The organism is Enterococcus sp. 12F9_DIV0723, from assembly GCF_002174375.1.
GTDB classification, from domain to species: Bacteria; Bacillota; Bacilli; order Lactobacillales; family Enterococcaceae; genus Enterococcus_A; species Enterococcus_A gilvus.
The window spans coordinates 1,087,702-1,134,815 of the sequence record NZ_NIBK01000001.1 but is presented as its reverse complement, the minus strand read 5'-3'; the positions used below and the strand labels follow the sequence as shown (position 1 = coordinate 1,134,815).

49 protein-coding genes, 1 pseudogene and 1 riboswitch are annotated in these 47,114 nt (G+C 41.0%); of the genes and pseudogenes, 13 read left to right on the top strand and 37 right to left on the bottom strand.

The genetic code is table 11. From position 1 onward, the window contains the following. Positions 1-205: 205 nt before the first annotated feature. The 6 genes from A5868_RS05510 to A5868_RS05485 form a co-directional block, all read right to left on the bottom strand. Positions 206-682 (bottom strand): PTS sugar transporter subunit IIB, encoded by a 477-nt coding sequence (locus A5868_RS05510; protein ID WP_086305708.1) that lies wholly within the window; start codon positions 680-682, stop codon positions 206-208. 16 nt (positions 683-698) lie between these two features. Next, on the bottom strand, positions 699-1,109 hold the full coding sequence (locus tag A5868_RS05505; protein WP_086305707.1) for a PTS sugar transporter subunit IIA: 411 nt from the start codon (positions 1,107-1,109) through the stop codon (positions 699-701). A gap of 67 nt (positions 1,110-1,176) precedes the next feature. Next, on the bottom strand, positions 1,177-3,081 hold the full coding sequence (locus A5868_RS05500) for a BglG family transcription antiterminator (protein WP_086305706.1): 1,905 nt from the start codon (positions 3,079-3,081) through the stop codon (positions 1,177-1,179). A gap of 24 nt (positions 3,082-3,105) precedes the next feature. Then, positions 3,106-3,942 (bottom strand): class II aldolase, encoded by an 837-nt coding sequence (locus A5868_RS05495; RefSeq protein ID WP_086305705.1) that lies wholly within the window; start codon positions 3,940-3,942, stop codon positions 3,106-3,108. Between the two features lie 672 nt (positions 3,943-4,614). Continuing rightward, positions 4,615-5,712: a hypothetical protein gene (locus tag A5868_RS05490; protein ID WP_086305704.1), complete on the bottom strand. Its 1,098-nt coding sequence runs from the start codon at positions 5,710-5,712 to the stop codon at positions 4,615-4,617. Positions 5,713-5,977: 265 nt separating this feature from the next. Then, complete coding sequence (locus A5868_RS05485; protein WP_086305703.1) at positions 5,978-6,793, bottom strand: MerR family transcriptional regulator; 816 nt, start codon at positions 6,791-6,793, stop codon at positions 5,978-5,980. Positions 6,794-6,930: 137 nt separating this feature from the next. Between A5868_RS05485 and A5868_RS05480 the strand changes: the two genes are divergently transcribed. Then, a complete protein-coding gene (locus tag A5868_RS05480; protein WP_086305702.1) occupies positions 6,931-7,614 on the top strand; it encodes a PRD domain-containing protein in 684 nt (227 codons plus the stop codon). Between the two features lie 208 nt (positions 7,615-7,822). On the opposite strand, the gene A5868_RS05475 is transcribed toward A5868_RS05480, so the two are convergent. The 8 genes from A5868_RS05475 to A5868_RS05440 all read right to left on the bottom strand — a co-directional run bounded on the left by A5868_RS05475 (position 7,823) and on the right by A5868_RS05440 (position 14,837). Then, positions 7,823-8,047, bottom strand: coding sequence for a hypothetical protein (locus tag A5868_RS05475; protein WP_254908374.1), 225 nt, complete (start codon positions 8,045-8,047; stop codon positions 7,823-7,825). A 178-nt stretch (positions 8,048-8,225) separates the two neighbouring features. Next, the gene (locus tag A5868_RS05470; protein ID WP_086305700.1) at positions 8,226-8,969 is read right to left on the bottom strand and encodes a LytR/AlgR family response regulator transcription factor; all 744 of its coding nucleotides are present in this window, start codon (positions 8,967-8,969) and stop codon (positions 8,226-8,228) included. After that, on the bottom strand, positions 8,963-10,264 hold the full coding sequence (locus tag A5868_RS05465) for a GHKL domain-containing protein (protein WP_086305699.1): 1,302 nt from the start codon (positions 10,262-10,264) through the stop codon (positions 8,963-8,965). The genes A5868_RS05470 and A5868_RS05465 overlap by 7 nt, the downstream gene beginning before the upstream one ends. Positions 10,265-10,457: 193 nt before the next feature. Beyond that, entirely contained in the window at positions 10,458-11,528 is a 1,071-nt protein-coding gene (locus A5868_RS05460) for an ABC transporter substrate-binding protein (protein ID WP_086305697.1), read from the bottom strand. Continuing rightward, positions 11,525-12,370 carry an ABC transporter permease gene (locus tag A5868_RS05455; protein ID WP_010781288.1) on the bottom strand — a complete coding sequence of 282 codons (846 nt, stop codon included), beginning with the start codon at positions 12,368-12,370 and terminating at the stop codon, positions 11,525-11,527. The genes A5868_RS05460 and A5868_RS05455 overlap by 4 nt, the downstream gene beginning before the upstream one ends. Next, positions 12,367-13,176, bottom strand: coding sequence for an ABC transporter permease (locus tag A5868_RS05450; RefSeq protein WP_010781289.1), 810 nt, complete (start codon positions 13,174-13,176; stop codon positions 12,367-12,369). The genes A5868_RS05455 and A5868_RS05450 overlap by 4 nt, the downstream gene beginning before the upstream one ends. Before the next feature lie 12 nt (positions 13,177-13,188). Further along, positions 13,189-14,277: an ABC transporter ATP-binding protein gene (locus A5868_RS05445; RefSeq protein WP_010781290.1), complete on the bottom strand. Its 1,089-nt coding sequence runs from the start codon at positions 14,275-14,277 to the stop codon at positions 13,189-13,191. Between the two features lie 17 nt (positions 14,278-14,294). After that, positions 14,295-14,837: a helix-turn-helix domain-containing protein gene (locus A5868_RS05440; RefSeq protein WP_010781291.1), complete on the bottom strand. Its 543-nt coding sequence runs from the start codon at positions 14,835-14,837 to the stop codon at positions 14,295-14,297. Positions 14,838-15,082: 245 nt separating this feature from the next. On the opposite strand from A5868_RS05440, the gene A5868_RS05435 reads away from it, so the two are divergent. Genes A5868_RS05435 through A5868_RS05420 form a run of 4 tightly spaced genes read left to right on the top strand, consistent with a single transcriptional unit; the run spans position 15,083 to position 17,966 of the window. Continuing rightward, positions 15,083-16,075 carry a YhdH/YhfP family quinone oxidoreductase gene (locus tag A5868_RS05435; protein WP_086305696.1) on the top strand — a complete coding sequence of 331 codons (993 nt, stop codon included), beginning with the start codon at positions 15,083-15,085 and terminating at the stop codon, positions 16,073-16,075. After that, the gene (locus A5868_RS05430; protein WP_086305695.1) at positions 16,075-16,800 is read left to right on the top strand and encodes a phosphopantothenate--cysteine ligase; all 726 of its coding nucleotides are present in this window, start codon (positions 16,075-16,077) and stop codon (positions 16,798-16,800) included. The genes A5868_RS05435 and A5868_RS05430 overlap by 1 nt, the downstream gene beginning before the upstream one ends. Then, entirely contained in the window at positions 16,797-17,339 is a 543-nt protein-coding gene (gene coaC, locus A5868_RS05425; protein ID WP_086305694.1) for a phosphopantothenoylcysteine decarboxylase, read from the top strand. The genes A5868_RS05430 and coaC overlap by 4 nt, the downstream gene beginning before the upstream one ends. A gap of 3 nt (positions 17,340-17,342) precedes the next feature. Continuing rightward, on the top strand, positions 17,343-17,966 hold the full coding sequence (locus tag A5868_RS05420; RefSeq protein WP_086305693.1) for an ECF transporter S component: 624 nt from the start codon (positions 17,343-17,345) through the stop codon (positions 17,964-17,966). 46 nt (positions 17,967-18,012) lie between these two features. Here A5868_RS05420 and murB read toward each other — a convergent pair whose 3' ends face one another. Together murB and A5868_RS05410 are read right to left on the bottom strand one after the other, a co-directional pair. Then, positions 18,013-18,918 (bottom strand): UDP-N-acetylmuramate dehydrogenase, encoded by a 906-nt coding sequence (gene murB / locus A5868_RS05415; RefSeq protein WP_086305773.1) that lies wholly within the window; start codon positions 18,916-18,918, stop codon positions 18,013-18,015. Positions 18,919-19,003: 85 nt separating this feature from the next. Beyond that, positions 19,004-19,915, bottom strand: a complete 912-nt coding sequence (locus A5868_RS05410; RefSeq protein WP_086305692.1) for a Gfo/Idh/MocA family protein — start codon at positions 19,913-19,915, stop codon at positions 19,004-19,006. A 131-nt stretch (positions 19,916-20,046) separates the two neighbouring features. On the opposite strand from A5868_RS05410, the gene A5868_RS05405 reads away from it, so the two are divergent. Beyond that, positions 20,047-20,802 carry an exodeoxyribonuclease III gene (locus A5868_RS05405; RefSeq protein WP_010781298.1) on the top strand — a complete coding sequence of 252 codons (756 nt, stop codon included), beginning with the start codon at positions 20,047-20,049 and terminating at the stop codon, positions 20,800-20,802. Positions 20,803-20,879: 77 nt separating this feature from the next. Continuing rightward, positions 20,880-21,413, top strand: a complete 534-nt coding sequence (locus A5868_RS05400) for a 3'-5' exonuclease (protein WP_086305691.1) — start codon at positions 20,880-20,882, stop codon at positions 21,411-21,413. A 55-nt stretch (positions 21,414-21,468) separates the two neighbouring features. Here A5868_RS05400 and A5868_RS05395 read toward each other — a convergent pair whose 3' ends face one another. The 18 genes from A5868_RS05395 to A5868_RS05310 all read right to left on the bottom strand — a co-directional run bounded on the left by A5868_RS05395 (position 21,469) and on the right by A5868_RS05310 (position 36,996). Next, positions 21,469-21,990 (bottom strand): GNAT family N-acetyltransferase, encoded by a 522-nt coding sequence (locus A5868_RS05395; RefSeq protein ID WP_010781300.1) that lies wholly within the window; start codon positions 21,988-21,990, stop codon positions 21,469-21,471. Next, positions 21,987-22,454: a tRNA (adenosine(37)-N6)-threonylcarbamoyltransferase complex ATPase subunit type 1 TsaE gene (tsaE, locus tag A5868_RS05390; RefSeq protein ID WP_086305690.1), complete on the bottom strand. Its 468-nt coding sequence runs from the start codon at positions 22,452-22,454 to the stop codon at positions 21,987-21,989. Before tsaE ends, A5868_RS05395 begins: the two co-directional genes overlap by 4 nt. A 182-nt stretch (positions 22,455-22,636) precedes the next feature. Further along, a complete protein-coding gene (locus A5868_RS05385) occupies positions 22,637-22,903 on the bottom strand; it encodes a hypothetical protein (protein ID WP_086305689.1) in 267 nt (88 codons plus the stop codon). A gap of 67 nt (positions 22,904-22,970) precedes the next feature. After that, on the bottom strand, positions 22,971-23,828 hold the full coding sequence (locus tag A5868_RS05380) for a PTS system mannose/fructose/sorbose family transporter subunit IID (protein WP_217808918.1): 858 nt from the start codon (positions 23,826-23,828) through the stop codon (positions 22,971-22,973). Continuing rightward, positions 23,809-24,651, bottom strand: coding sequence for a PTS mannose/fructose/sorbose/N-acetylgalactosamine transporter subunit IIC (locus A5868_RS05375; protein WP_086305687.1), 843 nt, complete (start codon positions 24,649-24,651; stop codon positions 23,809-23,811). Before A5868_RS05375 ends, A5868_RS05380 begins: the two co-directional genes overlap by 20 nt. A 22-nt stretch (positions 24,652-24,673) precedes the next feature. Then, positions 24,674-25,165 (bottom strand): PTS system mannose/fructose/N-acetylgalactosamine-transporter subunit IIB, encoded by a 492-nt coding sequence (locus tag A5868_RS05370; protein WP_086305686.1) that lies wholly within the window; start codon positions 25,163-25,165, stop codon positions 24,674-24,676. Positions 25,166-25,182: 17 nt separating this feature from the next. Next, on the bottom strand, positions 25,183-25,608 hold the full coding sequence (locus A5868_RS05365) for a PTS sugar transporter subunit IIA (protein ID WP_086305685.1): 426 nt from the start codon (positions 25,606-25,608) through the stop codon (positions 25,183-25,185). Positions 25,609-25,791: 183 nt separating this feature from the next. Next, the gene (locus tag A5868_RS05360; protein WP_086305684.1) at positions 25,792-27,090 is read right to left on the bottom strand and encodes an ABC transporter substrate-binding protein; all 1,299 of its coding nucleotides are present in this window, start codon (positions 27,088-27,090) and stop codon (positions 25,792-25,794) included. Then, the gene (locus tag A5868_RS05355) at positions 27,083-27,757 is read right to left on the bottom strand and encodes a response regulator transcription factor (RefSeq protein WP_086305683.1); all 675 of its coding nucleotides are present in this window, start codon (positions 27,755-27,757) and stop codon (positions 27,083-27,085) included. The genes A5868_RS05360 and A5868_RS05355 overlap by 8 nt, the downstream gene beginning before the upstream one ends. Further along, positions 27,750-29,057, bottom strand: a complete 1,308-nt coding sequence (locus A5868_RS05350; protein ID WP_086305682.1) for a sensor histidine kinase — start codon at positions 29,055-29,057, stop codon at positions 27,750-27,752. The genes A5868_RS05355 and A5868_RS05350 overlap by 8 nt, the downstream gene beginning before the upstream one ends. Next, positions 29,057-29,956 (bottom strand): sugar ABC transporter substrate-binding protein, encoded by a 900-nt coding sequence (locus A5868_RS05345; RefSeq protein WP_254908377.1) that lies wholly within the window; start codon positions 29,954-29,956, stop codon positions 29,057-29,059. The genes A5868_RS05350 and A5868_RS05345 overlap by 1 nt, the downstream gene beginning before the upstream one ends. 215 nt (positions 29,957-30,171) lie before the next feature. Next, entirely contained in the window at positions 30,172-30,630 is a 459-nt protein-coding gene (locus A5868_RS05340) for a PTS sugar transporter subunit IIA (RefSeq protein ID WP_086305681.1), read from the bottom strand. Further along, complete coding sequence (locus A5868_RS05335) at positions 30,627-31,046, bottom strand: hypothetical protein (protein WP_254908373.1); 420 nt, start codon at positions 31,044-31,046, stop codon at positions 30,627-30,629. The genes A5868_RS05340 and A5868_RS05335 overlap by 4 nt, the downstream gene beginning before the upstream one ends. A gap of 105 nt (positions 31,047-31,151) precedes the next feature. Next, positions 31,152-31,937, bottom strand: a complete 786-nt coding sequence (locus tag A5868_RS05330; protein ID WP_010781304.1) for a MurR/RpiR family transcriptional regulator — start codon at positions 31,935-31,937, stop codon at positions 31,152-31,154. Positions 31,938-32,000: 63 nt separating this feature from the next. Further along, on the bottom strand, positions 32,001-33,332 hold the full coding sequence (locus A5868_RS05325) for a 6-phospho-alpha-glucosidase (protein ID WP_086305679.1): 1,332 nt from the start codon (positions 33,330-33,332) through the stop codon (positions 32,001-32,003). A gap of 19 nt (positions 33,333-33,351) precedes the next feature. After that, positions 33,352-34,941: an alpha-glucoside-specific PTS transporter subunit IIBC gene (locus A5868_RS05320; RefSeq protein ID WP_086305678.1), complete on the bottom strand. Its 1,590-nt coding sequence runs from the start codon at positions 34,939-34,941 to the stop codon at positions 33,352-33,354. Between the two features lie 232 nt (positions 34,942-35,173). Next, positions 35,174-36,154 carry a phosphate acetyltransferase gene (gene pta, locus A5868_RS05315; protein WP_010781307.1) on the bottom strand — a complete coding sequence of 327 codons (981 nt, stop codon included), beginning with the start codon at positions 36,152-36,154 and terminating at the stop codon, positions 35,174-35,176. 161 nt (positions 36,155-36,315) lie between these two features. Then, positions 36,316-36,996 (bottom strand): uracil-DNA glycosylase, encoded by a 681-nt coding sequence (locus A5868_RS05310; RefSeq protein ID WP_010781308.1) that lies wholly within the window; start codon positions 36,994-36,996, stop codon positions 36,316-36,318. A 195-nt stretch (positions 36,997-37,191) separates the two neighbouring features. Between A5868_RS05310 and A5868_RS05305 the strand changes: the two genes are divergently transcribed. Continuing rightward, a complete protein-coding gene (locus A5868_RS05305) occupies positions 37,192-38,055 on the top strand; it encodes a Cof-type HAD-IIB family hydrolase (protein WP_086305677.1) in 864 nt (287 codons plus the stop codon). Between the two features lie 25 nt (positions 38,056-38,080). Next, a complete protein-coding gene (locus A5868_RS05300; protein WP_086305676.1) occupies positions 38,081-38,602 on the top strand; it encodes an LURP-one-related/scramblase family protein in 522 nt (173 codons plus the stop codon). A gap of 31 nt (positions 38,603-38,633) precedes the next feature. On the opposite strand, the gene A5868_RS05295 is transcribed toward A5868_RS05300, so the two are convergent. Further along, positions 38,634-39,215 carry a GNAT family N-acetyltransferase gene (locus A5868_RS05295; RefSeq protein WP_010781311.1) on the bottom strand — a complete coding sequence of 194 codons (582 nt, stop codon included), beginning with the start codon at positions 39,213-39,215 and terminating at the stop codon, positions 38,634-38,636. A gap of 137 nt (positions 39,216-39,352) precedes the next feature. Here A5868_RS05295 and A5868_RS05290 point away from each other — a divergent pair, with 137 nt between their 5' ends. The 4 genes and pseudogenes from A5868_RS05290 to A5868_RS05275 form a co-directional block, all read left to right on the top strand. Then, positions 39,353-40,420, top strand: a complete 1,068-nt coding sequence (locus tag A5868_RS05290; RefSeq protein WP_086305675.1) for an endonuclease/exonuclease/phosphatase family protein — start codon at positions 39,353-39,355, stop codon at positions 40,418-40,420. A gap of 297 nt (positions 40,421-40,717) precedes the next feature. Continuing rightward, on the top strand, positions 40,718-41,173 hold the full coding sequence (locus A5868_RS05285) for a GNAT family N-acetyltransferase (protein ID WP_086305674.1): 456 nt from the start codon (positions 40,718-40,720) through the stop codon (positions 41,171-41,173). After that, positions 41,163-41,624 (top strand): GNAT family N-acetyltransferase, encoded by a 462-nt coding sequence (locus A5868_RS05280; RefSeq protein WP_086305673.1) that lies wholly within the window; start codon positions 41,163-41,165, stop codon positions 41,622-41,624. The genes A5868_RS05285 and A5868_RS05280 overlap by 11 nt, the downstream gene beginning before the upstream one ends. 153 nt (positions 41,625-41,777) lie before the next feature. Next, positions 41,778-43,322: pseudogene (locus A5868_RS05275) on the top strand (IS1182 family transposase); the annotation flags it as partial. Positions 43,323-43,442: 120 nt separating this feature from the next. Here A5868_RS05275 and mgtA read toward each other — a convergent pair. After that, complete coding sequence (gene mgtA, locus A5868_RS05270; protein ID WP_086305771.1) at positions 43,443-46,097, bottom strand: magnesium-translocating P-type ATPase; 2,655 nt, start codon at positions 46,095-46,097, stop codon at positions 43,443-43,445. Positions 46,098-46,295: 198 nt separating this feature from the next. Further along, a complete protein-coding gene (locus A5868_RS05265; protein ID WP_086305672.1) occupies positions 46,296-46,739 on the bottom strand; it encodes a GNAT family N-acetyltransferase in 444 nt (147 codons plus the stop codon). Positions 46,740-46,902: 163 nt separating this feature from the next. Continuing rightward, a riboswitch (M-box (ykoK) riboswitch) is annotated at positions 46,903-47,072 on the bottom strand. Between the last annotated feature and the right edge of the window lie 42 nt (positions 47,073-47,114).

The window sequence follows — 47,114 nt, the reverse complement described above, 5'->3', positions numbered from 1 at the left end:
TGCAAGAGATTCTCACTTCTATACAAAACTGCGAAGAGTTGGACTGGCATCCTTATTCATAATAATGTAGCTATTTTTTTACAAAAATAGGTGCGATTTTCATGCCGTATACCATCCAACTTTAGCGCTTCACATCAAGTGTTTTTCATGGTGCAAGAGATTCTCACTTCTATACAAAACTGTGAAGAGTTGGACTGGCATTTTTTTATAATAAATTTGTAATCTCGATCAATCGTTGCTCTGGCACTAATTGATAAAAAACGTGTACTCCTTTATCGACCATTTGACGAATCGCCTCGACCTCCGCTTTGTCACAGGCCACATTTTTGATGAAGGGTTCTCGTTCATCACGGATACCCATTCCGCCAAGATTCACCTGCGGCAACTCGATTCCCGCCTCGACAAGCTTGGCGTAGGTGATCGGTGTTTTCGTCAACAACAGAATACGTTCTTTTTCATTAAAGGGTTTGTTTAATTCCGCAACGCCTTCCTCCGTCGTAAAGGCGTCCACTCGAACCTTCGTCGGTGCTAACGCTTTCAATATTCTTTTTTGAAACGGATCACTTGCGACGATGTCATCAATGATCACGATATGATTGATGCTGTAGGTTGGTGTCCAAGCCGTTACGACCTCTCCGTGAATCAATCGATCATCCACTCTGGCAAATACAATGTTTTTCATACTTCTCGCTCCTTTTTTAATCTTCTAAATTGACACTTAAATAATGATTGACATCAATAAACGTAGCCGGGGCTTCCTTCATCAACTTTGTGCAGATATCTTCCGCCGTGTTGTCTTCATTCATTCGAGACATGAAGGCCTCTAAAACCATCGGCAGGTTCATTCCTGTAATGTGCCTGATCGGATACTCCCCCATCAAAGACACTACCGCGTTAAAAGGGCTGCCGCTGAACAGGTCCGTAAAACAAACGATGTCCTTGCCCCCGAATTCCTCGATCGCGGACTTTACCTGCTCCTTCAGCCCGCCAATGTCGTCCTTTGGGTACAGCCCGAATGCCTTGACCCCCGTCTGTTCCCCGACGATCATTTGCGCACTTCCTAAAATACTTTTCGCAAGATCCCCATGGGAGACAAAAATGTACTTCATAATTGGTCCTCCTGATTCTGATTGATTTCTTTTCTGACAAATGTCTATTGACTTCATGTTCGATACCTTAAATATATTCATCTAATAGCTGAGACAGATTTTCTCTGAAATTTTCAAACGTCGGCTCTTTACTGACGCGTTCGACAAATCCTTTTTCTTGAATGATTTTCGCTAAATAATTCCATAGCTGAAAGACTTTTGCATTGTTTTTCTCGATCGCCACCAGCATCACCAGACGAACTTTATTGCCATCCGAATCCCAATCAAGCTCATTTCTCAATAAAATGACCGACACGAATGTCTCTGCCAAAATCGGATTGATCGGATGCGGCAACGCGATGCCATTGCCAAAGTAACTGCTGCCAATCTCTTCGCGTAATTCAACAGCTTCTCTAAGCTGAAATACCTTATCTCCGACTTTTGAAACGGAGATGGAACAAATTTTGTCCAAGACCTCTTTCTTTTTTGAAAAGTGTCCATAATGGAAAAGGGCTTCGTCGAACAGGTTAACGATCTCGAACTTATCATTAAAGCCGTCGATTGCTAATTTGATTTTTGAATACTCCTGTTCACTAGGAAAGAAACTGATCAGGATCGCGCCCATTTTATCAGTCATCTCCGTTTGTTCCGTCGTAAAGATCACGTCGTATTCTTCAATATCAACTGCGGCAACTTCGTGGGTATTCACCAGTGTAAGAATCGTGATCTCCGTTGAAAACCAGGTTGCAAAACGTTGCCTGAGCAGCACACTCTCACTCCGCTTCAAACTGGTAATGATCAAAATGCGCTTTTTCCCTGAAATATCATTGTACTTAGCCAAATACTGATTAAAGTAAATGGCCAAATACGCGATCTCTCCCTCTTCGACCTTTTTTCCGATCGAATGTTGCAGCAATAAACACATGTACGCAGCAATGTCGAAGCCTAAAGGAAAGGATTGTTTGATATGATCCAGCAATTGGTTTTCATTTTGAATGTTGTATTCGATCCTCGTCAAAAGCGGCATCAGATGCAGTGCCAAGGAAAGCCTCAAATCAATCTCCTGACGAAAATCAATATCAAATTTTTCGTTGATTTCCTTTAGAGCATGCAAGATGAATGTATTGACCTCTTCCGAAATATAATCGTCATTCTCATAGTCGCTTTTCCCTTTGATGTAGATCGCGAGATTGATGATTTCTTCTTTCGAAATTTTAAAATAGGAGCGTTCAGCAAGTCGTTGAAAGATTTCCGTTGAGACTTCCATTTCTGAGGCAACTTCTTCAATGCCGTCGAACTCATCTGGACCGATATAAAATCCGCTGCTCATGCGTTTGATCGCCATTTCGATATGAACGATCAGATTTTGAAAGAGTGTTTCCGAAATGTGAAAATGATGCTTTAAAAGGATACTGACCAATACCATCTCGATGTCTTGACGTAAAGCCTCTTGCGACCCCATACCGCCTTGTTCCTGATGGATCTCCAGATGTCCCAGCTTCAAAAGACACTTTCTTTTGTCGTATTCATTTCCACTGATGACGATTCCGGCATTTCTTTTTCGCTCCACACGCAAATGATAATTTTGAAGCAGCTCGTCCGCTTCCTTCAAATCCGTCGTGAGTGTGGAGGAGGCAATGAACAATCGGGAGAGCAGCTTTTGCCGCGTGATTGGCCCTTTTTGGTTAAGTAACACCACACATAATTTTCTGACACGATCTGATTGATGCTGCTCCGTTGCGATGCCCTTCTTTTTTTGGATATTCTGGTGAAAGGCCTCTTGATTATTAATGATCAGCTGACTGCCCTTTGACGCAACGGAATATAACTCCGCATAATCTGTTGCTGCCAGATACTCTCGAATCTTTTTGATATCTGATTGAATCGTGCGCATACTTACTTGAAGCTTGTCTACAAAATGTTCAGCGGGTAAAAAAGAGGGGCTGTGTCGTTCGAATTCTAGAATCATTTCTGTTTGCCGTTTAGTTAGCACGTGATCCCCTCCTAGTTTGTAAAATTAGTGTTCATTTACTTCGGCAACGATGGCCTTCACTCGTTCCTCAACATTTTCGATGGCAGCCTTTGAAAGAGACATGATATCAAATTCGTTAGGATTGCTTTCATAGGCTTGACCGAATGTTCGGATAAAGGCTTGGCGAAGATCAGAGCCGTAATTCACTTTGATTAGATTTTGCTTTTTCGCTCTTCTGACTTGATCAAATGGAAGCCCAGACCCCCCATGTAAAACTAAGGGAACTGTCGAAATACCGGCGATTTCCTCTAGTAGTGGAAAATCTAACGCGGGACGCAAGTCCATGCCATGAACATTGCCGATCGAGACTGCAAGAAGATCGCAATTGGTCCGTTCAACGAATTCTTCTACATCAGCAGCCTTCGTTTTCGCATCTTCCTCTGAACTATGATCGTCCTCTTTACCGCCGATCGCCCCCAGCTCTGCCTCGACCGGAATGCCGTAAAAGTGACAATACTCGACAGTCCGTCGCACTTCCGCGATATTCTCCTCGAATGGCAAATGCGAAGCATCGACCATGATGGACGTAAAACCAGCCTCGATACAGGCCTTGACATCCGCAAAACTTTTCCCATGATCCAGATGCAGTGAAATTGGAACCGAGTTTTCCATCATGGCAGTTTTGACCATATCCGCAATAAGCTTTGGACTCGAAAGTCTCAAATTGCTGGATGAGATCGCAATATACCCGCCTAGTCCAGTTGCCTGAAACCCCCGTATGATCCCGGCCGTAAGTTCATAATTCGTCGTATTAAATGCTGGTAAAACAAGCGACTTTTCTTTTGCATAATCCATCAGCTTGTAGCCATTTACTAATTGCATTTCATGCCCTTCTTTCTCTCTTGCTAGTTGAATCATATACTGGCTGAAGTCTTTTGGGCGCCAGTCTTTCTGCAAGATGAATCATGCAATCCTGATAGAAAAATGAACTGGACCAATTCAGAATCATTAAAAAAGCCTACTCAGTCCTTGTTTTCATTTAAAATCTAAGCCAATTCTCAAAATTTTTTTCTTTCTTCTTTGAAACGATGCAAAATTGCAAGATGTACCCTGCAATTTTCCGTTTTTAAAAACGCCTCTTTTATACCGCTGAATAAAAAGATAGGCCTCCTGATTCGATTATCTCAAACTTTTTATCGTATGCGTCACGGTTTTCCCATTAAAATGACTGAAATCAGCCTATACTCACAAAATTTCTCGAAAAAAAAAGACCTTGATCCGGTCGTTTTGTATCTAATGACTATTTGATCCTCTTCCAATAAGAATGATTATTATTTCCCAGGTCTTTTATCATGCCATTTACTACTTCCGACTGATCCAATAGAACCAGCCATTCTTGCCCATCTTCGTGCAAGCATTCGTCTGCATCCGTCCTTCAAAGATCCCTTTGATGATCCCCCATCGAATCAAGAAATCCCAGATCCCATACCTCCTTTTCCGCAGATTTATCCGTTTTACTCCATCACAAATAACCCTTCCCTAAAAACTGAAAAATTATCTTTTCCGATTCTGCTGGAATTGTTTCAACAGGTTCCTGATTTTTTTATTGGATTTACCCTCCTTTCTTTGCGGCATGGTTCCGGCTTCTGCTAGTCCATTTTCCAAATGAGTGGCAGTTGAGGCCGGTGCTATTTTATTAGGAGGCGTTGTCTGAAGTGGGGCGGATGGTCGAGAAGGAGCCACTTGTTTTTGTGTATTCTTTTCCTGCTCTTTCGAATTTGCGGAAGTCGGATCATCAGGTGCTAAATAAACATCTGTTGACTGCGTGGCTTCTGGAATCGTGGCTTTTGCTCTTTTCGCGGTTTTTTCCCCGTTTACTTTATTTGGAGCGACAGCTTGAGGGGATTCGTTTTGTGATTTTTGGCTGTTTTTTTCAAGTGAGGAGCTGTTTCCAGCCTTTGGACGGGTGTTCTTTTGCGTTGAGGTGGACGTTGTTTTCTTTTTGGCTGCGATTTTCTTCCCCTTTTTCGGCGAAGTCTTTTTCTCAACGAGAATCTCAATTTCACTTTTCACTCGTTTTGAATCCACTAAAGACACAAATTGACGGACTCCATCCTTTTGAAAAATCGATAATGTCGTCAAAATTTTCAAAATCGGTTCGAATTCTTTCTTATCCTTCGAGGGATCAACATCTCTCAGTACCCATTTAACTGCTTTCCCATTCGCATCTTCAAAGATCGTTTTAAGCACCACTTCCCGTTCATCTGGTTGCTCTTTCGTGAGCGTCGGCTGATTCACCAGATTGCTATGACGACGGGCTGTCTTGAAATTTTTATAATAATTATTTTTGCTTTTATAAAGTCGAGTAATGATGGCATTACGCTCTTCTTCAACAAAATAGCTTTCAAAAAAGGCATAATATTCTTGCATTGTTTGATTTGGCTCAGCGGAAAGAAACAGTTCTCTGACTAGCGAATAGGCAATTTGAGAAAAATCAGCAACAACTAGCGCATTTCTCACTAAAATCGCAACCAGACATTCGATAATATATCCGCTGTCTTGCTCGCTCGTGTAATATTCTGAAATTCTTTTTTCTAAAGAGTCTTTCTTCATTCCAAAAATCTGGCGTCTGTTCAACTGTTTCTTTTCCATTCCCATACTCCCCTTTGTCTTTGCTTGCGCTTTCATAAAATAGATTATACACCATTAAATAACTTTTTTCTTACCCAATTTTTTTCTTTTTTATAAAAATTTTTGCAACTTAAAAAGGATTCATGGTTGTGATTTCTTGAAAATAATAACGTCAAACTTTTTTTTGAATTTCATTCTATTTCTCGTCAAACAAAAAAAGTTCGAAAGATACGGCTGTCTCTTTCGAACTAAAAAAAATAGAAATTTCACGTATCGGTGCCTGAATTTAGGACACAGGAGCCACCCGAACAACTAATTTTAAAATAAAATCATTGAATGTATGGCCCGAGAGGCCATTTAGGATCATGTCGACGTAAACATTTCCTTGAATTTTTAGATCCTGTTTCTCCAGATACTCGAACATCATTTTGAGGATCGTATCGTGGGAGACGACTCCGGTATAGTAGCACACCAAGTAATCTCCTGCGGGTCGGCTCTCAGCAGCTTCGGGAACGCGAATATAATATTGGATCTCGATGGATTCAAAGGGATCGTTCTTTAATTTATCGCTTTCAATTTTGAACATGATCCCCGAAGGATAAATAAACGGATAGCCGGCTGAAAAGCCCTCTTGATAGACTTCACTCAACGAGATCGATGCGCGGAATTCAGGGATTTTATAAATTTTCGAACTAAAAAAAAGTGGGGTCATCTCTAAAGGGACCACTGAGAATTTTAACTGTTCTGCTTGTTCGTATTCCTTTAATGACGCCAATTGGCGCGTGACCATACCAGACATTTGTTCATAATGCTTTTGCTTTTGAAGGATCAATTCTTGCTGACGCTTAAGCAATGTAGCCGCTTGTTCCGGAGTACTATTTTGCAGGTGATCTTTGATTTCTGACAAGGGCATTTTGATTTCTCGGAATAGATTGATCATATTGACCGTATAAAGTTGCGGATAATCATAGTAGCGATAGCCTTTTTCTCCGACATGCTTTGGTGGCAAAAGCCCGATCTGATCGTAATAAATCAAGGTCTTTCGTTTAATACCCGATAGCTTGGAAAATTCACTGATAGTTAAGTAATTCGTTGAGCGCATCACGGTCCCTCCTTTTTTTGTGCACATTTCTTGACTGTCTATTCACTAGACAGTTTATCATAGAGACAACTTCAATTGACCCTATGGTTTTGAAAAAAGACCATTTCCCTGTAACGAAGATATGGAGGTTCATTACAATGAAAAATGCTCAACTATCCACACAGCGTTCTAACGCATCTGATCGTCAGTTCATCCGACAATTAGCGGACTTGGCAAAAAGAAACTACGCACTCACAGACAACTTTTATTTAGCCAACAACCTGTCTTACTTTCTATTTAATGCGGCTGAATCGATTCCTATGCCTCACATTTTTCCTATTTCAACCATTGAGATTATGGAGAATTTATTTAAATCAGAGGTCGCCTTTGCAAAAAAAGCCGTCGAAGAAATAGAAGACTATTTGCAGCAGTCTTTGAAAACGACCGATTCCTTCGTTCTGACCGAAGCGGTCATAGCCGCAAATTATCAACTGAACATCAACGAACATGAACAGGAAAAATTTCTCCAATTGATCCATAGTTTACTTACACAAATTATTTTCCATGTTCAAATACCACGAGCTGACCTGTTTTTGAAAGCCCCGCGATTGATGCGGCACCTTAAGTTTTTGGCGCTACATATACTAAAAGAGAAGCAGGAAGCCGAAGCATCTGACAATGACCTATATTTTTACGTAAGTGAACGCTATACCCATGAATTTCACGCTGCGAATCAGATCCGTGTCTTTGTCACTGAAACGTATGATTTCGATTTATCGAATGACGAAATCAGCTACCTCATTTTGCATTTTCGCGTGTTGAGAAAATTAGAAGCCTACTAAAATAGAACGAAAGAAGCCGTCCTCCAAAACTGGAATAACTCCTAGCTTTGGAGGACGGCTTCTTTTTCTGTTGATTACAGCGTTCCGTCGATTAATAAATAAAGCATCGTTGCTAAAACGAGGATGATTCGGATGTGGATATTGATCTTTAACATGAAGAAAATCACTAGTAATCCTAAACAACAGGCAACGATTAGCAGCCTTTTTCTCATATATAAACGCCGATATAGCCACCGGCGATATGGCGATAATATTGGATTCGCTGCTTTCCACGATAGGTTTTGGGCGGAACATTTGTAAACCATTGTTTTATGGTTACTGCCCGGGTCCCGATATCTCCTGTTTGATTATCAAAACCCCCGTACTCGTTTTCAGCCCCCAGCGCGGTTACTGGCGTTGTTGCCAATAGCATTACTAAAACGCCTCCTGCCATTTTTTTCTTCATGGTCAATCAACCTCCTCATTCATTTGATTCGAATGCCGTTTATCGTTCATCGCCGTTATCCCTTCTAGTAACCTGCTAGAGACAAACAGCATTGAACAGACATTCCAATTACTGCTCATTATAAAGGTTGATCACTGGTTTGTTCGAAAATCATCCTAAACGCTCATTATTTCGTCTTGAGCGTTGCTTCCAGCTTTTTACTCAGACGAATAGACAACAAACATTTCTCGCCATTGGTCATCGTGACTTCTCTTTTTTTCTTATCGATCAGCTGGATATTTTTAAAATTGATCACGTATGATTTATGGATTTTGATCAGTGAAGGAGATAATTCAGCGGTATCATTGATTTTCCCATAAAACTCCAGCGTACTGTTGGCTAGATGCAGGATCAGCTTGTGGGGTGTCGGCGCCGTTTCAAAAAACATCACCTGCTGCAAATCAAACACCCGAATTTGACTACCGATCTTCAATTGAATAAAGTCATCCGCTTTTTGAGACTCCTCCAAAAAATGTCGCTGTGCTTGGTCTAAGGCTGCCTGGATTCGTTCTCTGACGTCCGCAATGTCTCCCTCTTTTAAAATATAATCCATCGCTTCGACTTTGTATTTGAATGTCAGCGACAACAATTCATCATGGGTGGTAATAAACACAATTTTTCCACGTAAATCCTTTTCTCTGATTTTTGCGCCTAATTCAATACCGTTCATCTCACATTTTAAGTCGACATCTAAAAAGTAAATGCCTCGACTATCCGGGTGCTGCTCCAAATAATCCAAAATCTCTTCAGGATCACCTGTGCTTACTTTGATCGCCATGTCTAGTTCTTCGATCAGCAGATACTTTCTAATAAAAGACGTGACTTGTTTTCGTTGAACCTCATTGTCTTCGCAAATAAAAACCCCTAACACCGCTCTTCCTCCTCACCAATCACAACCACCTTCTGAGTAAAGCGCTGCTCAGAAATGATCGTTTCCAGCAAAATATTCGGCTCCATGGCTGTTAATTCATCAAGATTAGAAAGACCCAATCCTCTTCCCTCGCCTTTGGTTGAAAAGCCTTTTTGTTTCAATACGTGTATCGGTTCGAGCTGCTGACGGGCCGCATTCTCTATCACAAAAATCGTATCTCCTTTGACCGAGAAGATACCGATCACTATTTTCCCGCCTTCAATCCTTTCTACCTCTTCGACTGCGTTGTCTAATAGGATGCCTAGTATGCGGATCAGCACGACCGAATCCACCTTCTGATTGAGCCTGATGCCGTCATCCGCTTCTATTTGTACATCGATTTTTTTATCCTGAGCCGCAAGCAATTTCATGGTCAAAATACTTTTTATATCCAAGGAATCGATCTTGTTCAATTCATCCGCATGGAGAATGTCGTTGCCTGTAAACCTTTTTGTCTTTATGACACTGGAATTAAAAAATGTTTTCAGCCCATCAAACTCTTCTTTTTCAATATAGTATTCGATCGCAGTCAACAGATTGACGTAATCGTGACGAAACTCGCGAATTCCCTGATACTGATTTTTTAGGTCCTCTATGTAGCGCTGGTGAATCACATACTCCACCTGTCTTTTCTCCGCCTCGATCTTTAACTCTTGATTACTTGAGATGGATTGAATGATCACGCCTCCGAGAAACGCGAAAATAAGATAAAAGACAGCTACAAATAGTTTTAGGAACACTGTAGAGGCATAGAGCGAGATCGTCCCGTAGGAAAAATAAACAACCAATGCTGTCGTTAATAAATACGCGGACAAATTAATTTTTCTCTTTTTTCTGATGAACGTTACTACATGCTTTTTATAAAACGAACTGCTAAGAATCAAAAGAGCATAATAGAGTACAAAAAAGAGCAAAAAGAACAAACCATTTTGTTTTTCCAATACAATAAGCAACAAGGGTTCGGTAATTCTGCTGACTAGTATTTCTATCAGACACGCACTGGATACGATCAACAGTGAAAAGACAACATTTCTCTCCTCCGAATTTTTCAATGACAGAATCAGGAAAAAGAGAACCATCACCACCGTGTCTAGGTAAGTGAAGGTATAGCCAATAATCACTCCAAATAGGACGATCAAGGGAACAAGCAAATAATTGATCCGTTTTTTATTTTTGATCTCATCCAAAATAAAATAACTGATTCCGAAATTTAATACATGTGAAAAAGTGAAAAACGTAATAATCATTGCCTGCATGTGATCGCCCTTCCTTTTTTCAGTTAAATTCAGTATACCAAATGAGAAAGGACTGAAAAAAGAAATTTCTAGTAATTTTCGAGCAAAATCTCCGGTACATAAGTAGCACACAGGAAGCTTTACGAACGTTTTACCCACAAAAAATCAAAGCATCAGAAATCCATCCATGATCTCCGTGCTTTGATTTTTTTCTTTATTTACGATACATCTTAAATTCCAAATACAGATCATTATAGATCCCTAAATACTTCGGACCTAGATCTTTATAAACCTCCAAATGACTGATGGTCGCATCGTCGGGGTAAAATTGCTTGTCCCCAGAAATGCTTTTTGGCAGCATCGCCAACGCCTTTTTATTTGGTGTGGAATAGCCGATGTACTCCGCATTTTGTTTCGCTGCTTCTGGCTTCAGCATGAAGTTGATAAAGTCGTAGGCCCCTTCTTGGTTTTTTGACGTTTTGGGAATCACGATATTATCGAACCAAAGATTCGAGCCCTCCGGCGGAATCACATAGTGCAGGTGCTCGTTCTCAGACATCATGTCTGCCGCTTCCCCTGAAAAAGTCACCGCGACGGCACTTTCTTCGTTTGCCATATACATCTTGATTTCATCCGCTACGATTGCTTTCACATTTGGGGTCAATCCGCTCAATTTTTTGATTGCCTGATTCAATTGCGTCATGTCCTTGCTGTTGATTGAATGGCCCAAGCTTGTTAATGACAAGCCCATCACTTCCCTGGCACCATCGATCAGCATGATATTATTTTTTAATTCCGGACGCCACAAATCATCCCAATGCTTGATTTTATCGCTAGAAACAAATTTATCGTTGTACACGATCCCCAAGGTTCCCCAGAAATAAGGAATCGAGTACTTATTATCTTTGTCAAAATCCAAATCTAGAAAACGCGGATCGATATTTTCCAACCCATGAATCTTGGAATGATCCAAAGGCAGCAATAATTTTTCTTTTTTCATTTTTTGGATCATGTATTCGCTAGGAATCGCGATATCATAGGCTGTACCGCCCTGCTTGATTTTTGCTTCCATAGCTTCGTTGGAGTCAAAAGTCTCATAATTGACCTTATAGCCGTACTCTTTTTCAAATTGCTTGATCAAATCAGGGTCGATATAATCTCCCCAGTTATAGATATTCAGCACTTTAGAGCTCGCGTTGGAGGAGTGGTTCAAACGCACCACCATGAAAGTCAGTAAGAGAATAATGGCGATCACGCCGATAAAAAGAGATTGTAGTTTCCTCATTTCAGCACTGCCACCTCCTCGAATTCACGCTTGCGTTTCCGTGCTTTCTTCGAAGTATCGCGACTAATAAAGTAGTAGCCCACGACTAACAAGAGAGAGAAAATGAACACAAGCGTAGACAAGGCATTGATTTCCAAACTGATCCCTTGTCGTGCCCGCGAATAGATCTCTACAGACAAGGTAGTGAATCCGTTCCCCGTTACAAAGAAGGTCACTGCAAAATCATCCAGCGAATACGTGAATGCCATGAAATAGCCTGCGATGATTCCAGGCGTCAGAAAGGGCAAAATAATGTTGGACAAGACTTGCCTATTGTTTGCCCCTAAGTCACGCGCCGCATCGATCATAGAATCATTCATTTCCTTTAATTTAGGTAAAACCATCAGAACAACGATGGGAATACTAAAGGCCACATGGGAGAGCAGCACACTGAAAAATCCCAGTTGAAAGTTCTTTAATACACTCCCCAGCATTGTAAATAAAATCAAGAAACTGGCCCCTATGATGACATCCGGCGACACCATCAAAATATTGTTGAGGCCTAGCAGCACATTCCGTGAATTTCGTTTGCGTGTATAATAAATGCCCATTGCCCCGAACGTCCCGATAACTGTCGCAAGTAAGGCGGACAGAAAGGCTAACACGAATGTTTGTACAACGATACCGATCAACCGACGGTCCGAAAAGAGATTCTCGTAATGCTCCCACGTGAACCCCGTAAAGGTACTCATATTTCCACCTTGATTAAACGAATAAAAGATCAAGTAAAAAATCGGGATATATAATAGAACAAATACAAAGATCAAATAGACATTGGCCCAAGAGAACGTTCTTCTTCTCATTTCACTCGACCTCCCTTTCGTTTTTCACCTGTCAGCATCATCACGATAAACATCGCGACGATCAAAATGACACCGATCGTCGAGCCCATTCCCCAATTTTGCGTCACAAGGAAATGTTCTTCGATTGCCGTCCCCAATGTGATGACTCGATTTCCGCCGATCAGTCGTGTCAACATGAACAATGAAAGCGACGGAATGAAGACAGCCTGTACACCGCTTTTCACGCCATTCAACGAAAGCGGGAAAATCACGCGGCGAAACGTGTCAACATTGTTCGCGCCCAAGTCTCTGCTGGCACTGATCAGAGAAGGATTGATTTCTTCCAGCGCATTAAAAATCGGCATGATCATAAACGGCAACTCGATATAGGCCGCTACAAACATGAAACTAAAATCCGTGAACAGCAGCTGTTTTTGTCCAATGCCAATAAAACTTAGAAAGTCATTGACCGACCCATTGGCACTGAAAATCCCAATGAAGGCGTACGCTTTTAACAATAAATTGATCCAAGTAGGTAACACCACCAACAGTAACAACAACTGACGGTGCTTCAGCTTTGCCAAAAAGTAAGCCGTTGGGTAGCTGATCAAAAGCGTCATCGCAGTGATCAAAAAGGCGAACATCACCGAATTGACCGTCATCATCAAATACGTTTTTGAGGTCAGATACGTGTGATAGTTACTCAACGTAAAATTGCCGTTCATATCAAAAAACGATTGATAAACGATTAAAATCACAGGGGCGATCACAAAGAACACCAGCCAGAAGAAATAGGGGATCGAGTAAAAACGACGTATATTTTTCATTCTTTTTGCCTCCTAATCCTCATAACTGTCTAAGCGTGCTTCAAAGTCTTCTTCGCTTTCATTGAAGCGCATGACGTGAATATCCTCTGGTTCAAAGGACAGACCAACTTGACTACCCTTTTTCGCTTTCTTTGTCGAATGGACCATCCACTCATTGCCGTCTGCATCGATGCAGTTCATCTCATAGTGAACGCCGCGGAACAATTGTGTATCCACGGTAACGACCAATTTTCCTTTTTCTGGCGTCGTCAGGGTCAGATCCTCTGGGCGCAAGACTACTTCCACCGGTTCATTTGGCCGCATCCCGCCATCGACACACTCGAACTCTTTCCCGACGAATTTCACTAAATTGTCTTCTACCATCTCGCCGGCAACGATATTGCTCTCTCCGACAAAGTCCGCAACAAAATGATTGATCGGCTCGTCATAAATATCAACTGGCGTGCCGCTTTGTACGATCTTCCCTTTGTTCATGACAAAGATCTCGTCACTCATCGCCAACGCTTCCTCTTGATCGTGAGTCACAAAGATAAAGGTGATCCCTAAACGTTTTTGCAGCGCACGCAATTCATATTGCATGTCTGTGCGCAATTTCAGATCCAATGCAGATAGAGGTTCATCTAATAACAAAATCTTCGGTTCATTGACGATTGCCCGAGCAATTGCGACCCGTTGGCGCTGACCGCCAGACATTTCGGTGATTTCCCGATTTTCATAGCCAGGCAATTGAACCAATTGCAGCGCCTCAAGCACTTTCTTCTCGATTTCTTTTTTCGACATTTTCTTGATTTTTAATCCAAATGCGACATTGTCAAACACATTCATGTGGGGAAATAGCGCGTAATCTTGAAAGACGGTGTTTACCTGACGTTTGTTCGCCGGGATGTCATTCATTCGTTTTCCTTCAAAAAGAATATCGCCTTCACTTACGTCAGTGAAACCGGCGATAATTCTCAAAATCGTTGTTTTTCCACACCCTGATGGACCCAATAAAGTATAAAAACGCCCTTCCTCGATATCAAAGTCGATTTTTTTCAATACAGGCTCATCATCGTCGTATCGTTTAATGACCTCTTTAAATGAAATAATTGTGTTTGCCATGACTTCACGTCCTTCTTCTATAAATAAGATTCTGTTGCGACGATCAGAACTTTACTGATTCCTGTCGCTTGATTTTGCAAGCGGTGGGGCTTGCTGGCTTCGTAATAAATACTTTCGCCCTTTTCCGCTTCATATAAGGTTTCGCCAAATTGCAGGGCTACTTTTCCTTCTAATACATAAATAAATGTTTCTGACAATGAAGGCGTGAACTGTTTGTACTGACCTTTTTTTTCTAACGTCAGTAAAATCGGCTCCATCTCTTTCTCGTTGGATTCTGGGATCAACCATTTAATATGGTACCCGTGTTCAGCATCACTGTAAAAAGTTGTGTCTTCATCTTTGTAGACAATTTTTTGATCCCCTGTTTTTTGTTTGAAAAATTCAGCGGGTGTCACCCCTAAAACTTCCAAAATATCAAAAAAAGTCTCCATGGAAGGAGAACTCAAGTCGCGCTCTAATTGAGAGATGTAGCCTTTGGACAGATCGGTTCGCTCCCCTAGTTCTTCTTGAGTTAAATTTTTTTGAATCCTTAAATTACGCAGCTTCTCACCAATTTCCATCGTCTCACTCCTTTTTTCGTTCCACTTTTTTCGCAAGTTTGCTAATAGTAAACTTCATGTTTAATAGCACCATTCAAGTATACGAACTTTTTAGCAAAAATCAAGCGTTTCAACCCATTTTCTTAGGAGAGTTTTATAGAAATAAAAGAGAAAAGAAATTTGCTTTTTCTTCTATTTCCGCTAAGATAATAGTAATGAAAAAATGGATTTTGTCATGATAAAATAATTCCTTAGGAGGACGCGCCATGACCGAGTATCACCGTTTACGTGTGGTCAAAGATGAGACCGTTCACACAAAAATTGAAACTTTTTCAAAACCCGAGGTTGATCAAGGAGACGTATTGATCGCTGTCAGTTATTCCGGCATAAATTACAAAGACGCTTTAGCAACAAAAATAAACACAGGTGTTTTGAGCAGCTATCCTATGACGCCCGGTATCGATCTTGCGGGAAAGGTCATTGAAACAGCCGATGCTAGTCTTGAGATTGGTGAGACCGTCATCGTTACCGGCTATGGTTTAGGGGTCAAACAAGACGGCGGTTTGAGTGAGTTAGCGGTCGTCCCTGCTGCTTGGTGCGTTAAGATACCCGAAGAATTGACTGAAAAGCAGGCCATGACCTTTGGGACTGCCGGGTTTACGGCAGCATTGTCAGTCGATGCCCTGCTTGCCCATGGATTAAGCGCAGACAGTTCTGTACTGGTCACTGGTGCAACAGGCGGTGTAGGCGGTTTTGCGCTACACTTTTTGAAGCAAATCGGTTGTAAAGAAATCGTGGCATTGAGCCGTAAAAAGGATCAAGCAGACTACTTAACCCAATTAGGTGCGACTTCGGTGCTGTCACCAGAGGACTTGTTTCCTGAAAAAAGTCGCCCATTGAATAAGCAACGTTTCGATTTTGCTATAGATACTGTTGGCGGCGACACACTTGCTCAGATTCTTCCATTCATCCACTATGGCGGCAGCGTGGCTCTTTGCGGAAATGCTGGCGGCATCAAGCTGAATACGACTGTCTTGCCTTTTATCCTGCGTGGTGTTAATTTATTAGGCATCGACTCCGTAGAAGCATCAATGGCGCAACGTCAAAAGCTTTGGAGCAAAATGGCAACAGAGTGGTCACTGCCGACAAATTTCCAAGTCCAACAAATTGAATTGTCACAGGTGCAGGAAACAGCGGATGCCCTTTTGGACGGGAACCACGTGGGGCGCACAATCGTTGCATTAGGAGGAAAACAGTAGTGAGAGTCTTAATAACGTCAGGCGGTACGTCAGAAAAAATCGATGATGTCCGCGCAATCACCAATCACTCCAGCGGTAAGCTTGGCAAAGCCCTAGCAGAAAGTTTTGCAGAAAAAGGGGCAACGATCGATCTGATCACTACCCGCCATGCAGTTAAGCCTGAGGGTACGTCGTTCCACATCCACATCATCGAATCAACCGTGGATCTAGAAAAAAAGATAACGGAACTAATGACAGAGCATACGTACGATGCCGTCATTCACAGTATGGCCGTCAGTGATTTCACACCTGAAAGTTCCGTGACATTAGAGGATTTAGAAACGGTGATTGCAGACAACCCGACAAATTTGCCAAAATCATTGTCCGATATCGCCAATCAGCGAACAGAGAAAAAAATCTCCTCAGATACCGAGCATTTGGTGATCGTTTTAAAGAAAAATCCAAAAATCATTTCACTGATCAAAACATTGCAGCCTGAAACGATTTTAGTTGGGTTTAAGCTCTTAGTGGATGTTCCGATGATCGAGTTGTTGAATGTTGCTAAAGAAAGCCTCAAAAAGAACCACGCTGATTTTATTTTAGCCAACGATCTCGCGGAAATTCGCGGTGAAAAACACCATGGCTACTTGATCGACGCCCATCAAAAAGTGAAGGAAGCACAGACGAAATCAGAAATTGCGGAATTGATCACTCAAGAAGTCCTGAAACTGGAGGAAGCAAAATGAAAACTATCTTACTAGGGGTCAGCGGCAGCATCTCCGCCTATAAGGCTGCAGATATCACGAATGAATTAACTAAAATGGGCTATCAATTAGATGTTCTTATGACTGAGAGCAGCACAAAATTCATCACACCCTTAACGATTCAATCCTTGTCTCATCGCCGCGTCCATACAGACGTGATGGAAGAGCCCGATGCCGCATTGATCAACCATATCGCTTTGGCAAAAGAAGCCGATCTCTTCTTGGTCGCGCCTGCTTCTGCTAATACGATCGGCAAACTAGCCAATGGGATCGCAGATGATCTATTATCTACCGTTGCTTTGGCACTTTTACCCGATACACCAAAGATTCTCGCGCCAGCAATGAATACGTATATGTATCAAAATCCGATCGTCCAACGAAACATCGCAACATTGAAAGATGTAGGGTATCATGAAATAGAACCACGGGAAGCGCTGCTTGCTTGCGGAGATTATGGCCACGGGGCATTAGCGAATGTTTCTGATATCGTGCACCTGGTAAATTCAAAACTAAAGGAGTAACACATGAAAGAGCGAAATGTTAAAGATTTTACGTTGACTGCGATGTTTTTAGCCATCATGATCATTTTGGCGGTCACCCCACTTGGTTTTATCCCGATTGGTCCTATCAATGCGACTACGATGCATATTCCAGTGATCATCGCTTCGATCGTTTTGGGCCCGCGTATCGGTGCAGGACTCGGTGCCATATTCGGTGTAATCAGTTTGGCTCGAGCGACTGTCGTAATTACGCCGATGTCCTTTGTTTTCTCACCCTTTATCGCCAACCCTTTGACAAATCATGGTGATTGGCGTGCCGTCATCGTTGCGATCGTCCCTCGAATTTTGATTGGTGTTGTTCCTTACTTTGTTTATAAAGGACTGCACCGCTTATTGAAAGAAAAGGTCCGTCCAGTCAGCTTATTTATCGCCGGACTGGCTGGATCAATGACGAATACGATCTTAGTCATGAATTTGATCTTCTTTTTCTTTAAAGACAGCTACGCAGATGTGCTGCAAGTGACCGCCAATGCGGTTTACGGTGTGATCCTTGGTATCATTTTTGGCAGCGGCTTGGTTGAAGCTATCGTTGCTGGAGTTGCCACCATGGGCGTTTGTGCCGTCTTGCTACGCTTAATGAAGAAATAAAAAAATGCTTGAAAGAATCTCTCAATGAGTTCTTTCAAGCATTTTTTTATTTTGGCTCTTCCCCAAGAATCCGAACTTCCGTCTCTAATGTCACATCGAATTTTTCTTTGATCGTCTTTTGAATATGGGCGATCAATTCAATATAATCCGTTGCTGTAGCATTGTCGATATTGACGATGAAGCCAGCGTGCTTTTCAGAGATTTGCGCACCGCCCCAGATCAATCCCTGCAAACCAGCATCTTGGATCAGCTTTCCTGTAAAATGTCCCACCGGACGTTTAAAGACACTGCCGCATGAAGGGTATTCCAATGGCTGTTTCAGCTCACGCAATTCGGTTAATTCAGCCATTCGTTTTTCAATCTGTGTATGATCGCCAGGTGCCAATTTAAAATTGGCGCTTAGCACGATCGCGGGCTGCTCTTGGATCGCTGAATGCCGATAAGCAAAGTTCATTTGATCCTTGTACCACGTTTCAAAGGTTCCGTCCGCGAGTAAAACATCTACAGATTCAAAGACATCTTGCAATTGACCATCGTAGGCACCTGCATTCATGAAGACCGCTCCCCCGATGCTACCTGGGATACCGCAAGCAAATTCAAAACCTGTCAAGGAATGATCCAAAGCAACATAGGTCGTATCAATCAACTTGGCACCTGCTTGAGCAGTGATCGTGTCCTCTTCTACACGGATCGAGGTCATCTCTGTCAACATGATGACGACACCTCGAATCCCGCCGTCTTTGACGATCAGGTTGCTGGCATTGCCCAAGACGATCCAAGGAATGTCCTGTTCGCGGCAATAATCCACTAAAGATTTGACTTCTTCTTTGTCTTTCGGAAATGCTAGAGCGTCCACAGGTCCGCCAGTTCTTGTAAACGTATAATTCATTAAAGGTTCATCCAAAAGGATTTTCAAATTAGGTAGTGTGTTCGTTATGTCTATTGTTTTCACTTTGATAAGCCTTTCTCGTTCGATACGGGTAAATTTTTCAAACATCCTTGCTATTTTAGCACGCAAGAAAAAAACTTACCACCCCTTATAATTGATGGCGGATGTGTTGACGAAGCATTTGATCACACAGCTCATGACTCAATAAAATATTTTCTTGACGCAAATCAATCGTTTGTCCCTTCAAGCTGCCGATAAAGGCCTCGACTAATTGTTTAAACCCGCGTTTTTCCAATGTCGTTGTCCAGTCACCAAAACGTTGACTTTCTTCTGCTTGACCACGCTTGATCGTCAGCTCCGTCAATTGATCGAGGATCATTGTTTGTTCCGACGAACTAACGTGGTAGCGTTCCATTTTGCCGCCGCTCATCAAATCCATGGATAACAGACACTCTGTAGTTGCAGTGGACAGTTGCAGCTGTGCATAAGTCATCTGACCCTGTTCTTCCCGAATCTTCGAATGGACACTCATGATCTCATCATCCAGTAAATAAACCGCTGTATCCACCAAATGAATGAACAAATCATAAATTCCATATTGGGCATTCATGCCATGAGCAGGCTCATTCTTTTCTAGATGGATCACCCGTTTTTGCGGCAATAGCTTCAGTTGATCTACCATTGGCGCAAACCGACGATTGAATCCCACCATAAACAATAGCTGCTTCTCCTTGGCTAATTCCTGAAGCTGTTTCACTTCTTGCAGCTCTTCGCTGACTGGCTTGTCCATAAATACGGCAACCCCAGCTTCTAAACATTTTTTAGCGATTTCAAAATGCACCTTTGTTGCGACATGGATGAAACAAGCATCGATCGTTTTTCCTAGTAACTCATCAATTGTCGCTACTGTTTCAGTAAACCCATATTTCTCTGAAATGTTGCGGCGAACCCCTTCATTCCGTGTCGCAAAAATAAACTCCTTATCCTGACGTATTTTCGCATAGGTTGGCAAGTAGGCTTTTTGTGCGATCCCGCCGATCCCGATTACTCCGATTTTCATAGGTATTCCCTCTTTTCAATCTATTTTTTAAGCACAGCCAACTGACAAATACGCTCAACTGCTTTGCTTTCTTACTCTTTTTCGATACAATTAATTCGATGATCACTTTATAATGTATGGAGGAATGAACCGTGAAATTAATTTCTTGGAACGTCAATGGATTACGTGCCGTTATGAAAAAGAACTTTATGGACGTTTTTAATGAACTCGATGCCGATTTTTTCTGTCTGCAAGAAACCAAATTGCAGGAAGGTCAAATCGAGATGGACCTGCCAGGCTACTACGAATACTGGAACTATGCGGAAAAGAAAGGCTATTCCGGTACAGCAATCTTTACGAAGCATGAACCAATGACTGTGACTTATGGCCTCGGCATGGAAGAACACGATCAAGAAGGCCGATTAATTACCTTAGAATACCCTGAATACTATGTCGTTACTTGTTACACGCCCAATTCCCAAAATGAATTAAAGCGTCTAGACTACCGCATGACATGGGAAGAAGCCTTCCTGCAGTATCTAAACGGCTTAAAAGCGAAAAAACCGGTTATTTTCTGTGGCGATCTAAATGTGGCTCACGAAAACATCGATTTAAAAAATTGGAAAACCAATCAAAAAAATGCTGGTTTTACACCGCAAGAACGCGAAAAATTCAGTATCTTATTAGAGAATGGCTACATCGATACGTTCCGCTACTTCTACCCGGATCAAGAAGGCATTTATTCATGGTGGAGTTACCGCTTCAATGCCCGTAAAAACAATGCCGGATGGCGCATCGATTATTTTGTTGTCTCTGAGGACTTAAAAGACAAGCTGGAAGAGGCAAAAATTCATACCGAAATTTTCGGCAGCGATCATTGCCCGGTCGAACTCGATATTACTCTTTAAGAAAGAGTGAAAATTTGACCCCAAGACTTTCGCCGCTGAAAAAAATAGGTTAAAACAATGGCGAAGAGGTGAACCTGTTGAATTTTATCGCAATGGACTTTGAAACAGCCAATTACCAAACCCACAGCGCATGTTCCCTTGCGCTGGTAATGGTGAAAAACAGCCAGATTGTTGGCGAATATTATTCCTTGATCAAACCAGAGACTGAGTTTTACTGGAAGAATATCCAAATCCACGGTATCCATCCTGAAGATGTTGAAAATGCGCCGAAATTTCCTGAAGTATGGCAAGAGATCCAGCATTACTACAAGGAAAATCGCTTGATCGTCGCTCATAATGCTGGTTTTGATACGAAAGTTTTAGCTGGCTGTCTAGAATATTATCAGTTAGAGCAGCCGTCCTATCTTTCACTTTGCACCGTGCGATCCAGCCGCCGCTTATTTCCTGAAATGGCAAACCATCGATTGAACACGGTCTGCGAAGAACTGGACATCCCATTAGAACATCACCACGATGCCTTAGAGGATAGTCGTGCGTGTGCCAAAATCCTTCTTTATCAAGAAGATCACTTTGGCGTTGATCCTCTAAAAAAATTAGTCTTGCCGATGTAGTCGGTGATTCCGTTCGATAATTCCTTTAAAGCGAAGCACGCTGCTTCGCTTTTTTTTAATGAATCAATTTACTCATTAATAGAACCTCTAAAAATTCCCCTTGTGCATCCCGAGCGCCACGCGCCATCGTGGCTTCCGTTTCAAAACCAAACTTTTGATACAAATGGATCGCTCGTTCATTTCTTTTTTGAACGGTCAATTCCAATCGTCGAAGTGGCGAGGCATTCTCACTCCAATAAATGACTTCATCTAATAAAGCAGATCCAAGTCCAATTCCCCAGAACTCTTTCAAAACACTGATACCCATTTCTCCAATATGAGCGACTGTGTACTCTGGTCCTGCTTTGACCGATGCCATCCCAACAATTCGATCATCTGCAAGAGCTAATAAGAGGACGTTATTTTCACTCTCGTAAAGATTCGCCAATTGCAGCTCCAATAGCTCTTCATCTAAACCTAAACCAGCCTCATCCATGATCAAAAAATCGGTTTCCTTCGCGATTTGACGACTCACCTTTAATAAGTCCGCAGCATCCTCCGGAATCGCTTCTCTCAAAGTTATTTCGACTTCACTCATTTTGTTTCCCACGCTTTCAAAATGCGTTCTTTGAATCGCTCTGATCGCTCACCATTCGCCAGCAACTCGACCCTTCTCAGATTCTCATCTTGATCGTCCTTAGATAAGAGCAGCTCCAGATAATCTTCTGGCATATAATCGCCCAATTGCTGCCCCCATTCAATCACAGAAAGACCATCACCTTCAAAATAATCATCCAATCCTAAATCATCCGCACCTGACTCGATACGGTACACGTCCATATGATACAGCGGCAACCGTCCCTGTTGATACTCACGAATAATCGTATAGGTAGGACTTTTGATCATTTGGTCAATCCCTAACCCTAAAGCGATGCCTTTAGTCAGTGTTGTTTTTCCTGCACCAAGATCCCCAGTCAATACCAGATTATCGCTTCGATTCGCTACCACTCCAATGATTTTTCCTAATTTTTCTGTTGCTGTTGTATCTGCTAACGTTATCACGCCGATTCCCCTCTTTTCTACTACCAATTTAGTATAACGATTTCAGCTTTTGTAGAAAAGTAAAAGATTTCTAATTGCTCGTTCCAATATAAAAAAATCAAGATAGCTAATAGATCTACCTTGACTTTTTATTTATTTAATTGAATTCATTTGGCCTCTATACTTATAGCTCTCTTCCAAGCCTATAACATTCTTTTCTCAAGCAGTAAGTTCAAATTGTCTGTTCCTTTTTTTATCGTCCATCCTAATAACAATAGAATGGAGAGTGATAGGACCATAAGAACTATACCAAACACTTGTATCGTGTGATGAGCCGTTCCGAATAAAATAAGCGAGAAAGCGATAGAGGATAAGATCAACATATTTCGTGCCCAACGCTTCAAATTCTGAAGCATTCTCAGTTGAAATTCCATTTCTTTTTTATAGGCTGCTCTCGTTTCGTTAGCCATTCGTTCAAGCTCCTTACTTTATCCAACTTTCCTATAAACCATACATCTTAAATATTCTTGATTCCTTTTAATATTGCAGTCCTGGATTAAAGAAACCAATCAATACACCAGCAAAAGCAATAACTACCAGTAACAACATGACCTTTACCGGAGACATTCCTTTTTTAGCTAACAAGTACCAACAAAAGAAAACAAAAATAGCTGTTAGGAATCCTGGATAGACGCCATCTAATGTTTCCTGCAAATTAAGGAAAGGTTCCTTTGCCCCGTCTGCGGTCATTGTGAAAGCCGTTTTTATCGAGACCCAGCTTGCCGCAACGGCTCCTATCACGATTCCACCAATCAACGTGATAGATTCCCTGATCGCATCTCCCTTTGTCCCTACTAGGAAGTCAACCGCTTTCCCACCAAGATCGTACCCTTTAAAATAGATAAATCTCATTCCAAAATAAGCAAATAGATTCCAAGCAATAATATAGAAGATCGCTCCTAGTGGGGAACCGCCATTCGACATTCCTAACGCAATACCAAGTAAGATTGGAATGACCGTACCAACAACAAGAGAATCTCCAATCCCAGCAATCGGCCCCATTAGACCAGCACGTAAACCATTGATGGCTTCATCATCGACATCCTCCGCTCCGGATGCTCGCGCTTCCTCTAAGCCGGCAGTAATTCCGACGACGACTGCTCCTAATTGAGGCTCCGTATTGAAAAAGGCCGTGTACGTCTTGATTGCCTTTAACTGATCTTCCTTTTTTTCATACAATTCTTCAACGATTGGCAACATCGAACACAAGTACCCGAATGTCTGCATATGCTCTTGAGAGAAGCAGGTCAAATTTCCGTAATACCATTTATGAAAGGACTTAGACAACGTCTTTTTTGAAATCTTTTTCTCCATGTTAAATATCCTCCTCATCATCATCGAATGGAGCACCCGCAGCGGTTGCTTTTTCCAATTTTATTGATCTGATCCGATAATTGATTAATGCAAACATTCCAGCAATCACTGTCGCAGATACTAAGTTGATGCCTAACGATGCTGCTAATGTGAAACCGAAGAAAAATGGAATGAAATCCGTAGCTTTCGTAACGATTTGTTTCAATAGAATAGCGATCCCAACTGCTGGCAATAATGCGCCCACTGTAAACAAGGTTTTCATTGCTAGACCATCCATTGGCAGATAATCCTTAATCAGATCTACCATTGGGGCACCCATCTTACACATCACTAATGTAGGTAGAAACGAACAAATGATATGGGATATCCAGGGCAGGCCATAATTGACCAGATTCAACTTGTTGAGTTCTCCCTTTTCGACGGCTTTCCATCCGATATGTTGCCAAGCCAAATTGATGGTAGCTGTTCCGTAAAACAGTACGGTTCCTAATGTACCGACCATTGTTCCAAATGACGTTGCTAATGCTGCTCCGTCTGGACTTGCCGCATCAATTCCATAACTCTTCAATGCCAGCATTGCCAATGGAATACCAATATAACTAACTGCGCGAACATCCGCTGACACCGTTCCGCCGGGTGTTACTAAGGCAATATATACTAATTGCATGGCGGCACCGACTAAAATACCTGTCTTCAAATCTCCTAAAATAATTCCACAAACCAATCCCCCGATTAATGGGCGACCTAGCGTATAATTTCCAATTGAAGTCCCACCTAGTCCAGGCATACTTGATAGACAAGCAAAAATCCCTAAAACTGCCGCTTGAAGCCAATTGATTGCCATAATTTATTGCTCCCTTCTGTTTTTAATAGCCAAATTTCCCTTTAAACTTGCTCCATGGACCGATCGATACATCTGGAAGCAAAGAAAACTCAATCTCATACCCCGCCTGACTCAGTTTTTCAAAAGCATCGGCTTCTTCTTGAGTAACACTTTGATTGTTTCCAAGTTTTACAGCGCCTTCTCGATCATTGCAAGGGCCAACAATGATCTTTCTGATCCCCGGATCAAACCCGTCTTCTACTAAAAGCTTGTACATATCATTCGGATTTTTAGTAATTAAGAAATACCGTGAATCACTGTCTAAGACCTTTTGTGATTTTCTAACAAATTCTTCCATACTCCAGACAAACGTTTTTTTCTCACTAGCGGCTTTATACGCGGCTTTTAATACGTCACTGGAAGCAGCCTTGTCGTTCACAGCTACCAACCCGTCACAAGGGTATTCCTTTGCCCAACGTGTCGTCGTCTGACCATGAATGATCCGATCATCAATCCTTACAAATGAAACTGTCATAATATAAATACTCCTCCCTAAATATCTTCGTCTTCATTATTTTTGACTAAACGAAATTCCTTAAGCGCCTCTCTTGCTTCCTTAGTTACCTGCACTACTAACTCTTCCTTCGATAAAGAATCTTTCATTAATGCAACTGTTACAGCCAACGGTAGATTCATCCCACCCATCACGACCATCGTTTCTGTGAATCCTTTCTCCATCAAAATGCTTGTTGCAGTGGTCAAAGGCGATCCGCCAATAAGATCTCCCAGGACGACCAATTCACTCCCAACGGGAATATCTTTTATTAACATTGAAAAATCGTTGGCAAAACCATCTATGGATTGGTTTTCCTTTAATCCACAAGCAAGTAATTCCTTTTTCGGTCCAACTAGCATCTGCAATGCATCTGCTAGTCCCTTGGCAAACATTCCGTGGGAAACCAATAGCATGTATTTCATTTACACTCCTCCTTGTCTTTACACTTGTAGCTTAACAAGAATTCTTAGCTATTCCATCTGCCGTCTGTCACATCTTTTTTATGAATTTTCAACAAAATGATTATGACAGATGTCATTTTGATCTAGCATAATGTAAACAAAAAAACATGACCTTGATAACAGGTCATGTTTGGATGCGATCGTTTATTCTTTTAAATATTGATTAACTTCCCTTTGGAGTGTTAATAGTGAGACGTCCATATCTTCATTTGATTCAATAAGCTGTTGCAAGCTGGTATCGATGATTTTCAAGGTGGACTGATATTTTTTAAATTGACTATGATTGACCGTATCTTCCATCACTTCATTTAAAAGATGCAAGTCTACCATACTGTCTTTTGTATCTTCATTTATGAGTGAGATCGTCTGATCTGATCTAGTGACTTTTTTTAGTGGAGAAAGTCCTTGCGAGTACTCAATCAAGCTCTGCTGTACCTGCTGATCGTAACATAATGTTTTCAAGAATTCCCAAGTAATTTGAGTATGTTTTGTGTTCGCTGACATTCCCATTAATAGTGTAGAAGTTTGACTATTGCCTTCCTTACCATTAAGAGTTGGCATCTTTACGCAATCCCATTCGAAATTCGAGTACTTCTTCACTCTCCAAGGATAAGGTTTATACGTTCGGTACTGGGAAAGGGGCATTGGAGAAAAAGCAATCCTTCCCTTATCAAAATCATCTGCACTCACTGGGTAGCCTCGATTAAGTTTCTGAAGTCGTCTTACGAAATTAATCGATTCTTTGAATGAATCCTGGCTAAGATAGCTCGTATCCCCTTCCTCATCAAATATTTGGCTGCCATGAGCAAAAACGGAATCTAACCAATTGTAATCATAGTATCCATATTGATCAATCAGCCCGTCCCTGTCACTGTCTTTCGTCACTTCTTTTGATATCTTATAAAAGTCTTGTAATGTCCAATCATTATTAGGGATTGGAATCCCTTCTTTTTCTAATAGTGTTTTATTTACGAACATCAATGTCGGGTTACTCTCGTATGGCAGTGCATATTGATTTTTTTGGTAAACACCAGATTGCATTGCGCTTTTATAATAGTCCTCTTTGTTGAAATTCTGATCTTTTTCCATTAAAGAATCTAAGTCCTTCATAGCACCCAAAGAACTAAGCGTATTAAAATCCTCACTAGGGACTAAAAAAATGTCAGGTTCTTTACCTGTGACTATTTTTTCAGATAACCAAAGGGAATAGTCCTCTTTTTGAACTCCGCTATCATACACTATCGTGACATTTGGATGTTTCTTTTTAAAGCGAGCGATGGCATCGTCAATCACTTTATAGCTATTGCCGTTGGGAACATCCCAGTTGCTTCCTGCGAAGGTACCTAATGTGATCGTGACAGGCCTGCGATAATACGTCACGCCCAAAATGAGTACAACAAGAAAAAATAGCCCTGTTATCGCCCCCGCAATCTTTTTATTCATTGTTAAACCCCTTTGCCGTCTGCCCCGATTGAACTGCCCAAATTGCTAATTGTGTCCGATCCCTTAAATTGAGCTTTGTAAGGATAGAACTTAAATAATTACGAACTGTTCCTTCAGAAAGAAACAATTTTTCAGCGATTTCTCTGTTTGACAACCCATACCCAACTTGCTGCAGTACCCGCCATTCTGGATTACTGATGGTCTCAGTATCTTTCTTATCAACTTTGATGGTGTAATTATTCTGATTCATCTTTGAGAAGGTACTAAATACTTTCATCGCAATATCCGGATTGATCATTGCGCCGCCTTGATTGACGGTAACAATGGCGTGGTAAAGTTCATCCATACCTACTCCTTTGAGCAGATACCCGCTCGCTCCGTATCTCAATGCACTAAAGACAAAATCATCATCATCAAAAGTCGTCAGAATAATGATTTTAGTTCCAGGGTATGTTTCTTTGACTGCTTTAGTACAAAGGACACCATCCATATTTGGCATACGAATATCCATTAAAATAATATCCACGGCTTGCCTTTTTAAAAATTTCAATACCTCTACCCCATCAGCTGCAACACCTGCCACAGATAAATCATCGTGACTTGTTAAGACGACCTTCAATGATTCGCGAATCAATTCTTGATCGTCGGCTATAAGAACGCTAATCATACTGTTCTCCTTTCTGAATCGGTATTTTCGCTACTGTATGGAATCCATCTGTGCCGTCAAAACGAACGTCCCCGTTGATAACAGAAAGCCGCTCGACCATTTGCTTTAATCCAAAACCATGATGAATTTCCAAAGCCCCGACACCATTGTCGTGGATATCCAAGTAAACCCAGTCTTTTTCTTGATAGAAACGAATCTTCAAACTTGTCGCACCGCCGTGACGCATGGAATTGGTCATGCTTTCTTGAATCACACGAAACAATACGTCTTCCTTTATCGATTCAAAATCAATATTATGCAGTTGATAATCCAATTCCACCTCTAAATGAGAGACGCTCGTAAACTCAGAAATCAGCTTCAACAGAGCGCCCTTAAACCCTTGCTCTTCAAGTGCTCCTGGGCGAAGCTTATTCAAAGAATCTCTTACTTCGCCGATTCCTTGACGTATTACTTTTGCTACGACCTTCAATTGTTTTTTTGTTTCAGGTGCATCGATATCTATCATGACGATACAGGCATCTACCCCTGCAGCTATCCCTGTAAGTGCATGACCGAGGGTATCATGAATCTCTCTAGCTAGTCGTTTTCGTTCGTTTCTTTCTCCCATTTTTTCAATGGCTACCGAATAATTTTTTAATTCACGGTTTACTTGATGGATCATATCGAGTTCCTTAGCGATTTTTTCATTTTCTTCAAGTTGATGCGTAATGTACATAATAATAAAGCCAATAAAAATAAGGATATTCAGTGTGACCAATACGTTTCGTATCGCAAATAAGAGACTCCGAGTATTCATATCATATATTTCAAAAAATGCTTGCGGATTGTTCATGGGCAATACTGCTGAGGCTACTTCATAACTAGATACTAAATATAATATAATCAGTGCAACCAATATCCAGCGAGAAGAAGAATCTTTCCAATGATAAATGCTGTCACAAAAAACTAAGAGTACAATTCCGTTGTATCCCATATTAAATAGATACATCAATCCAAAACAAATCGTCAGCTGTACGACCGTGAATAAGACATTTAACACCTTATGATTGCGTGCAATGATTGTTCGATAATACATTAAAAAAATCAATACTATAAATAATAAAATCGACGCGAAATACACTACCTCTGGGTTCAAAGGAACATGATTGACCCGATCCAAAAACTCACGCGCGATTCGATGATCGACAACATATTTAGTTCCTATCAAGTAGACGGTTCCAAAAAAAATCACAATAATAAAATTTAATGCTGTCATAGTGTTTTTGATCGTCGTCAATGAAATATCGTACTTTCTCTTCATCACTGCCACCCTGTTTCATCGTAGGCCTCAACATTTCTTGACGTTATCAGTTTTACTTTAACCACGACTTCTTCTTTTCCATTTCCTTTAAGCAATTGATACATCTCATTCGCAGCAATTCTTCCCATCGAGATCGGTGATTGAGCGACTGTCCCGATCACATTTGAACTACTCATGATTAATGATTTAAGTTCGGGGGTACCGTCTACTCCATATACCTTTACATCGGATTTATCTACCTCTTCCAATGCGGCGATGGCTCCCAAAGCACTCGGATCATTTAATGCCATGACAACGTCAACATCAGGTGTTTCCTCAAGCATTTTTTCCATTAACGGCATTGCTTTTTCTAATTGTCCTTGGCATTCTCCCTGATTGACGACTTGATAGTCATCATGCCCCTTGATCGTTGCCAAAAACCCGTCAATGCGATCTTTTGCTGATTTAGTTGCTGTGTGCTTTAGTAAAATAATCTTGGTCCGGTCAAAACGATCCATCATATCTTTAGCACACTGAACTCCTGCGTCATAATTATCGGATACAACGGTAACATCCACGAGTTCAGAATTTTCAACAGGTGCATCTACCGCAATAAGAGGAATACCTGCTTTTTCTGCCTTTTCTAACGCAGGTTTAATGGCTCCAGAATCGATCGGATTAATAAAAATCCCGTCTACTTTCTTATCAATAAAATATTGAATCTGTTCATTTTGCTTTTCGATGTCTAAAGCAGGGTCCAGTGTAATCAAGGCATCTCCATTGTTCTCTATCACTTTCCATAGTTCGTTATTTATTACTTCATAAAAAGGGTTATTCATTGTCATAAAAGAAACACCAAATACACGGTTTTGTCTACTCGGATTTTTATATCCTATCGAATATATTCCGAAGATTACCATAAGCATCAAAAGAATCAGACCTAATTTGAAAATTCCTCGTTTTTTCATCCGCACCACCCTTAACCCAATTATTCAAATTACTCCGTTTTATTCTTATCATACACTATTCAAGAAGCTCTCTCCTAGTGACATATGTAAGCATTTTACTATCGATTTGTATTTTTATACTATAAAAAAAGCAAGAACCCTCAAAAAGGATTCTTGCTTTTTTTTCGTTATAACGAAAGTTCTTCTCCCGCAGCTACTACTTTTTCTGCTACTGAATACGTTTGTGTATCCTCAGGAAAAAGGACCATGATGGTTTTCTCTTTTCCTTGCTGCTGCAAATACGCCAGATCAATCTCAGCAAGCTTCGTTTGCGGCGTCACCTTCTCTGCTTCATGAACAAAAATATTAAAGCCTTCACCATTCAACTCCACCGTATCGATTCCGATGTGGATCAAGAGCTCTTTACCGTCTTTTCTCTTAAGACCGATCGCATGCTTTGTAGGAAAGATACTGGTTACTACACCTTCTATCGGAGAATACAGCTCGCCCGCTTCAGGTTCTATTGCAAATCCCGGTCCCATCATTCCTTCAGAAAAAACAGGATCATTTACTTCTGATAAAGGTGTCAAGCGACCAGCAATTGGGCTGAAAATTTTAGGATTTTTCTTTTTAAAAAATGAAATCATACGTGTACTCCTCTCATGCGAATCGCGATCATCAAAATGACTAAACTGATCAGACTAACAAAGCCCACAATGGAATAAAAAAGTAGTTTTGTCCTTTGCGAAGGATTCTCTTCTCCAGAAAACAACTGTTTATTATAAAAATAGCACAATCCCGCACCAATAATATTCCCTGTTAGAATTTGCTGAACCATACTAAAGGTCAAAAACTGCTTTTCCAAATTTCCACTATTGGCCTTCTCATGACCGATGAAATAAAGACAGGCCGCCTGAAAAAGCGTCACAAAAGAAACTAGAAAAGCCAGTGCCAGTCCGGGGATTTGTGTAATAAGCTCTTGGATACTTAGTTGCTGATGAAAACTTATTAAGAATAAATAGAAGTAAAAGAGACTTGGGACCAAAATCCAATAGCCTAACAATACATTCCTCTTTATTCTAAATGATTTAAGCGCTATCATTTTTTTTCACTCCTTCTTCAACTGTCTTTGCTCATTTGTAAATGTCTTTTCTTTATAAGCGACAGGCTAATTGTCTGTGGCAACTGTCTCGCCCTTATCAAGGGTATAGACACTATAGGATCGGCTTAAATAGTCCATCAAACAGTTTAATCCAATCAGCGATTGTGCCTGCGTGTGTCTTCTACCTACCACAAAATAGTCACAATAATAATTCAAATGGAACGTGCTGTGTCTTGCAAAATAATTGTCTCCTATTGCAGTAACACTCAGCACAGGGATTTTTCGAACTTCAAAAGCCGTCAGATTTTCTTTGATCTCATCCGTCTCACCACTGAGAGAGGCCACAATGACACAATCGTTTTTAGTGATGATCGGCATGACCATATCCAGTTCTGTTTTATTCGGTAAAACCAATACTCGTTTGTCGACATGCAGCATCATCTTATAAAATTCATCGATCGCATTTTTTTGTGAAAAACCCGTCGCGTAACAGTAGATGATCTGACTTTTATCGAACATCTCATTGATGGGTTCTAGATTCACAGAGTGCATATATTCCAATGTCTTTTTGATGTCGTCAAATTGTTTTTCAAAAATATCTTTTTCGTTCGTCTCTGTTTGCTCATTGGCTTCCGAATGACGCAAGAAATACTTCAATTCTGAATATCCAGAGAATCCGAGTTTCTTTGTTGTACGTAAGACCGATGATTTTGATGCATGGACCATCGTTGCCAATTCCATGATACCTGATGATTGGACCTGCTCAGGATTTGCAAGAATGAATTGCAAAATATCTTTATCCAATTCACTAAGTTCTTCTAAATGCTGATGGATCAATTGTTCTAATGTCATAAAATTCCCCCTCCTACACTATTATACGTGAAGGAGGAGAAAAGTAGCTTTATTTCACACAAACTATTTCAGTTCTGGCCAGAAATCTTTATTGGCTTCAATCAGATCATCCAATAATTCTTTTGCGATCCGCGCATTTGGAACGATTCGTGATAGAGACAATGCTTGGTACAGCTTTTGGTAAGATTTTTCTTCCCACGCCTCTACGACCAATTTTTCTACCGCGACCTGCTGCTCCATCAATCCTTTTTGGAAACGCGGAATCTTTCCTTGGGTAAGCGGCTCTGGACCGTTGCTTCCAACAACACAAGGGACTTCAACCATGGCTGTCTCATCAAAGTTTACGATGGCCCCTTCATTTGGTACGATCAATAGCATTCTTTCGTGTGTGTTGTAGGCAATTGCTCGAGCCAAATCCACAATGTAGCTTGCGTGCTCATCCACCTCTAAAGACGTTCCTTCAGCGGTGCCTGCTTCCGCAATGCGATCACATTCGCTGAATACGTGCTGCTCTCTGCCGGCCATCACTTCATTTGCTCGCGTGAATTCTGGATTGGCATGGGCTACTTCATCTTGCGGATAGAAATAATATTTCAAATACGTATTTGGTAATGTATCTGGGTCTAACGCATACACGTCTTTCGCTTTCGCAAAAGTATGCATCCAGCTTGCATCGGTGTGTTGAGATTCTTCGATTTCTTCTGGTAACGAATACCCATGATCCTTCACATGTGCTTTGATCTGAGGCATTAAATCATTGCCTTCTTTATCACGAATATCTGTCCACCAGCCAAAATGGTTCAAGCCGTAATAGCGAACGACCATCTCTTTACGTGAAGATAAACCGATTGAATGCGCCATTCGCTCTTCGATACCCACGGGCATATCGCAAATATTGATGATTTTTGATGTAGGTCTTAATTTTCTCGTCGCTTCAGCTACGATTGCTGCCGGATTTGAATAGTTCAACATCCAAGCATCTGGTGAATACTGTTCCATGTAATCGACTAGTTCCAATACGCCGCCAATTGAACGCATCCCATAAGCAATTCCGCCAGGCCCGCAAGTTTCTTGACCCACGACACCATATTTCAATGGAATCTTTTCATCTTTTTCTCGCATCGCATACAGACCAACACGGATATGTGCCATCACGAAATCCACATCAGTAAATGCCGCCTCGGGATCTGTCGTAGCGACAAAGTTGATTTCTGGTGCGCGTTCCTTTAGCAAAATCTCGCAGGCACTTGCGACGTGATTTTGGCGTTCTTCCAAATTGTCGTAAAACTTGATTTGTCGAATGGGAAATTTATCCAGATTATCCAACAACATCAATACGATCCCTGGTGTAAAAGTACTTCCTCCGCCTGCAATAACAATTGAGAATTTTTTCATTTTTAAATACGCTCCTTTATTAATTTTCTGCATCCATCAGTGTTTCAAATTGTTCTCTAACTTGTGGCACATCTAGGCCGACGATCACCTGAAAGGCATTGCCGTTACGAACGACGCCATGAGCGCCACCCGATCGAAAAACATCATCCGCTTGGACGAGCTTTTGATCCTTCACAGTGATCCGCAAGCGCGTCGCACAGTTGTTGACCTTGGCGATATTCTCTGCTCCGCCAAATCCATCTAAATAAACCGCCGCCTGCTCTGTATATTGATTCGCACCTTCTAATACAGGTACGCTGCCACCTTGTTTTTCTTTGTAATCTTTTTTCGAATACAACTTAACGTCTTGTGTCTTTTCTTCACGCCCTGGGGTCGCGAGGTTAAAACGTAGAATCAAAAAGCGGAAAACGAAAAAGTAAATCAGGACAAACGCAAGACCGATAATTAACTGAGTGAAAATCATCCCTTTATGATTCTGGAACAATGGAATCCAGACTTTAGCTAATAAGTCGATGAAGCCTCCACCCATGTCTCCCACAACACCAAATCCATACATCGTCGCAGCCATTGTCGCTGCTAAAAGAGAATGAACCGCGAATAATGGGGGTGAAACAAATAGGAAAGTAAATTCCAAAGGTTCAGTAATTCCTGCCAAGACGGCTGTTAGTGTTGCTGGTATCAAAATGGCCAATACCTTTTTCTTATTTTCAGGTTTTGCGGTAAAATAAAACGCTGCGGCGATTCCTGGTGAAGCAAATATTTTAGAATTGCCGTGCAAGGCGAAACCGCCCTCTGGGAATAATTGCTTTAATGGTGTCGTTGTTTGCGCAAATTCCTGCAAATGACCCATCCAATATTTGGTGATCCCCTCTTCCACAACAGCCGGACCATACACAAAAGGTGTATAAATAAAATGATGCAGCCCCGTAGGAATGAGTATTCGTTCTAAAAACGTATAGAGCCAAACACCAAAGATTCCGGCACTAGCTAGAAAGCCTTGTAATGAACCAATCCCTTGCTGGACTTTCGGCCAGATCAAACAAATGAGAAAGGCAATCGGCAGCATCGCGAAGAATCCTAAAATAACGATAAAGGATGAGCCTTGAAAGATTCCTAGAAAATCGGGTAATTTTGTGTCAAAGTAACGGTTGTGTAAAAAGACAACAATAGCTGATATGAATATCGCCCCAATAATTCCGGTATCCAAGGTTTTAATTCCGCCGATCAGCTTCAACCCGCTTTCTCCTCCTGGGTCTGCTGCAAAGTTCACACCGAAAAAGTCGCCGAAATACTCAAGCATAGATGAAATGAAATAGTTACACGTGGTATAAACAACAAATGCTTCCATCGCTGCACGCGCATTTGCTTTTTTAGCTAACCCGATAGATAGTCCAATAACGAACAGCAATTCCATCTGATTAAAGACCGTCCAAGCACCATTTTCAACGATGCTCCAGATTGCATACCATGTGGTTCCCTCAGCAGCAATACTGCCGACAAGCATCGGATTTTTGAAAATGATACAAAGAGCTACCATGATTCCCGAAAATGAAAATAAGAGCACCGGGGTGAACATCGCCCCTCCAAAGCGCTGAATCTTTTCCATCATGACAAAAACACATCTCCTTCCAATAATTATTTTTCCTGTTTACAAATTTGACTATACAGGCATAATAAAACGTTTACAATACGATCGATCCTTTTGGGGAATTAGGTTCCGCCCTTGTCACCAGGTGTCTTCGCGTGGGAAATTTCCCAGCCGAAAATAGTTACCTGCACAAAAAAAGCAAGAACTCGCCGTAACATGCGAATTCTTGCTTTTAGCCTTCATAAAGCACTCTTTAGTTCATTAAAGATTGCGCTGCTGTGATGATTGAAAGTTTGTAAACATCTTCTTCGTTACAGCCACGTGATAAATCGGACACTGGTTTGTTCAATCCTTGTAAGACAGGACCGATTGCTTCAAACCCACCGAAACGCTGAGCGATCTTATAACCGATATTTCCTGATTGTAATTCTGGGAATACGAAAACAGTTGCTTGTCCAGCTACTTGTGATTCTGGCGCTTTCAATTGTGCCACACCTGGAATATACGCTGCATCAAACTGTAATTCGCCGTCAATTAGAAATTCTGGTGCTAATTCTTGAGCAATTGTTGTGGCTTCCGCTACTTTTTCAACCTCAGGAGATTTAGCAGATCCTTTTGTTGAGAAACTCATCATTGCTACTTTCGGTTCAATGTCAAATAATTCAGCAGTCTTAGCTGATTCTACAGCGATTTCTGCTAATTCTTGCGCAGTTGGATTCACATTGATCGCACAGTCAGAGAACAAATATTTCTCTTGGTCACGACCACGAACCATCAAGAAGGCTCCGCTTGTACGGCTGACACCTGGTTTTGTTTTAATGATTTGCAAGGCGGGACGAACAGTATCTCCTGTAGAATGGATCGCTCCAGAGACCATACCATCTGTAATCCCCATGTATGTCAGCATCGTGCCAAAGTAATTTTCATCTTTAAGAATCTTTTCAGCATCTTCTTTGCTGACTTTGCCTTTACGACGCTCAACAAAAGATTCCACCATTTCATCCCAGCGATCGAAGTGATCAGGATCAATGATCGTGAAGTTGCTTAAAGCGATTCCACGTGCGCCCGCAGCTTTTTCAATTTCAGCTAGGTTGCCAATCAATACAGGTTCGATTAATTCTTCTGCTTTCAAACGAGAGGCAGCACCTAAGATACGTGCATCTGTTGCTTCTGGGAATGCCACTTTAATGTTGCGACGAATAATTTTAAATTTAAGACTGTCAAATAGTTCCACGAGTTAAAAACCTCCAGATTATTTTTTTCTTATTAATAATACAACAATTCACATGAAAAGAAAAGGACAGAATAAAACATCTGTATCACTAATTAAAATCTAGTAAATATGAATTAAGAGCCTTTTCACAAACTGTCCCTATAACAGAAACCGTTGTCATACTACACTGTTTCAGGCAACTGCCAATCAATCGGCTGTTCGCCCCACCCCTCCAAAAACTGATTCGCTTTTGAAAATGGCTTTGAACCAAAGAATCCACGATGTGCAGACAAAGGGGAAGGATGAACCGATTTTACGATCGCGTGCTTTGTCGTGTCGATCATTTTGATTTTTTCCTGTGCTGGCTTTCCCCATAAAATAAATACGATAGGCTTTTCCCGCTCATTTAATCGTTCGATAATGGCATCTGTTAATTGTTCCCACCCTTTTCCTCGATGTGAATACGCTTGACCTTCACGAACGGTTAATACTGTATTAAGCATCAGCACTCCCTGCTCAGCCCAACGAACTAGATTCCCATGTTGAACAGGAGGAATCCCTAAATCACTTTGCAATTCTTGATAAATATTACGCAGAGAGGGCGGGATCTTCACACCTGGTTGGACGGAAAAAGACAAGCCGTGAGCCTGATCTGCGCCGTGATAAGGGTCTTGTCCTAAGATCACCACTTTCACTTGATCATAGGGGGTTAATTCCAAAGCCTCGAAAATATGATACATATCAGGATGTATCCTCTGAGTAGAATATTCATCCTTCAAAAATTCTCGTAATTCTAAATAATACGGCGCTTGGAATTGATCTGCTAATACATGCTGCCAATCATTATGAATAATTTCTTTCATTCTATACACTCCTATTTATTATTCCTATTTCTACGAAAAAAAGAAAGGCGTCGGTCCATTTTTACGACTGATTTATCTCCGTCAAATTTCTTCTTTATTCAATGAATTCTTTTTAAAGAATGCAGTCGACATGGTTATCCACTCAAGGATTATGGTACACTATCGTTGTATGATAGGAAAGCTAGGTGAATAATTTTGATAAAACTCATTGCCTCTGATATGGACGGTACACTGTTGAACGATCAAATGCAAGTCCCAACAGCGAATATCGAAGCCATTCAGAAAGCTCAAGCTCAAGGAATCGAATTTATTACAGCAACTGGACGCGGAATGAGCCATGCGAAAATCTCTTTAGATGAAGCAAACATTCACGTACCGATGATTTTACTAAATGGTGCTCATGTCGTAAATGCCAAAAGAGAAACGATCTTTACCATTCCCATCGGCGAGAAAAAGACATTTGAAGTAATGGATATGCTTGAAGACGCCGGCTTGTATTATGAGATTTTCACGGCTGAACATGTGTATTCTTCCAATCAACCGATGCGAATCGAATTTTTCTCCGAACATATTTTAGGGAAAGTGCCTGGAATGTCAAAAAAAATGGCGATTGCAGCTTCTTCACGCCATCTATCCTTGACTCCGATCACGTTTGTAAAAGACATTCGTCAAACCTTGATCGATAAAAAAGAAGAAGTACTAAAAATCATCGCTTTTGACAAAGATGGCCCAGAGCAGTTAAAAGAAGTGACTGGTAAACTTGAAAAGATGGGTGATCTTGCTATCGCTGCTTCTGAATTAACGAATATTGAGATTAATCATGTCAATGCTCAAAAAGGCATCGCTTTGAAACAATTTGCTGAAGAGCGTGGTTTTACCTCTGACCAAGTGATGGCCCTCGGTGACAACTTTAACGATGTGAGTATGTTGACTTATGCAGGAACAAGTTTTGCGATGGGCAATGCCGCACCGGCAATTAAGAAAATCGCCAACAATGTGACTGATACGAATGAAGAAAATGGTGTAGCGAAAGCAATCGATCGAATCCTTTCTGAATAGTAAAAATTAGAAGGTGTGAAGCAACATGACCGAATTTTTTATTCAAGAAAAACTATTGAGTTCTATGACACGAACGATCGTCAAAGATAACAAAGGTGTGCCTCTGTATTTGATGGTAGGACATTGGGGACGTAAAGGAAATGTCCTTTCTCTCTATGCGATGGACGGTCAAATCGTAGCCTATATCAAACAAGCCAGCGTCATTTTTGGTCGTAAGTTTGAAATTTATTATGAGCAGACACGTGTGGGCGTCCTTCACAAAATTTTCCATTGGCCTGGAGACTTTTATTACATACAGCAGCTTCACTGGGCTGTTTATGGTGATATTTATAACCATAAATATAAGATCAATCACTTCAACCAGCCAATTATGAGAATGGACAAGGCCACACTTCTAACTGGTGATTATTATGCATTAGATGTCATTGACCCCGCAGATGCGCCTATTTGTATTTGCGTTGCTGCGATCATGGATTATTGGCTGTATAATAGGAACAAACATAAAGAACCTGAAACAGCATTAGAAGTAACTTTTTCGCAAAATTAATGAGCTGTGTCCAATGGACACAGCTCATTTTTTATCCGCGATCGAACGCTTTTACTTTCCGTTGCATATGATCATATCGATGACCGCTGATCATCACTTCACCCACGTCTTTAAATCCATCTCGAAGATACAAACGTTTGGCATTGGGGTTCGATTGATCAACGTTCAGTCCGATAATCTTCTCCCCTTCATGTGTCGCTAATCGATCCACAGCTGTAAGTAGTTTTGAACCGATTCCTTGCCCGCGGAATTTTTCATCGACAGCAATAGAATCTAAATACCATTCATTCGGAAACGCTTCAGGATCAATAAACATTTGAATGTCCTCAGTGATCCCCTGCGAACGTAAATAATCCTTTAGCGGAAGGTCAATGATCGGCTCTTTGCGTGCAGGATATCCAAATACTGCACCGGCGATCTCGCCATCGATTTCTTCTACCAGTCCTCGCGCATATCCAAAGCGATAGGTAGGATCTTCAAAGCAAGCAGCAATGACTTCCAACGCCTTTTCTTCTCCAAATTCTTCTAAAAAATCTAGCTCCATATCCTTTAAAATAACTAGGATTAATTTAGCAACTGCTGTTCCATCTTCTTTTTTAGCAAATCGAATCATTTTAAAACCTCTCTTTTAATAACGTTTAACTCACAATATCAGTGTACCATGAGTGTAGATTTTTCGAAAGTATGATACTTTGTGTTCCGTTAGAAGTCTGCTATGATATCTTGGAATGATAGATTAGGAGGCACAGAATGAAACTTTTTTTGAAAATTCTCTTAGGGATTTTTTTAGCAATCGTTCTTGTTCTTGGCGGATATTTGATTTATCTCTTTGCCAGCTACGATCGTTTGCCAGATAATATCACTTTAAAACCCAAAAATCACCAAAATCAGACGCTAGAAAAAAATAAGACTTACCGGGCAATGAGCCATAATATTGGTTATGGCGCGTATCCGCCTAGCTATAGCTTCTTCATGGATGGCGGCGCCTATTCCCGTGCTTACGACAAAGAGACGGTTGAAGAAAATATGCAAGGAATCGTCACTACAACAGAAGATATCGCACCCAACTTTGCCTTTTACCAAGAGGTCGACCAAGAAGGAGACCGTTCCCAGCATGTAGATGAGGTGGCCTTTCTGACGGATCGATTACCGACATATAATAGTCTTTACGGTCAGAACTATGATTCCTCTTACCTGTTCTATCCTTTCACTGATCCAATCGGTCAAGCAAAGTCAGGTTTAGTAACTTTGAGTCAGGGTGAAATTACAAGCAGCAAGCGTTACTCATTACCGATTGAAAAAAATTTCAACAAATTTTTCGATTTAGATCGTGCATTCACCGTTAGTCGCATTCCAGTCAACGGAGGACAGGAATTTGTTGCTATCAATACGCACCTCTCCGCGTTTACAAAAGACCGCTCCATCCAAGCAGCTCAATTAAAGAAAATTTTTGATGTGATGGAAAATGAGTATAAAAAAGGAAACTATGTGCTGGTGGCTGGTGATTACAATCATGATGTTTTAGGAAACAGTCCTGACGTGTTCGGTACCAGCAAAAAACGGGAAACATGGACACACCCATTTCCTAAAGATCAGCTTCCAGCAGGTTTCCATCTTCCTACCGGTACACTGGCTGAAGAGAAAATACCTTCTGCCAGAGCGTTGAATGCGCCTTATAAAAAAGGACAAACCTACACGACCTTGATTGACGGTTTTCTCGTTTCTGATAATATCAACGTCAAAGAGGTGCATGTGAAGGATATGCACTTCAAGTATTCTGATCACAACCCGGTCTATCTGGATTTTAGTTTCAACTAGAAAAAGAGGCAAAAACTTTTTTTAAGTTTTTGCCTTTTTCGTAACCTTAAATCGAATTTTTTTTTTCGCGTCACTTTGTTAAGATGGAGAAAAGACAAAAGAGAAAAAGGACGGTTATCCATGCGGCACTTTATTTTTGGCATACGCACCATTACGCTCCTTCAAGCAAACAAGCTGCTAAAGATGAAACATTGTTTGAAGGAGCTATAAACGATGTTTCATCCTTTTATTTAAGAGCGAATCTTTTGCTCTTTATTTGAAGTGACGAAATTTTCCGAAACATTGGAGGAACGTAAAATGAATACAATTAAATCTGTCAATAAGCAGGCGCTCCCTGCTTTAATGACTATTTGGGAATCGTCCGTGCATGCGACCCACTCTTTTTTGACCGTAGAAGAAATCGATGCCTTAAAGCCTGAAGTGAGAAATGCATTATTGGAAATCGAACACCTTTATGGCTATTACGCCCCGAATCTCATCGGATTTATTGGAATTGAAAACAAAAAAGTAGACATGCTGTTTGTCGATGCTTCCTACAGAGGACAAGGAATAGGAAAAAAATTGCTTCAATATGCGCTGGACACCTTTCATGTGGGTTCTGTGGATGTGAATGAGGAAAACAGACAAGGGTTAGGCTTTTACACACATATGGGATTTCAAGTATACAGTCGATCAGCACTAGATGGTCAAGGGAACCCCTATCCAATACTGCATTTGAAGAATGATCTTGAGGAGGATGGACATGAGAATTGAAGAAATAAAAACGGATAAAAAAAGATTTCTTGAATTACTTTTACTAGCGGATGAACAAGAAAATATGATCGATCGTTACCTTGAAGACGGAAGAATGTTTGTTCTATACGATGAGGAGCCGAAGTGTGAGGCCGTCGTGATCGAACGAAGCGAGACTGAATGCGAACTAAAGAATCTTGCTACCGATCCAACTCATCAAGGAAAAGGCTACGGCAAGGCAATGATCCAATTTCTATTCCATGAATTTCTGGGGCGCTATGAAACGATGTATGTAGGAACCGGCGACGTGCCAGCAACGGTCGATTTCTATAAAAAATGCGGGTTTCGTGAATCCCATCGTTTAGAAAACTTTTTTACTGATAATTACGATGAGCCCATTATCGACCACGGCGTGCACCTAGTGGATATGGTCTATCTACGTGCGGATAGTCGCGACAGATCATCTAAATAAACAAATTAGAAGAGGCTGTGACATAAGTCTCTAAGTAAAAAGCCAGTGAAATGACGAGAATTCGTTCATTTCACTGGCTTTTTTGGGTAAACTAAAAGAGTACGAGATGACGCTCGTACTCTAAATCATTCAACCCCCGAAAGGATCAAAATCATGCATACAAATTATAACATGAATCAACTCACTTTAGATATCACAACTTCTTACATTCCAAAAGAAGATAGCACGGCTTGGTTTATCAATGAACTTGTCGAATCCCTTGAAATCAAAGAGCCTTATCTTTTTGGTCGACCGCGGAATTATGATTTAAGCGCGATGTTAAAACTAGTTCTTTTCGCTTATACGCGGAGTGTATTTAGCAGTCGGAAAATTGAGCAATTAGCTGAAGAGAGCCTACCGGCTCGATGGTTGACGCAAGAACAGATCCCGACTTACCGAACCATTGCCCGTTTCCGCGTATCTAATGAATTAGAAGCATTGATCGAAAAGGGGCTTGATTCATTAATTCATTATCTTAGGGAGCAACAATTGATTACTCATTCAATTTTTATCGATGGGACGAAGCTTCTCGCGGATGCCAATAAATATAGTTTCGTCTGGAAAAAGAGCACAATCAAATATGACAAAATGAACCGTGAACAGCTCGTCTCTTTGATGTCTGAACTCAAAGAGGCGCATTTAGCGAGTCATGTTCCTGAAGGAACCTCACTCACATTAGATATGTTGGATGAAGTACTTACAAGGTTGGAATTACGGTTAGAAGAATTGGAACAAGAAGTACTTGAAACCAGAAAGGTTTCACCAAATCCAGCCAAACAACAACGCCGTAAATTAAAAGCACAAAAACGAAAACTAAGCGAACGTCGGGATAAAATGGCGGAGTATCAACAGCGCTTAGCTATTTGTGGTGCCCGTAATAGTTATTCAAAAACAGATACAGATGCCACCTTTATGCGTGTCAAAGAAGATCCTATGCGTAATGGGCGATTAAAGCCTTCGTTCAACCTTCAAGTAGCCACTAGTAACCAGTTCATTTTAGATTATGATGTCTATCAAAATCCAACGGATACGAAAACCCTCCCAGCATTTATAGAAAAAATGAACGGGGCGGGTCGACTTCCTAAGTATATTGTGGCGGATGCCGGATATGGCTCAGAACAAAATTATCGGTATCTTGAGGATGAACTACCGAATCATATCGCATTGATTCCTTACTCTACGATGTTGAAAGAGCAAAGTAAGAAATGGCAGTCGGACGAACGAAAAGTCATGAATTGGACGTATAACGAACAAGAGGATTATTACATTGATCCCAAAGGAGTTCGTTTCAATTTCAATACATATAGAACAGATACGGATAAAGTCGATGGGTTTGTTCGAGACTTCAAAGAGTACAAAGCAGAAAAATATACGGAAAATAAAGAAGTGATTCAAGAAGCGTTGACCCAAGGGGGCAATACACGCATCATTAAGGTCAATCCTTCGTTAGAATACTTTAAAGCAAAACAACGCACCTTGCTTTCAGAACCTGAAAATGGAAAAATCTACGCACAAAGAAAAATTGACGTAGAACCAGTCTTTGGGTGGATGAAGGCTTGTTTGCATTTCACTCGATACCATGTTCGAGGCCTAGAAAAGGTGAAAAAGGAAACGGGTATCCTTATCATGGCATTAAATATGAGAAAGTTAGCCGCAATGAAACGGCTTGGCACCTTGAGTACATAAAAATTGGCTTCCAGAAATCATTAAATGATTTCTGGAAGCCAATTTTTGTTCGATTAAGGATTACGACTTATGTCACAGCCTCTTCTGCTTCTTTTATAGCAGCTCTTGATACCGTTGAATGTATATTTTCTTTACAAAGGTAACCAGCAATAAATAAGCTAAAATCGTAATAACTAACCAAAGCCAATATTGATTAGGTAAAATGCCTAAGCCCAAATTTTGACCAAACGCTGTAAATGGCAAAAGCGTTCCTACTACGATTCCCAAAGTCGTGATCGCAGTCATGATGAAGGACCCTCTGCTTTGGATAAATGGAATATAAGGTGTTCGCAACGCATGCAAGACTAGCGTTTGAGACCAAAGGGATTCAACAAACCAGCCTGCGTGGAAAATAGCGACAAAGGCGACCTGCTGTTCAGGAGACAAGGAATGATAGCTTCCTCCAACTACAGCTGGGCAAATCACGAAGTACATCAGTAAGTAAGTTGTGATATCAAAAACAGAACTGGTAGGTCCTAACCAAATCATGAACTTTCCAATACTCGATGCTGTCCATTTTTTCGGTTTCTCTAAATATTCCTTGTCCATTCTATCCCATGGAATAGATATACAGGAAATATCATAAATGAGATTCAAAAACAAAATTTGCAGAGGCAGCATTGGTAAGAATGGCAGAAACGAGCTCGCAACCAATACTGAAAACATATTCCCAAAATTGGAACTGGCTGTAGCCTTGATGTATTTCATGATGTTCCCGAATGTTTCTCTTCCTGAAAGAATCCCTTTCTCTAAAATCATCAAATCTTTCTCAAGTAGGATCACATCCGCAGATTCCTTGGCAATGTCCACCGCTGTATCGACCGATATTCCCACATCCGCTGCTTTCATCGCAGGTGCGTCATTGATCCCATCTCCTAGAAATCCGACCGTATGGCCATTTTTTCGGAGCAAACTCGTGATCCGTTGTTTTTGCTGCGGATTCAATTTAACGAAAACATGGTAGTCTTCGGCGATTTCGGATAATTCATCGTCGCTTAAATGAATCAGGTCTTCCCCGTGAATGATGGTTTCTGCACCTAAACCAACTTGCTTACATACCGATTGCGTGACTAACGCATTGTCGCCTGTCAAAACTTTCACGTTCACGCCGTTTTCTTTTAATGCGTGAAGTGCTTGCTTGGTGGTCTCTTTTGGCGGATCTAGAAAAGCTAAATATCCGATCAGCACCATCTCAGATTCATCAGAAGTAGAAAATTCCCCTACGACACTCGGATTGGTTTTTTGAGCCACACCGATGACCCGCAACCCGTCTTCATTTAGTTCATTGACCTTATTTAAGACTTGTTGTTTTATTTCAGCAGTTAGTGTAGCAACACTTCCCTTAAAATCAACGAAGGAAGAAATCTCGAGCATCTCTTCGATGGCTCCTTTAGTGATCATTTGCGTCTTTCCATCTTGGTCTTCTACTACGACACTCATTCTACGCCGCTGAAAATCAAAAGGAATCTCATCTACCTTTTTATAGCGAATCTTACTCGTATCAAGTTCTTGTTCAGTAGACTCAATAATGGCAACATCAATCAAATTTTTTAAGCCTGTTTGATAATAGCTGTTTAGATAAGCGTGCTTCAGAACCCGGTTGTCTTCTTCTCCGTCACAATCCAAATGGTATTCCAGAATGATCTTGTCCTGGGTCAATGTTCCTGTTTTATCTGTGCATAGCACATCGATCGCACCAAAGTTTTGAATGGCATTCAAATTCTTAATGATGGTTCCATTTTTAGCCATGCCGGTAGCACCCTTGACTAAGTTCGTCGTAACGATCATCGGCAGCATTTCTGGTGTCAAGCCGACTGCTACGGATAGGCCGAACAAGAATGCTTCCATCCAGTCGCCTTTGGTAAATCCGTTGATCACAATAACTGTCGGAGCCATTAATGCCATGAATTTGATAAAAAGAAATGATGTCTTCCGAATGCCTAACTCAAAACTGGTTTGAATCGGCGTGGCTGCTAACGATTCAGCCACATCTCCGAACAACGTCCTCGCTCCTGTTGCTATCACGATTCCTTCTGCACTTCCGCTGATCACGTTGCTCCCCATAAACACAAGATTGTCGTAGCCAGTCTCCGCATTTTGTTTTGTTTCTATTTTGCCGGCACATTTCTCGACAGGGTAACTTTCACCGGTCAGTGCGGATTGAGAAATAAATAAGTCCTTTGAAGAAACCAATCGGATATCCGCTGGGATCATGTCCCCTGCTGAAAGTTTTACCAAGTCTCCGCAAACAATTTCTTCCATCGGAATTTCCTTATAGTGTTTGTTTCTGCGAACAGTCGCAGTGACCTTTACTAATGACTTTAATTTTTCAGCAGCCTTATTCGAACGGACTGATTGGATCAAGGTCATCGTTCCGCTGATGAGCACCATCACTAATATAATTCCGCTGCCGAAAAAATCCTTTTCTCCTGGTTCCGGCAGGATGCCTTCTGTAATAAAGGAAATAAGTCCTAACGCAATCAATACTAACGTAAACGGCGTAATATATGCTTTCAATACTTCTACGATCAAAGGCGTAGATTTCTTATGTGGAATTCTGTTTTCACCGAATGCCTCTCTTGAATCCTCGATCTGATCTTCAAATAATCCTAGTGACGAGGTCTCAAATGTCTCAAATAAACTTTGTGGTGTTTTCTTTGCAAATAGACTGTAATTTGTCTTATTTGGCTTGATTTTTTGTTGTTTCATACTCTTCTCCTTATTCCCGAAAAAAATTCGCCATAATCCTATTCCGATAAACAGATATAACCCAATATCTTTTAACGTATTCATGATTATCCCTCCAATAGTCGGGTTTACAGAGAAAATGGGTGTTAAAAACAAATAGACAATAGCGTCTTTTTGTCTCCAGTTTTCTGCCATAAACCCCTATTTATTGAACTACTGTCATCCATTTGTTTTCATCTCCCTTTTCATAAATTGTTCTAGTGGTGATTGAAGATCTTTTTTATACACACGCATTCTTAGCAGACCTTCTTGATATTCTTGTGATAGTCCTTGATAACCCAATTTTTCATAAAATCCCCAAGCCTGTTCTCTACCTGTGAGAAAGACAAAACGAAAACCGACTCGTTTTGCGACTTGTTCCGCGTAAGTAAGCAAATTCTTGCCTAGACCTTCTCCTTGGTAACGAGAATCTACTGCAACTTGCTTCACCTGCACACATTTTTCAGAAATGGGATGAAGCAATAAGGTTCCGATTACTTGTTCCTGTCGCTTGATTATCAAATGCAGATCCTTTCGTTCCTCTTTGGGTGCAGTCAGCAAACGCTGCTTTCCAGCGCTGGCCATCAATTCTTTGTTCCTCAGCTCTAATGCTTCACGATACAATGCACTGTTCCAACTAGTTAATGTGAATACTGTTTTACCATTTTCATTTCCCCCTTTTTATTCTTTTGAAAATAGCTATGATCGTTACGCAAAAAAAGACTTTCCGCTCAAAAAACTCAGCGAAAAGCCTTACCAAAATTCATCCTAAATAGACAAAATCCTATAGTCGATCTAATCGTTGAGTTTTGGCACTATACAACGTAAAGACAAACATCTTAGCTACCTTAAGAAAAGCCTTGTATTCGACAGTTCCTGTTCTACCCATTGGCGTCTCTCGACATTTTTGGGCAGTAGCCTATGTTTGTATAGGAGCCTCACCTAACAAATCATATTTTATTTTCGAACACAATATAACAAGTTATTTATTATCTGTCA

Coding starts and splice junctions, on each gene's coding strand:
- A5868_RS05510 (WP_086305708.1), bottom strand. CDS start 682: ATGAAAAACATTGTATTTGCCAGAGTGGATGATCGATTGATTCACGGA.
- A5868_RS05505 (WP_086305707.1), bottom strand. CDS start 1,109: ATGAAGTACATTTTTGTCTCCCATGGGGATCTTGCGAAAAGTATTTTA.
- A5868_RS05495 (WP_086305705.1), bottom strand. CDS start 3,942: ATGCAATTAGTAAATGGCTACAAGCTGATGGATTATGCAAAAGAAAAG.
- A5868_RS05490 (WP_086305704.1), bottom strand. CDS start 5,712: ATGGAAAAGAAACAGTTGAACAGACGCCAGATTTTTGGAATGAAGAAA.
- A5868_RS05485 (WP_086305703.1), bottom strand. CDS start 6,793: ATGCGCTCAACGAATTACTTAACTATCAGTGAATTTTCCAAGCTATCG.
- A5868_RS05480 (WP_086305702.1), top strand. CDS start 6,931: ATGAAAAATGCTCAACTATCCACACAGCGTTCTAACGCATCTGATCGT.
- A5868_RS05475 (WP_254908374.1), bottom strand. CDS start 8,047: ATGGCAGGAGGCGTTTTAGTAATGCTATTGGCAACAACGCCAGTAACC.
- A5868_RS05465 (WP_086305699.1), bottom strand. CDS start 10,264: ATGCAGGCAATGATTATTACGTTTTTCACTTTTTCACATGTATTAAAT.
- A5868_RS05460 (WP_086305697.1), bottom strand. CDS start 11,528: ATGAGGAAACTACAATCTCTTTTTATCGGCGTGATCGCCATTATTCTC.
- A5868_RS05455 (WP_010781288.1), bottom strand. CDS start 12,370: ATGAGAAGAAGAACGTTCTCTTGGGCCAATGTCTATTTGATCTTTGTA.
- A5868_RS05450 (WP_010781289.1), bottom strand. CDS start 13,176: ATGAAAAATATACGTCGTTTTTACTCGATCCCCTATTTCTTCTGGCTG.
- A5868_RS05445 (WP_010781290.1), bottom strand. CDS start 14,277: ATGGCAAACACAATTATTTCATTTAAAGAGGTCATTAAACGATACGAC.
- A5868_RS05440 (WP_010781291.1), bottom strand. CDS start 14,837: ATGGAAATTGGTGAGAAGCTGCGTAATTTAAGGATTCAAAAAAATTTA.
- A5868_RS05435 (WP_086305696.1), top strand. CDS start 15,083: ATGACCGAGTATCACCGTTTACGTGTGGTCAAAGATGAGACCGTTCAC.
- coaC (WP_086305694.1), top strand. CDS start 16,797: ATGAAAACTATCTTACTAGGGGTCAGCGGCAGCATCTCCGCCTATAAG.
- A5868_RS05420 (WP_086305693.1), top strand. CDS start 17,343: ATGAAAGAGCGAAATGTTAAAGATTTTACGTTGACTGCGATGTTTTTA.
- A5868_RS05410 (WP_086305692.1), bottom strand. CDS start 19,915: ATGAAAATCGGAGTAATCGGGATCGGCGGGATCGCACAAAAAGCCTAC.
- A5868_RS05395 (WP_010781300.1), bottom strand. CDS start 21,990: ATGAGTGAAGTCGAAATAACTTTGAGAGAAGCGATTCCGGAGGATGCT.
- A5868_RS05385 (WP_086305689.1), bottom strand. CDS start 22,903: ATGGCTAACGAAACGAGAGCAGCCTATAAAAAAGAAATGGAATTTCAA.
- A5868_RS05380 (WP_217808918.1), bottom strand. CDS start 23,828: ATGATGAGGAGGATATTTAACATGGAGAAAAAGATTTCAAAAAAGACG.
- A5868_RS05375 (WP_086305687.1), bottom strand. CDS start 24,651: ATGGCAATCAATTGGCTTCAAGCGGCAGTTTTAGGGATTTTTGCTTGT.
- A5868_RS05370 (WP_086305686.1), bottom strand. CDS start 25,165: ATGACAGTTTCATTTGTAAGGATTGATGATCGGATCATTCATGGTCAG.
- A5868_RS05365 (WP_086305685.1), bottom strand. CDS start 25,608: ATGAAATACATGCTATTGGTTTCCCACGGAATGTTTGCCAAGGGACTA.
- A5868_RS05360 (WP_086305684.1), bottom strand. CDS start 27,090: ATGAATAAAAAGATTGCGGGGGCGATAACAGGGCTATTTTTTCTTGTT.
- A5868_RS05355 (WP_086305683.1), bottom strand. CDS start 27,757: ATGATTAGCGTTCTTATAGCCGACGATCAAGAATTGATTCGCGAATCA.
- A5868_RS05350 (WP_086305682.1), bottom strand. CDS start 29,057: ATGAAGAGAAAGTACGATATTTCATTGACGACGATCAAAAACACTATG.
- A5868_RS05345 (WP_254908377.1), bottom strand. CDS start 29,956: ATGGTAATCTTCGGAATATATTCGATAGGATATAAAAATCCGAGTAGA.
- A5868_RS05340 (WP_086305681.1), bottom strand. CDS start 30,630: ATGATTTCATTTTTTAAAAAGAAAAATCCTAAAATTTTCAGCCCAATT.
- A5868_RS05330 (WP_010781304.1), bottom strand. CDS start 31,937: ATGACATTAGAACAATTGATCCATCAGCATTTAGAAGAACTTAGTGAA.
- A5868_RS05325 (WP_086305679.1), bottom strand. CDS start 33,332: ATGAAAAAATTCTCAATTGTTATTGCAGGCGGAGGAAGTACTTTTACA.
- A5868_RS05320 (WP_086305678.1), bottom strand. CDS start 34,941: ATGATGGAAAAGATTCAGCGCTTTGGAGGGGCGATGTTCACCCCGGTG.
- A5868_RS05310 (WP_010781308.1), bottom strand. CDS start 36,996: ATGAAAGAAATTATTCATAATGATTGGCAGCATGTATTAGCAGATCAA.
- A5868_RS05300 (WP_086305676.1), top strand. CDS start 38,081: ATGACCGAATTTTTTATTCAAGAAAAACTATTGAGTTCTATGACACGA.
- A5868_RS05295 (WP_010781311.1), bottom strand. CDS start 39,215: ATGATTCGATTTGCTAAAAAAGAAGATGGAACAGCAGTTGCTAAATTA.
- A5868_RS05290 (WP_086305675.1), top strand. CDS start 39,353: ATGAAACTTTTTTTGAAAATTCTCTTAGGGATTTTTTTAGCAATCGTT.
- A5868_RS05285 (WP_086305674.1), top strand. CDS start 40,718: ATGAATACAATTAAATCTGTCAATAAGCAGGCGCTCCCTGCTTTAATG.
- A5868_RS05280 (WP_086305673.1), top strand. CDS start 41,163: ATGAGAATTGAAGAAATAAAAACGGATAAAAAAAGATTTCTTGAATTA.
- mgtA (WP_086305771.1), bottom strand. CDS start 46,097: ATGAAACAACAAAAAATCAAGCCAAATAAGACAAATTACAGTCTATTT.